This window comes from Pseudomonas sp. Pseusp3, assembly GCF_047304225.1.
In the GTDB taxonomy this organism is placed as follows: Bacteria; Pseudomonadota; Gammaproteobacteria; order Pseudomonadales; family Pseudomonadaceae; genus Aquipseudomonas; species Aquipseudomonas fluorescens_CD.
The window spans coordinates 1-55,668 of the sequence record NZ_JBGLYV010000020.1 but is presented as its reverse complement, the minus strand read 5'-3'; the positions used below and the strand labels follow the sequence as shown (position 1 = coordinate 55,668).

52 protein-coding genes and 1 pseudogene (1 of these 53 only partly in view) are annotated in these 55,668 nt (G+C 59.8%); 31 read left to right on the top strand and 22 right to left on the bottom strand.

The annotated features are described in order from the left end of the window. A protein-coding gene (locus tag ACCD00_RS09475) for a DMT family transporter (RefSeq protein ID WP_413423888.1) crosses the window boundary here: on the bottom strand, positions 1 to 547 show its 5' portion. Its footprint begins 371 nt before the window's first position; the window shows 547 of its 918 coding nt (coding positions 1-547); the start codon lies at positions 545 to 547; the stop codon falls past the left edge of the window. A 13-nt stretch (positions 548 to 560) separates the two neighbouring features. After that, positions 561 to 1,745 (bottom strand): cyanate transporter, encoded by a 1,185-nt coding sequence (locus ACCD00_RS09470; RefSeq protein WP_413423886.1) that lies wholly within the window; start codon positions 1,743 to 1,745, stop codon positions 561 to 563. 509 nt (positions 1,746 to 2,254) lie between these two features. On the opposite strand from ACCD00_RS09470, the gene ACCD00_RS09465 reads away from it, so the two are divergent. The 6 genes from ACCD00_RS09465 (at position 2,255) to ACCD00_RS09440 (ending at position 8,788) form a co-directional block, all read left to right on the top strand. Further along, positions 2,255 to 3,637, top strand: a complete 1,383-nt coding sequence (locus tag ACCD00_RS09465) for a glutamine synthetase family protein (protein WP_413423884.1) — start codon at positions 2,255 to 2,257, stop codon at positions 3,635 to 3,637. A 179-nt stretch (positions 3,638 to 3,816) separates the two neighbouring features. Beyond that, entirely contained in the window at positions 3,817 to 5,466 is a 1,650-nt protein-coding gene (locus tag ACCD00_RS09460; RefSeq protein WP_413423882.1) for a phosphoethanolamine transferase, read from the top strand. A gap of 72 nt (positions 5,467 to 5,538) precedes the next feature. Continuing rightward, complete coding sequence (locus tag ACCD00_RS09455) at positions 5,539 to 6,189, top strand: class I SAM-dependent methyltransferase (RefSeq protein WP_413423880.1); 651 nt, start codon at positions 5,539 to 5,541, stop codon at positions 6,187 to 6,189. A 123-nt stretch (positions 6,190 to 6,312) separates the two neighbouring features. After that, positions 6,313 to 7,446 (top strand): ribonuclease D, encoded by a 1,134-nt coding sequence (rnd, locus tag ACCD00_RS09450; RefSeq protein WP_413423878.1) that lies wholly within the window; start codon positions 6,313 to 6,315, stop codon positions 7,444 to 7,446. Next, positions 7,443 to 7,736, top strand: coding sequence for a YcgL domain-containing protein (locus ACCD00_RS09445; protein ID WP_008015991.1), 294 nt, complete (start codon positions 7,443 to 7,445; stop codon positions 7,734 to 7,736). The genes rnd and ACCD00_RS09445 overlap by 4 nt, the downstream gene beginning before the upstream one ends. Positions 7,737 to 7,855: 119 nt before the next feature. Further along, positions 7,856 to 8,788 (top strand): D-2-hydroxyacid dehydrogenase, encoded by a 933-nt coding sequence (locus ACCD00_RS09440; protein ID WP_413423876.1) that lies wholly within the window; start codon positions 7,856 to 7,858, stop codon positions 8,786 to 8,788. A gap of 124 nt (positions 8,789 to 8,912) precedes the next feature. Here the strand turns inward: ACCD00_RS09440 and ACCD00_RS09435 are convergent, their stop codons facing one another. Further along, entirely contained in the window at positions 8,913 to 9,506 is a 594-nt protein-coding gene (locus ACCD00_RS09435; protein ID WP_007984791.1) for a nitroreductase family protein, read from the bottom strand. A 164-nt stretch (positions 9,507 to 9,670) separates the two neighbouring features. Here ACCD00_RS09435 and ACCD00_RS09430 point away from each other — a divergent pair, with 164 nt between their 5' ends. Next, the gene (locus tag ACCD00_RS09430) at positions 9,671 to 10,120 is read left to right on the top strand and encodes a YcgN family cysteine cluster protein (RefSeq protein ID WP_008015986.1); all 450 of its coding nucleotides are present in this window, start codon (positions 9,671 to 9,673) and stop codon (positions 10,118 to 10,120) included. 35 nt (positions 10,121 to 10,155) lie between these two features. Further along, positions 10,156 to 11,385, top strand: coding sequence for a hypothetical protein (locus tag ACCD00_RS09425; RefSeq protein ID WP_413423873.1), 1,230 nt, complete (start codon positions 10,156 to 10,158; stop codon positions 11,383 to 11,385). A 116-nt stretch (positions 11,386 to 11,501) separates the two neighbouring features. Here the strand turns inward: ACCD00_RS09425 and ACCD00_RS09420 are convergent, their stop codons facing one another. The 4 genes from ACCD00_RS09420 to ACCD00_RS09405 all read right to left on the bottom strand — a co-directional run bounded on the left by ACCD00_RS09420 (position 11,502) and on the right by ACCD00_RS09405 (position 13,721). Next, entirely contained in the window at positions 11,502 to 11,864 is a 363-nt protein-coding gene (locus ACCD00_RS09420) for a DUF2892 domain-containing protein (protein WP_413423871.1), read from the bottom strand. An 80-nt stretch (positions 11,865 to 11,944) separates the two neighbouring features. Next, entirely contained in the window at positions 11,945 to 12,415 is a 471-nt protein-coding gene (locus ACCD00_RS09415) for an RNA methyltransferase (RefSeq protein WP_007911337.1), read from the bottom strand. A 198-nt stretch (positions 12,416 to 12,613) separates the two neighbouring features. After that, entirely contained in the window at positions 12,614 to 12,985 is a 372-nt protein-coding gene (locus ACCD00_RS09410) for a YajD family HNH nuclease (protein ID WP_007898702.1), read from the bottom strand. 49 nt (positions 12,986 to 13,034) lie between these two features. Beyond that, entirely contained in the window at positions 13,035 to 13,721 is a 687-nt protein-coding gene (locus ACCD00_RS09405) for a spermidine synthase (protein ID WP_413423869.1), read from the bottom strand. Between the two features lie 95 nt (positions 13,722 to 13,816). Between ACCD00_RS09405 and ACCD00_RS09400 the strand changes: the two genes are divergently transcribed. Beyond that, positions 13,817 to 14,107 carry a hypothetical protein gene (locus ACCD00_RS09400; protein ID WP_413423867.1) on the top strand — a complete coding sequence of 97 codons (291 nt, stop codon included), beginning with the start codon at positions 13,817 to 13,819 and terminating at the stop codon, positions 14,105 to 14,107. On the opposite strand, the gene ACCD00_RS09395 is transcribed toward ACCD00_RS09400, so the two are convergent. Continuing rightward, positions 14,104 to 14,577: a cyclic nucleotide-binding domain-containing protein gene (locus tag ACCD00_RS09395; protein WP_413423865.1), complete on the bottom strand. Its 474-nt coding sequence runs from the start codon at positions 14,575 to 14,577 to the stop codon at positions 14,104 to 14,106. The genes ACCD00_RS09400 and ACCD00_RS09395 overlap by 4 nt on opposite strands. A gap of 232 nt (positions 14,578 to 14,809) precedes the next feature. Continuing rightward, on the bottom strand, positions 14,810 to 16,864 hold the full coding sequence (locus ACCD00_RS09390) for a S9 family peptidase (RefSeq protein ID WP_413423863.1): 2,055 nt from the start codon (positions 16,862 to 16,864) through the stop codon (positions 14,810 to 14,812). A 214-nt stretch (positions 16,865 to 17,078) separates the two neighbouring features. Here ACCD00_RS09390 and ACCD00_RS09385 point away from each other — a divergent pair, with 214 nt between their 5' ends. From ACCD00_RS09385 to ACCD00_RS09375, 3 genes are read left to right on the top strand one after another with little or no spacing between them, the layout of a single operon-like run. Next, complete coding sequence (locus ACCD00_RS09385; protein WP_413423862.1) at positions 17,079 to 17,576, top strand: MFS transporter; 498 nt, start codon at positions 17,079 to 17,081, stop codon at positions 17,574 to 17,576. Positions 17,577 to 17,608: 32 nt separating this feature from the next. After that, positions 17,609 to 18,385, top strand: coding sequence for a class II glutamine amidotransferase (locus ACCD00_RS09380; RefSeq protein ID WP_413423860.1), 777 nt, complete (start codon positions 17,609 to 17,611; stop codon positions 18,383 to 18,385). Between the two features lie 11 nt (positions 18,386 to 18,396). Beyond that, positions 18,397 to 18,939: a DUF2937 family protein gene (locus ACCD00_RS09375; protein ID WP_413423858.1), complete on the top strand. Its 543-nt coding sequence runs from the start codon at positions 18,397 to 18,399 to the stop codon at positions 18,937 to 18,939. A gap of 44 nt (positions 18,940 to 18,983) precedes the next feature. On the opposite strand, the gene ACCD00_RS09370 is transcribed toward ACCD00_RS09375, so the two are convergent. The 3 genes and pseudogenes from ACCD00_RS09370 to ACCD00_RS09360 all read right to left on the bottom strand — a co-directional run bounded on the left by ACCD00_RS09370 (position 18,984) and on the right by ACCD00_RS09360 (position 22,538). Beyond that, positions 18,984 to 21,095, bottom strand: a complete 2,112-nt coding sequence (locus ACCD00_RS09370; protein WP_413423856.1) for a TonB-dependent receptor — start codon at positions 21,093 to 21,095, stop codon at positions 18,984 to 18,986. Positions 21,096 to 21,110: 15 nt separating this feature from the next. Then, positions 21,111 to 21,349 (bottom strand): annotated as a pseudogene (locus tag ACCD00_RS09365) (MFS transporter); the annotation flags it as partial. A 259-nt stretch (positions 21,350 to 21,608) separates the two neighbouring features. Continuing rightward, the gene (locus ACCD00_RS09360; RefSeq protein WP_413423855.1) at positions 21,609 to 22,538 is read right to left on the bottom strand and encodes a LysR family transcriptional regulator; all 930 of its coding nucleotides are present in this window, start codon (positions 22,536 to 22,538) and stop codon (positions 21,609 to 21,611) included. Positions 22,539 to 22,685: 147 nt separating this feature from the next. Here ACCD00_RS09360 and ACCD00_RS09355 point away from each other — a divergent pair, with 147 nt between their 5' ends. From ACCD00_RS09355 to ACCD00_RS09340, 4 genes are all read left to right on the top strand, one after another. Further along, the gene (locus ACCD00_RS09355; RefSeq protein ID WP_413423854.1) at positions 22,686 to 23,972 is read left to right on the top strand and encodes an MFS transporter; all 1,287 of its coding nucleotides are present in this window, start codon (positions 22,686 to 22,688) and stop codon (positions 23,970 to 23,972) included. A 73-nt stretch (positions 23,973 to 24,045) separates the two neighbouring features. Beyond that, positions 24,046 to 24,798, top strand: coding sequence for a 5-oxoprolinase subunit PxpA (locus ACCD00_RS09350; protein WP_413423852.1), 753 nt, complete (start codon positions 24,046 to 24,048; stop codon positions 24,796 to 24,798). After that, on the top strand, positions 24,795 to 25,499 hold the full coding sequence (gene pxpB / locus ACCD00_RS09345) for a 5-oxoprolinase subunit PxpB (protein WP_413423850.1): 705 nt from the start codon (positions 24,795 to 24,797) through the stop codon (positions 25,497 to 25,499). Before ACCD00_RS09350 ends, pxpB begins: the two co-directional genes overlap by 4 nt. Then, positions 25,496 to 26,422 (top strand): biotin-dependent carboxyltransferase family protein, encoded by a 927-nt coding sequence (locus tag ACCD00_RS09340; RefSeq protein ID WP_413423848.1) that lies wholly within the window; start codon positions 25,496 to 25,498, stop codon positions 26,420 to 26,422. Before pxpB ends, ACCD00_RS09340 begins: the two co-directional genes overlap by 4 nt. A 116-nt stretch (positions 26,423 to 26,538) precedes the next feature. Here ACCD00_RS09340 and ACCD00_RS09335 read toward each other — a convergent pair whose 3' ends face one another. Next, positions 26,539 to 27,717 carry a vWA domain-containing protein gene (locus ACCD00_RS09335; RefSeq protein ID WP_413423846.1) on the bottom strand — a complete coding sequence of 393 codons (1,179 nt, stop codon included), beginning with the start codon at positions 27,715 to 27,717 and terminating at the stop codon, positions 26,539 to 26,541. Positions 27,718 to 27,729: 12 nt separating this feature from the next. After that, positions 27,730 to 28,575: an AAA family ATPase gene (locus ACCD00_RS09330; protein ID WP_413423844.1), complete on the bottom strand. Its 846-nt coding sequence runs from the start codon at positions 28,573 to 28,575 to the stop codon at positions 27,730 to 27,732. A 205-nt stretch (positions 28,576 to 28,780) separates the two neighbouring features. On the opposite strand from ACCD00_RS09330, the gene ACCD00_RS09325 reads away from it, so the two are divergent. The 6 genes from ACCD00_RS09325 to ACCD00_RS09300 all read left to right on the top strand — a co-directional run bounded on the left by ACCD00_RS09325 (position 28,781) and on the right by ACCD00_RS09300 (position 33,087). Next, positions 28,781 to 29,011, top strand: a complete 231-nt coding sequence (locus ACCD00_RS09325) for a DUF4160 domain-containing protein (protein WP_413423930.1) — start codon at positions 28,781 to 28,783, stop codon at positions 29,009 to 29,011. Next, on the top strand, positions 28,999 to 29,499 hold the full coding sequence (locus ACCD00_RS09320) for a DUF2442 domain-containing protein (protein WP_413423928.1): 501 nt from the start codon (positions 28,999 to 29,001) through the stop codon (positions 29,497 to 29,499). The genes ACCD00_RS09325 and ACCD00_RS09320 overlap by 13 nt, the downstream gene beginning before the upstream one ends. Positions 29,500 to 29,626: 127 nt before the next feature. After that, positions 29,627 to 30,601, top strand: a complete 975-nt coding sequence (gene cysK, locus ACCD00_RS09315; protein WP_413423842.1) for a cysteine synthase A — start codon at positions 29,627 to 29,629, stop codon at positions 30,599 to 30,601. 193 nt (positions 30,602 to 30,794) lie between these two features. Further along, positions 30,795 to 31,733 carry an aspartyl/asparaginyl beta-hydroxylase domain-containing protein gene (locus ACCD00_RS09310; RefSeq protein WP_413423840.1) on the top strand — a complete coding sequence of 313 codons (939 nt, stop codon included), beginning with the start codon at positions 30,795 to 30,797 and terminating at the stop codon, positions 31,731 to 31,733. Positions 31,734 to 31,961: 228 nt separating this feature from the next. Next, complete coding sequence (locus ACCD00_RS09305; RefSeq protein WP_162842363.1) at positions 31,962 to 32,126, top strand: hypothetical protein; 165 nt, start codon at positions 31,962 to 31,964, stop codon at positions 32,124 to 32,126. A gap of 97 nt (positions 32,127 to 32,223) precedes the next feature. Continuing rightward, a complete protein-coding gene (locus ACCD00_RS09300) occupies positions 32,224 to 33,087 on the top strand; it encodes a DMT family transporter (protein ID WP_413423838.1) in 864 nt (287 codons plus the stop codon). A gap of 157 nt (positions 33,088 to 33,244) precedes the next feature. Here ACCD00_RS09300 and ACCD00_RS09295 read toward each other — a convergent pair whose 3' ends face one another. Further along, positions 33,245 to 34,153 (bottom strand): DMT family transporter, encoded by a 909-nt coding sequence (locus tag ACCD00_RS09295; protein ID WP_413423836.1) that lies wholly within the window; start codon positions 34,151 to 34,153, stop codon positions 33,245 to 33,247. 181 nt (positions 34,154 to 34,334) lie between these two features. On the opposite strand from ACCD00_RS09295, the gene aceK reads away from it, so the two are divergent. The 3 genes from aceK to ACCD00_RS09280 all read left to right on the top strand — a co-directional run bounded on the left by aceK (position 34,335) and on the right by ACCD00_RS09280 (position 41,612). Further along, complete coding sequence (gene aceK / locus ACCD00_RS09290; RefSeq protein ID WP_413423835.1) at positions 34,335 to 36,047, top strand: bifunctional isocitrate dehydrogenase kinase/phosphatase; 1,713 nt, start codon at positions 34,335 to 34,337, stop codon at positions 36,045 to 36,047. Positions 36,048 to 36,271: 224 nt separating this feature from the next. Continuing rightward, entirely contained in the window at positions 36,272 to 40,183 is a 3,912-nt protein-coding gene (gene hrpA, locus ACCD00_RS09285) for an ATP-dependent RNA helicase HrpA (protein ID WP_413423833.1), read from the top strand. 307 nt (positions 40,184 to 40,490) lie between these two features. After that, positions 40,491 to 41,612: a beta-ketoacyl-ACP synthase III gene (locus ACCD00_RS09280; RefSeq protein WP_413423831.1), complete on the top strand. Its 1,122-nt coding sequence runs from the start codon at positions 40,491 to 40,493 to the stop codon at positions 41,610 to 41,612. 177 nt (positions 41,613 to 41,789) lie between these two features. Here ACCD00_RS09280 and ACCD00_RS09275 read toward each other — a convergent pair whose 3' ends face one another. Further along, the gene (locus tag ACCD00_RS09275; RefSeq protein WP_413423829.1) at positions 41,790 to 43,121 is read right to left on the bottom strand and encodes a putative porin; all 1,332 of its coding nucleotides are present in this window, start codon (positions 43,119 to 43,121) and stop codon (positions 41,790 to 41,792) included. A gap of 279 nt (positions 43,122 to 43,400) precedes the next feature. Between ACCD00_RS09275 and ACCD00_RS09270 the strand changes: the two genes are divergently transcribed. Beyond that, the gene (locus ACCD00_RS09270; protein ID WP_413423827.1) at positions 43,401 to 44,525 is read left to right on the top strand and encodes a GNAT family N-acetyltransferase; all 1,125 of its coding nucleotides are present in this window, start codon (positions 43,401 to 43,403) and stop codon (positions 44,523 to 44,525) included. An 18-nt stretch (positions 44,526 to 44,543) separates the two neighbouring features. Here the strand turns inward: ACCD00_RS09270 and aqpZ are convergent, their stop codons facing one another. From aqpZ to ACCD00_RS09245, 5 genes are all read right to left on the bottom strand, one after another. Further along, positions 44,544 to 45,242 (bottom strand): aquaporin Z, encoded by a 699-nt coding sequence (gene aqpZ / locus ACCD00_RS09265; RefSeq protein ID WP_413423825.1) that lies wholly within the window; start codon positions 45,240 to 45,242, stop codon positions 44,544 to 44,546. Positions 45,243 to 45,540: 298 nt separating this feature from the next. Continuing rightward, positions 45,541 to 47,373: an ABC transporter ATP-binding protein gene (locus tag ACCD00_RS09260; RefSeq protein ID WP_413423823.1), complete on the bottom strand. Its 1,833-nt coding sequence runs from the start codon at positions 47,371 to 47,373 to the stop codon at positions 45,541 to 45,543. A 94-nt stretch (positions 47,374 to 47,467) separates the two neighbouring features. Next, on the bottom strand, positions 47,468 to 48,031 hold the full coding sequence (locus ACCD00_RS09255; RefSeq protein ID WP_413423821.1) for a peptidylprolyl isomerase: 564 nt from the start codon (positions 48,029 to 48,031) through the stop codon (positions 47,468 to 47,470). Positions 48,032 to 48,034: 3 nt separating this feature from the next. Further along, entirely contained in the window at positions 48,035 to 48,838 is an 804-nt protein-coding gene (locus ACCD00_RS09250; RefSeq protein WP_413423819.1) for an alpha/beta fold hydrolase, read from the bottom strand. 14 nt (positions 48,839 to 48,852) lie between these two features. Then, a complete protein-coding gene (locus ACCD00_RS09245; protein WP_413423817.1) occupies positions 48,853 to 49,776 on the bottom strand; it encodes a LysR family transcriptional regulator in 924 nt (307 codons plus the stop codon). 49 nt (positions 49,777 to 49,825) lie between these two features. Between ACCD00_RS09245 and ACCD00_RS09240 the strand changes: the two genes are divergently transcribed. From ACCD00_RS09240 to ACCD00_RS09225, 4 genes are all read left to right on the top strand, one after another. After that, complete coding sequence (locus tag ACCD00_RS09240) at positions 49,826 to 50,140, top strand: hypothetical protein (protein WP_008018224.1); 315 nt, start codon at positions 49,826 to 49,828, stop codon at positions 50,138 to 50,140. A 243-nt stretch (positions 50,141 to 50,383) separates the two neighbouring features. Continuing rightward, positions 50,384 to 50,983 carry an FMN-dependent NADH-azoreductase gene (locus ACCD00_RS09235; RefSeq protein WP_413423815.1) on the top strand — a complete coding sequence of 200 codons (600 nt, stop codon included), beginning with the start codon at positions 50,384 to 50,386 and terminating at the stop codon, positions 50,981 to 50,983. 344 nt (positions 50,984 to 51,327) lie between these two features. Further along, positions 51,328 to 52,194, top strand: coding sequence for a carboxylate/amino acid/amine transporter (locus ACCD00_RS09230; RefSeq protein WP_413423813.1), 867 nt, complete (start codon positions 51,328 to 51,330; stop codon positions 52,192 to 52,194). 143 nt (positions 52,195 to 52,337) lie between these two features. After that, a complete protein-coding gene (locus tag ACCD00_RS09225; protein WP_413423926.1) occupies positions 52,338 to 53,798 on the top strand; it encodes a S41 family peptidase in 1,461 nt (486 codons plus the stop codon). 61 nt (positions 53,799 to 53,859) lie between these two features. On the opposite strand, the gene ACCD00_RS09220 is transcribed toward ACCD00_RS09225, so the two are convergent. Then, positions 53,860 to 54,747, bottom strand: coding sequence for a LysR family transcriptional regulator (locus ACCD00_RS09220; protein WP_008018227.1), 888 nt, complete (start codon positions 54,745 to 54,747; stop codon positions 53,860 to 53,862). 159 nt (positions 54,748 to 54,906) lie between these two features. On the opposite strand from ACCD00_RS09220, the gene ACCD00_RS09215 reads away from it, so the two are divergent. Then, entirely contained in the window at positions 54,907 to 55,551 is a 645-nt protein-coding gene (locus ACCD00_RS09215) for a hydrolase (RefSeq protein ID WP_008018228.1), read from the top strand. The last annotated feature ends 117 nt before the right edge of the window (positions 55,552 to 55,668 follow it).

Sequence of the window (55,668 nt, the reverse complement as noted above, 5' to 3'; positions counted from 1 at the left end):
CGCGGCCCTTGAGGCTATTGGCTTTCAGGCGTTGGCTGAGGGGGGCGTAGAGTGCCATGGCCAGGCAGCCGATGCCGTACACGGTCAATGCATAGGGTGATGGCAATTCGCCGGGGCCGCCGCCTTTCATGATCAGCAACACTGCGCCGGCAGCGGCGAGCAGCATCGGTACAATCCGTTTCTTCAGGCTGTCGTCAGGTGTCAGCACGGCTTCGAAAACCAGGGTCATCAGCGGCACCAGGGTGAACATCGTCCCGGTGTTGACGGCCGAGGTGTAGCGCAATGCTTCGAACAGTGAGCCGAAGTACAGCGCCAGCAGCAGGCCGAGCACGGCGTGACCGAGCAATGCGCGGGCGGTCATGACGGCATCGCCTTTGAGCAGCAACAGCGGCAGGAACACCACGGCGCAAAACAACAGGCGCAAACCGGTCAGCAGGATCGGGTCGATGGCCTGGCTGACTTGTGCCGCTGCGGAAAACGATGCAGCGATCAGCAAGGCCCAAAGCAGCATACTGGCGTGAGCGGCGGCGATTCCGGTGGTTTTCATGGCGGGCTCCGGGTCAATGGATGTGGCGGCTGTAGTGCCTTGGGTTGAAGCGCAAAACCATCAACATCATCAGCGCCATGACCGCCGTCAGCGACCACCAGGCCCATTCAAAGCTGCCGAGCCGGTCGCGAATTATCCCGGCCAGCAGCGGCGACAGGCCGGCGATCAGGTAGCCGATGCCTTGAACGAACGCGGTCAGGCCACCGGCGCGCAAGGGATTGTCCAGGTGATCCAGCGATACGATCAGGCTCATCGGAAACAGGCCGCCAATGCCCAGCCCCAGCAGGCATGGCCACATCAGGCTCAAATGCTGCGGGGTCAGGATCAGTCCGCAGAAACCGGCGATGATCAGTGCAAGCAATACCATTAGTACGATGCGGCGGTCGCGGCTGCGATTGGCGATGAGCGGAGTCAGCAGCCCCGACAGCACTTCCATGGCAGTCAGAAATCCCAGCAGCAATCCGGCGTGCTGTTCGCTCCAGCCCTTTTCCACGTAGTACGGCGCCAGCCAGGCCAGAACGCAGGTGTAGGACGCAGTGCCCAGGCCAAAGAAAATCGCCAGTAGCCAGGCACGGGAATTGGCGAAGAACGAACCTCTATTTGAAGCCTTTGAATCCAGTGTCGGCATCTCTGCCCGTTGGCTGCTCCAGCACAGCAATGCCAGCACGGCGAGTACCGCCCAGATCGCCAGGCCCATACGCCAGCTGCCGGTTTGCTCCATCACCAGCGGCGCAAAGGAAGCACCCATGGCGGCACCGCCCATGATCGACGTGACGTAGAGCCCCATGCACAAGGCAACGTGGTCGCTGAAGCGGGATTTGATCAGCGTTGGCATCAGGGCCTGGATCAGGGCAATCCCGATACCTGCCAGCACTGCGCTGAGGAGCAACTGCGCTGCTGAATCAAGGAACAGCCGGGAAACCGTGGCGAGGCCGATGATCAGCAGCGAGAACATCACCGTGCGCTGATCTCCAAGTCGCTGGCTGATGCGCAGGCCGACAAACATCGCCAGTCCCATGGCCATGACCGGCAACAGGGTCAGCAGTGAAGCCAGGCTGAAGCTCAGGGGGATTTCGACGCGAATTGCCGAGAGCAGAGGCCCGACAGCGGCCATGGAGGGGCGCAGGTTCAGGGCAACCAGGACAATGCTGAACATCAGCCACAGGGCAGGGCGGGCGGTGGCGCGAGTGTTTTCCATGATCGGACCTTGAACAGTAGGGGGCCGATTAGGCGCGCGAGTCCTGGAGGCCGCAAATCAGAAAGTCTGGTGTGGTATTTAGAAATTAAATACAAGTCACTGCAATGCAGCCCCCCACACGGGGGGCATCACTGAACAGCCAAATGTTTAGCCAGACTACATCCAAGGTTCTTCAAATCCTGATTTAACGACTTGATCCATCGTGTGAGGCTGCGGGTCATCTGTTTTCTGCGGTTCTCCCTATGGACGGTTGGCCAGTCGCAATCCACTTCAAGGCATCCACCGACGCTCGAGCGTCGAGCCTTGGTCGTCGATTCACGCCCGCCATCGCCCCCAACCTCTCTGCACTTCCTTCTGAACTGGCCTTCTGGGCGCTGTGGCATTGCCGCCATGCGCGCCCGCCGGATTCCTGCTTTTTCCGCTGATTGTCCCTACCTGTTCCGGTTGATGCCGGGATTGACGATCGGGTGCTTTTGCGTACCCGTCTGACACGGAAAAAGAGAACTCCCATGAGCAGTGCCACCCCCTCGTTTGCCACCAGGCTTGAAGCCCTGACCTTTCTGGAACAGAACCCGGATATCGAAATGTTCGAGCTGTTCATCCTCGACAACAACGGGGTGCCGCGGGGCAAGTTGCTGCACCGTGACGAGTTGCTGGCGGTGTATGAAAGCGGGCGGCCTTTGCCGAGTACCATCCTCGGGCTGACCATCAACGGTGATGACGTGGAAAACTCAGGGCTGGTCTGGGACGTCGGTGATATCGACTGCCGGGCCTACCCGATCAGCGGCAGCCTCACGCGTATGCCGTGGCGTCTGATACCGACTGCGGCCGTGCAGGTGAGCATGCACCCGACGCAAGGAATGCCCGCCACCATTGCCGATCCCCGTCATTTGTTGGCGAAAGTCATCGAAGGTTTGCAGGCTGACGGCTATTACCCGGTCATGGCGGCGGAACTGGAGTTCTACCTGCTGGATCAGCAACGCGACGGCAATGGCCGGCCTCAACCGGCACGGGATGTCGATGGCGGACGTCCGCGCGGCACTCAGGTCTATGGTTTGCGCGAGCTTGAACAGATCGAACCGTTCCTGGCCGATCTTTATAGCGCCTGCAAGCTCCAGGGGATTCCTGCACGCACGGCCATTTCCGAATACGCACCGGGGCAAGTGGAAATCACCCTGGAGCACCGCACCGATGCGTTGCTGGCGATGGACGAAGCCGTGCGCTACAAGCGTCTGGTCAAGGGTGTGGCGCACAAGCACGGCATGACAGCCTGCTTCATGGCCAAGCCTTTCGATGACCTGGCCGGTACCGGGATGCACATGCACGTGAGCCTGGCGGACAAGGACGGCAACAACCTCTTTGCCAGCGAAGCCCCGGATGGAACGCCACTGCTCAAGCAGGCTGTCGCCGGCATGCTCGGTACCTTGCTCGATTCGCTGTTGCTGTTCTGCCCCAACGCCAATTCCTATCGTCGATTCCAGGCCAACAGCTATGCGCCTCTGGCGGCCACCTGGGGCGTGGACAATCGCACCGTGAGCCTGCGCGTACCCGGCGGGCCGGCGTATTCCCGGCACATCGAGCATCGTATTTGTGGCGCAGATGCCAATCCCTATCTGGCGGCTGCGGCGATACTGGCCGGTATTCATCGCGGTATCCGCGAACAACTCGACCCTGGTGCGCCGGTGGAAGGCAATGGCTACGCCCAGGCTGCGAAACTGTTGCCGACAGACTGGCTGACCACATTGCGCTCGCTGGAAGGTTCCGGTTGGGCCCGGGAAGCGTTCGGCGGGGAGTTCCTCGGAGTCTACCTGGCGGTGAAACGCGCCGAATATCGCCAATTCATGGGAGAGGTCGGTGAGCAGGACTGGCGCTGGTACTTGCACCAGGCTTGAGTCGAAGCTGAACCATTCTCAAACAGTCTGAAAGTTTCAGGCTGGTTTTATAAGCCAACTAATTGTTGGCTTCTTTTTCACAAAAAATTGATGGTTGGCTACCTAAAATTAGAGCTGCCTCGGTAAATGAAATTTTCACATTTACCGAAGGCACTTCTTTTCAGGACCCGCCGAACCTCATGCTCAAGATTAAAGCCGTGCGCCCCGAATGGGTGACACTGATTGCCAGCGCATTTTTGTTAGTTGGCTTCAATTTTGTACTCTGGCAACACCTGTTCGAAATCACCGCATCCGATGGTAAAGGCATCGTCATGCGCGTGGCCTTCGGGGTGATGATCTTCGCGGCCTTCAACATTGTGCTGACCCTGCTGGCCTTCCGGCCGGTGCTCAAGCCGGTCCTGACCCTGCTGTTCATGATCAGCGCGGGCGTGGCGTATTTCATGAGCCAGTATGGTGTCCTGATCGACACCGGCATGTTGCGTAACTTTGCGGAAACCAATGCTACGGAAGTGCGCGACTTACTGTCGCTCAAGTTGTTTGTTTATATCGTGCTACTTGGTGTTTTACCGACTTGGCTGTTGTGGAAGACACCGATTGATTACCGTCGTTGGCACCGTGAGCTACTGAGTAAAGTCCTGGTGGCTTTTGCCTCGGCAGCGGTCATTGGTGGTGTTGCACTGGTTAACTACCAGGGCCTGTCCTCGCTGTTTCGCAATCACCACGAATTGCGCCTGATGGTGGTGCCAAGCAACTACATTGGTGCCTCGGCCGGTTTCTTGCGTGAAAAAGTAGCCACTGCACGACAGCCCTTTGTCAAAATTGGGGAAGATGCCCAGCGCAATCTGGCCTGGCAAACCCACGGGCGCAAATCCCTGACTGTTCTTGTCGTGGGTGAAAGTGCCCGGGCAGAGAACTTCGGCATCCTTGGCTATAGCCGTGACACCACGCCGAAACTGAGTAAGGAAGACGGCCTGATCGCCTTCACCGATGTGCACTCCTGCGGTACTGAAACTGCTGTATCGGTGCCTTGCATGTTCTCCAACATGGGACGCAAGGACTACAACGCCAGCAAGGCAAAGAACGAAGAAGGCCTGCTGGACGTGCTCAAGCATGCGGGTATCGACGTGATCTGGCGTGACAACCAGTCAGGCTGCAAGGGTACGTGCGATCGCGTCACCGTTGAAGACGTCAGCAATCTGAAAGATCCGGCGCTGTGTGCCAACAGTGAATGCCGCGACGAAATCCTGCTGCAAGGACTGCAACATTTCATCGATACCCTCGACAAGGACACGGTATTGGTACTGCACCAGATGGGCAGCCACGGTCCGGAGTACTTCAAGCGTTATCCGAAAGAGTTCGAGCGCTTCACCCCGGTTTGCGAGAGCAATGCCCTGAACAATTGCAGTCGCGAAAGTATCGTCAATGGCTACGACAACACCCTGGTATATACCGACCATGTGCTGTCTACCCTGATCGATCTGTTGCGCAGTAACCAGGACAAAGTGGATACCGCGATGCTGTATCTGTCGGACCACGGCGAGTCTCTGGGCGAATACAACTTGTTCCTCCACGGCACGCCTTACATGCTGGCACCGGAGCAGCAAAAGCATGTAGCCATGTTTGCGTGGTTCTCCGACAGCTTTAAGAAGTCGTTTGCGGTAGATACCCACTGCCTGCAACAGAGTCGTGAAAAGCCCTTGAGCCAGGACAACCTGTTCCATTCGATGCTCGGGCTGCTGGAGGTCAACAGCAAGGTCTACAACCAGGATCTGGACATGTTTGCCGGATGTCGTGGTCCAGTGGCCGACGGTGTGTTGGCCAAAGATTGAGTGCTCCGGTTTTGTTTCACGCGGCGGCCGCGGACCTGCGGCCTGTAGAACTTTTATCAAGAGCCATTGCACATGTCCGCTCAACCCCCATCCGCCATCGAGCTTGAGATTGCCCGACGCTACGATCAGGAGCACGCGCGCGTCTGCCTTCAGCCGCAAGCGCCGGGCCTGGCCGGGCGTCTGGCGCTCTGGCGTGAGGAGCGTTTGGTGCGCAATGCACTCAAGGTCGCCGGCGAGCCGGGGTTGATCCTCGACGTGGCCTGCGGTGTGGGGCGTTTCTGGGCGGTGCTGGCCGAACATGCCAATCGGGTGATTCTCGCGACGGATCCGTCCCAGGACATCCTCGATCATGCCCGCACACATCACCCGCAGAGTCTGTTGAAGCGGATCAAGACCTTTCAAAGTTCCGCGTTCTCGATTGGCTTGTCGGAGAACGCGGTTGACAGCATTTTTTGCATGCAACTGTTTCAGTACCTTGCCAATCCGGAACATCGACTGGCGATGCTTGGCGAATTTTACCGGGTCAGTCGCGATACGGTGATTGTCGCGGTGCGCCTCGACAGTCGTTTCAAGGGCGCGCGTTCAGGCGTGGAGGGGCCGTTCCCGAGCAAGGCCGAGGTGGAAAGCGAGTTCAGGCAGGCGGGTTTCCGTTTGCTCAGCCATCAGGACTTTTTGCCCGGCTGTGCGCGGATGCGGATCTACGTGCTGGGTAAGACCAGCTAGCCCGACGTTGTCGGACTATTCTTCATGTCACGCAGTAATTTTCGCTAATGCTCTTGTTCAGTGGATGCGCGGAAATCGCCGGGGGCGATATATACTGCGCGCCATTCTTCAAGGGAGAGCCGTGTGGCCATCGATATTCACTGGATTCGCGACAACGATAGCCTCGGACGGTTGTGTGCCGAGTGGCAGCAGTTGCCATTCGTTGCCCTCGACACCGAATTCATGCGGGTCGACACCTTCTACCCGATCGCCGGCCTGCTGCAGGTCGGTGATGGCGAACGCGCCTACCTGATTGATCCGCTGACCATCGACAACTGGCAACCCTTGGCCGCGTTGCTGGAAAACCCGGCCGTGGTCAAAGTTGTCCACGCGTGCAGCGAAGACCTCGAAGTCCTGCTACGCCTGACCGGCAGCCTGCCGGCGCCACTGTTCGATACGCAGCTGGCTGCCGCTTACCTGAACCTCGGTTTTTCCATGGGCTATTCGCGACTGGTGCAGGAAGTGCTCGGCATCGACCTGCCCAAGGGTGAAACCCGCTCCGACTGGCTGCAACGCCCGCTTTCCGAAACCCAGATCAGCTATGCGGCCGAAGACGCCGTGCATTTGGCTGAAGTCTTCGTAAAGCTGCGTCCAAAGCTGTCTGACGACAAATACGTCTGGGTCCTGGAAGACGGTGCCGAACTGGTGGCCAACCTGCGCCGCGAGATCGACCCTAACGAGGTCTATCGCGATGCCAAGCTGGCCTGGAAGCTGTCCCGCGCCCAGCTCGCCGTTTTGCGTGAGCTCTGCGCCTGGCGCGAAAAGGAAGCTCGCGCCCGTGACCTGCCTCGCAACCGGATTATCCGCGAGCATTCGCTGTGGCCATTGGCTCGCACGCAACCGGACAACCTCGGTGCCCTGGCGAAAATCGAAGACATGCACCCGCGTACCGTGCGTCAGGACGGCCAGTTTCTGCTTGATCTGATCAAGCGCTCTGGCAGTGTGTCGCCTGATCAATGGCCGCCAGCCGTGCCAGAGCCATTACCGGTTGACGCTGCCGTGCTACTCAAGCAGCTCAAAGCCATCGGCCAGGCCGAAGCCGAGCGCCTGAGCATTGCGCCGGAACTGATGCTGCGCAAGAAAACCCTGGAAGCGCTGCTCAAGAGCGGCTTCCCCAATGGTCCCTACCAATTGCCTGATTCGCTGCGTGGCTGGCGCCGCGAATTGATGGGCCAGGCGCTGCTCGACAGCCTGGCCACCGCCGGAGAACAGCCTTGAAACGTATTTGCTCCATCTACCGCAGCTCGAAGAAAAACGAAATGTACCTGTATGTGCTCAAGAGCGATGCTCTGGAGCGCGTGCCGGATGCCCTGATGGCAGCCTTCGGCAAGGCCATCCACGCGTTCGACATGGTGCTGACCCCCGAGCGCAAGCTGTCGCGCGAGGACATCGCGGTCGTACTGGAAAACCTCGAAAAACAGGGTTATCACCTGCAAATGCCGCCTGCCGAAGACGAGTACATCGAGCACTTGCCGGAAGAGTTGTTGCGTCGCAACGATCCGGTGTGAGCGGCAGACAGGCTCTGTTCAGAGTGGTTATGAAACACTGATTGATTTTAGCGATGGCAGCATCGACGGAGCACAGCTCTGTCGGCGGCCGTCTGCACCGTTTTTGAAAGGTTTGAAGCATGCGCGTCCTGATTGCTGAACACGACCACCCTGTGTACGCCCGACTGTTGCGCGAGGCGGCACCGGATCTGGAGGTGCTGACCAGCGGTGACTCCGCCGAACTGGCCAGCCAGGCCGCCGATTGTCCGGTGTGGCTCGGCCAGCCTGATTTACTGGCGACCCTGTTACGCCAGGGCCATCAGCCGCAATGGCTGCAATCGACCTGGGCCGGCATTACGCCGCTGCTGGCCGATGGTTTGCCGCGGCACTATCGGCTGACCCGTGCAGTCGGCATCTTCGGCCAGGTCATGGCCGAGTACGTGCTCACGTATATGCTCGGTCACGAGCGTGAAGTGCTGGCGCGACTGGTCAGCCAGGTCGAGCGCAAATGGGACAGCCGCCATGGCCAGAGCCTGGCGGGGCGCAAGGTGTTGATCGTCGGCACGGGTGACATCGGTCAAAGTGTCGCGCAGTTCCTCGTGCCGTTTGGCGTCGAGTTGTATGGCGTTGCCAGCAGCGCGCGTCAGCAGGCACCGTTTATCGAAGTCGGTTCACTGGCGGACCTGCCGCGGCTGGTCGGTGAGGTCGATTACGTGGTCAATCTGCTGCCGAACACGCCGGACACCCACGATATCTACGATGCGGCGCTGTTCAGGCAATTCAAGCCGACCGGGTTGTTCATCAATGCCGGGCGCGGTGTGGCGGTGGTCGATGCGGAACTGGTGGATGCCTTGAAGGAAGGGCATCTGGCGGGTGCGGTGATCGATGTATGCCGTCAGGAACCATTGCCCCAGCGTCATCCATTCTGGACGGCCTGGGGCCTGCTGCTGACCGGCCACAGTTCGGCACCGACTTCGCCGTCGATGATGGTGAAGCTGTTTGTCGAAAACCTGCGGGCGTATCAGGCGGGAGAGGCGTTGCGCGGGGAAGTGGATTTCGATCGCGGGTATTGATTCGCCGCAATCAAAAATGTGGGAGCGGGCTTGCTCGCGAAAGCGTTGTGTCATTCAACATATCTTTGTCTGACACGGCCTTTTCGCGAGCAAGCCCGCTCCCACATTGGTTTTGCAGTGTGGCTTAGAGGGTGAAGTCGCCTTCAGCCGCCAACTCGCTCAATGGACGACGCGGGCTGGGTTCTTCACGGGCTTGCAGGTAGTCCGCCAGGCTTGCCTTGTCCCCCAGCTTGCCCACCGCGACGGCGGCGTGCAGGGCGTAGCCTTCAGGAATGTTCAGCTCCTTGCGGGTCAGTTCCTGGTCGAAACCGGCCATCCCGTGGGTGTGCCAGCCGCTCAGGCTCGCTTGCAAGGCCAGGTGGCCCCAGGCGGAACCGGTGTCGAAGGTGTGCCACAGGGCCGGGGTTTCTTCGGTGGCGCCAGGCACGGCGAAGGTGGTTTTCGAAATCACGATCACCAGGGCCGAAGCGTGTTGTGCCCAGCTGCGGTTGAACTCGTTCAGCAGGCCCAGGTAACGCTCCCAGTTCGGCGTGTCGCGACGTGCGTAGAGGAAGCGCCACGGCTGCGAGTTGTAGGCCGAGGGTGCCCAGCGGGCGGCTTCGAAGAAGCTCAGCAGGGTTTCCTCCGGAATCGTTTCGCCAGTGAAGGCACGGGGCGACCAGCGATCGGTGAACTGAGGGTGAATGGCGTAATCGGCAACGCGTGGGTTGGCACTCATCAAGAGATTCCTTGCTACGTTTGAAAGTGGGAGCGACGCAAAACCCTACTTGGCAGCGCGAAAACTGACAAGCCCGTTCTACCGACAGTCGCCAATGCTTGGCCCAAGGGGCTTCGGGCACTAGACTGGCGGCCTTTTCACCACCTGATGTCGATGCTCGAACCATGGCCGCCAAAGTAGAACCGTTCTGGATACGCAAAACCCTCGATCAACTCGATCAGGAGGAATGGGAGTCGCTGTGCGACGGCTGTGGATTGTGCTGCCTGCAAAAGCTTGAAGACGAAGACGACAACAGCGTTTATTACACGCGCATCGCCTGCAAATTGCTGGACCTGAAAACCTGCCAGTGCACGGACTATCCTAACCGTCGTGACTCTGTGCCGGACTGTATCCAGCTCACGCCGGGAAAGGCCGACGAATTCAAATGGCTCCCGCCGACCTGCGGCTATCGCCTGGTCAGTGAAGGCAAGGACCTGCCGTTGTGGCATCACCTGGTGTGCGGTGATCGCGATGCCGTACATCACGAGCGGATTTCCCAGTCCGGGCGCATGCTCGCCGAAGGCAGCGTGCCGGAAGACGATTGGGAAGATCACCTGATTTTCCGCGCCGGCTGACAGCCTGACGGTTAACGTTTCACGAAGGAGTGTGTATGGCTGTGGGATGGCGGCAGGCGTGGTTCATTGGATTACTGACCGTGAGTTCGCCCGTATGGGCAGCGAACAAGGTCAATCTGGATTATCACGTGCACCTGTTGCCGCAGAGCGATCAGGCCGAAGTGCGCCTGACGCTCGCCCAGGGTTCGGCGGTGCGCAGCCTGGATTTTGACCTCGGCGATGGCAGCCGCTACAGCGATTTCAAGGCTGACGGCCAATGGCAACTGACCCCCGGCAAAGCGGCGCGAGGAGTCTGGCGTCCGACTGCTGACAAGGCCAGCCTGACCTACCGCGTGAATATCAGCCACGGGCGCAAGAGCGGCAGCTTCGACACGCGCATGACGCCAGACTGGGCGTTGATGCGCGGCGAAGATCTGGTGCCGGCGGCCAAACTCGATCAACAGGATGGCATCGAACTGGTTTCACGCCTTGAGTTCGAGCTGCCCGGTGGCTGGAAAAGCGTTGAAACCGCGTGGCCGCGCATTGGTCAGAACAAATTCCGTATCGATAACCCCTCCCGACTGTTCGATCGGCCCACGGGCTGGATGCTCGCCGGCCAGCTTGGCAGCCGCCGTACGCGTCTGGGCGAGACGGAAGTCACCGTCGCCTCGCCACTGGGGCAGGGTATGCGGCGAATGGATGTGCTGACGCTGCTGACCTTCGTCTGGCCGCAAGTGCAGGCGCTGTATCCGCGTCACCCTGGCAAACTGCTGATCGTCGGGGCCAATGATCCAATGTGGCGCGGCAGTCAGTCGGCGCACGAGTCGATCTATCTCAACAGTCACCTGCCGCTGGTCAGCGAAAGTGGCAGCAGTGCCCTGGTCCGTGAGTTGGCCCAGATGTTCGGGCGGATCAACGGCACGCAGCGCAGCGACTGGATCAGTGAAGGCTTTGCCGAGTATTACGCTATAGAACTGGTACGCCGGGCCGGCGGCATGAGCGATGAACGCTACGAGAGTCTGCACGGCAAGCTGGTCATGATCAGCCAGAAAGTCACCACGCTGCGCGGCGAGTGGATCAACCCGGCGCAGCTGGCCAGGGCAGTGGTGTTGCTGCAGGAGCTGGATCGCGAAATTCGCCTGAAAACCCATAACAAGCGTTCGCTGGACGATGTGTTGCGCGGGGCGATGCGGCAGGGGGATATCGATACCAAGGCGTTTGTTCAGCTCAGCGAGAGCGTGATCGGTGGTTCTTCAAAAGTGCTCAGTACCGAGTTGATTCAGTAACACCGCCATTCGCGAGCAAGCCCGCTCCCACATGGATTGCGCTGAACCTGTGGGAGCGGGCTTGCTCCGGGCGGCGTTCCGACGAAGAGGCCGGTTGCCTCAGCGCAAATCCGGATTCAAACCCCGGCTTTCGGCTTGCCGGTAACGTTGGCGGTTTTGGTCGCCGCCTCGGCATTGGCCTTCAACTGGCTCAGTTCTTCACCCGCCCGCTGGATTTTCGCCCGCACGTTGTTCATGTCCTGGCGGCCTTTCTCCAGCAGGCTTTTCGCCGAACTGTGGCCGGTAACGCCGCGCGCCAGGGCGACGCCGCCGATGGCCACCTGGATCAGGCCAAAGATCCCGCCACGACGCAGGCCCTTGCCCACCATCACCACGCCGCCGGCCAGGGAGCCGATGCGTTCCCAGCCCTGCACGTTTTGCCCGGAGGGGCCCTGGAACGGGGTGGATTCGATACGCTCGACGGGTTTGAGTTCGCTCATGGTCTGTCTCCAGGCTTCAGTGATCGATAGACAAGCTGACTGCCCGGGCAGGCAGCTCGTTCAATCGGATGTGCGGCGATTCAGCGGAATTTTGGCCCGGAGCGGGTATTGAGCCCCTTGGCCATGCGGTCGTAGAGCACGACGTTGACCGTGGCGGCCAGGTTCATGCAACCGGTGGTCGGAATGTAGACCACGTCTTCACACCAGTCGCGAATCTCTTTGTCCAGCGATCCGTCTTCCGGGCCGAAGATGTATAGCGCGCGATCCGGGTGGGTGTATTCCGGCAACGGGCGAGCGCCTTCGACCAGTTCCACGGCGACGGGCACACAATTGAGGGGCAGGATTTTCTTCAGGTCGTCGATGCCGATCAGCGGGATGTCGTAGTGCACGCGCTTGGTATCGGTGACGAAGTCGGCGGCGCGCTCATAGCGCTTGCCGGTGTAGAACACCGATGCCACGCCATAACAGCCAGCGGCTCGCATCACCGAACCTACGTTTTCCGGTGATTTGGGGTTATACAAACCAATGCAGCTGTACCGTTTGTCTGCCACGAGCGGGGTGCCTTTCGGGAAAAAAGCGCGATTATACGGGGATTGGGGCGGGGGTGTTCGGTTTGAGATTGGCGGTGTCGAGGCGATTGTTTTCGCGAGCAAGCCCGCTCCCACAGTTGACCGAGGAGCCCATACGGACGCGGATCAATGTGGGAGCGGGCTTGCCCGCGAAGAGGCCAGTTCAGGCGCTGAAGAGTTTCAGTCTTCCTTTTTCATCAACCCGGCGAGCGCCGCAAATGGATTATGCGTGGCCTTGGCGATTTTCGGCGTGCTGAGGGAGCCTTCGTCGAAATACTGCTGGTCGGTATACCGCGAGTGTTCGTTATCGTGGCAGTACAGGCACAACAACTCCCAGTTCGAGCCGTCCTGCGGGTTGTTGTCGTGGTTGTGGTCGCGATGGTGCACCGTCAGTTCGCTCAGGCGCTTGCCGGAGAACTCACGGGCGCAGCGGCCACAGACGTGCGGGTACATCTTCAGGGCCTTGTCGCGGTAGCCCATTTCCTTGTCGCGCTGGTTGTCGGCGAGGATGCGATCCAGCTTGGACGTGTTGGTCGGGGTGGACGAACTCATGGGTTCACCTTTGCAGAAAGACTAATGACGGTATTAAGCGAAGTTTAGCTCAGCCCTTGAGCTTCTCGGCAATCCAGATGGTGTGGCGGGTGCCCTTGTTGCCATGGGCGAAGACCTGCACTTCGTCAGCCTTGAAGCCGGCTTTCTTCAGTTTGTCGGAAAATTGCCGGTCAGCGCTGGCCGACCAGACCGCCAGTACACCTTTTGGTCTCAGGGCCTTGGCGCAGGCACTGAGGCCACCGGTGGAGTACAGCCAGCTGTTGGCTCTCTGGGTCAGGCCTTCGGGGCCGTTGTCGACGTCGAGCATGATGGCATCGAAGCCCTGGGGTTCGGCTTGCAGGACTTTGGCCACGTCTTCCATGCGAATCACCGTCCGCGGGTCGAGCAGTGGATTGCCAGCCTTCTCGCCCAGCGGTCCACGGTTCCACTCCACGACACCGGGGACCAGTTCGGCGACCACCACTTCAGCGGTCTTGCCCAGGTGCTTGAGCGCCGAAGCGAGGGTGAACCCCATGCCCAGGCCGCCGATGAGCACCCGTGAGTTTGGTCGACCGGCGACTTTGCGACACGGGATCTCGGCCAGGGCATCTTCGGAGCCATGCATGCGCGTGTTCATCAATTGTCCGCCATCGCCACCCTGGATCTTGATGACGAAATCCTCGCCGTATTCGAACAGGCACAGGGCACCGCCGTTTTCAGGAATGGGAGTGGTGTCCAGCAGAACGAAACGTTTCATGGGGCTCACTTGAAGAAAATTGGCTGCACAGGGGAGGGCAAACAGACGCAGTTGGGAGTAGCCTGTTTATGACGACAAGGCCAACGGAGCCATTGATGAAGCGCACTATTCTAACGGCCATTGCCCTGGCTGCGCTCTCGATAACTGCAGTGCAGGCTCAACAGTTGCAATCGATTCCCGTAAGCCCCGCACCGGTACCCGGTTCACCCGGCACTGCGACACCCACGCCGTACCCGCAAATCAGCCCGGTGCCTTTGCCTAAAGTCGGCCCTGGCAGTAGCGGTCCGCCGTTGGTGCCGATTGAAATGCCGAGCCCGCCGGCCAAGGACCAGCCGATACCGGGCCTGGAGCCCAATCCGCCGAAAATCAAGTCGCCGGGTGGCTAGACCTGCTGCGAAAGCAGTTGGCCGTCGGCCATGCGCAGGCGTTTGGAAAGGGACACGGCGAGGGCGCGGATGATCTTGGCGGCGATTTTCGGTGCGTCGTTGAGCATTTTTTCCAGCGAGTCCTTGCCCAGGTTGAGCAACTGGCAATTGCTTGCGGCCACGCAACTGGCCGAGCGCCGTTCGCCGTCGAGCACGGCCATTTCGCCGAACGAGCGGCCGCTGCGCAACGTGGCGATGGTGACTCGCTGCCCGTCAGCGGTGGTTTTCTGCACAGCCACCTGACCGGTATGGATGATGCACATGAAACTGCCGGCATCGCCCTCCTGGAAGATCTCCTCGCCCTGGGCAATGCTGCTGATACTGAAGTAGCCCGAAGCCGCGGCAAGGTCCGCCGGCAGCAGTTGATTGAACAGGCCGCAATCCATCAGCCAGTCGCGAATTTCGTTGTTCAGAAAAGTTGGTTCAGACATGTCGTCACGGTCTTTATTGTTGTGTCTGTTACTGGCTCGAATTTGAAGTCACCGCAAATCCCCTGTGGGAGCGGCGGTGCGGCGATCCGACTTGCTCGCGAAGGGGCAGTAACATTCAGCAGAGATGTTGACTGACACACCGCCTTCGCGAGCAAGCCCGCTCCCACATGGGTTTTGTGTTATATCGGCCGCCGGTGTACGCAATTAAGACCGGCACACCGCGCCAGGTTCCTCAGGCAATGCCCAAAACCTTGAACAAAAATGCATATTCGAGTGCTACGTCACGCAATCCCTGATATCGACCGCTCATCCCGCCATGCCCGGCACCCAGTTCTGTCTTGAGCAGTAGTGGATGGCTGTCGGTTTTGGTCGCGCGCAGTTTCGCCACCCACTTGGCGGCTTCCCAATACTGCACACGGCTGTCGTTGTAACCGGCGATCACCAGGGTCGCCGGATAAGCTTGTGCGGTGACGTTTTCGTAAGGGGCATAGGCCTTGATCCGGTCATGGACGTCCGGCTCTTCAGGGTTGCCCCATTCGTCGTATTCCGTAACGGTCAATGGCAGGTCAGGGTCGAGCATGGTGTTGAGTACGTCGACGAACGGCACTTCGGCGATGGCGGCGCCAAACAGCTCCGGCCGTTGATTGAGCACTGCGCCGATCAGCAAGCCACCGGCGCTGCCGCCGCTGATCGCCAACTGCGCTGCAGTGGTAAAGCCTTGGGCGATCAGGTGCTCGGCGCAGGCGATAAAGTCACTGAAGGTGTTGTGCTTGTGCTCCTGCTTGCCGGCGCGATACCAGGCTTCCCCCAGTTCGCCACCGCCACGCACGTGGGCAATGGCGAACGCCATGCCGCGATCCAGCAGGCTCAGGCGCGCATGGGAAAACCATGGGTCGAGGCTTTCGCCATAGGCGCCATAGCCGTAGAGGTACAGCGGCACGGGTTTGCCCAGGTCTGTGCGCTTGATCACCAGGCTGATGGGCACTTGCGTACCGTCCGGGGCGGTGGCCCACAGACGCTGGCTGACGTAGTCGTCGGCATCGAACGGGCCGAGCACCGGGGTTTGCTTGAGAACTTTCTGCTCGCCGGAAGCCAGGTCCAGTTGGCGGATTTGCGCCGGACGGTTCAACGCTTCGTAGCGCAGGCGAATCCGCTGGCTTTCGAATTCCAGGCTGTTTTGCACATGCAGGCTATAGGCCGCATCCGGCAGTTGCACGCGATAAGGCGCCAGGCCTTGCGGATGAACCTCGATGACCGGCAAGCCGCCGACCCGCAGGCTCAGGGTCATGGCCCCGGTGTTCAGGCTGATGCCGTCGATCATCACCGTGTCGCTGTGGGGGATCAGGTTCTGCCAATCGGCTACGGTCGGCGCGGCGCCGGTATCGACGGCCGTGTACAAGGCGAAATTGATACCGTCACGGTTGCTGCGAATGAACCAGGTCGATTGGCCGTCGAGTGCACCGTGGTCGACGTCGTACTCATGATCCTCGACCCGTGGTGCCAGGCAGGTGAACGCCTGCTGGGGCTGGGAGGCATCGAGGACCCAGACTTCGCTGGTGGTCTTGCTGCCCACGGACAGCAGCAATTGCTGCTCGGAGCTTGAGCGGTAGCAATGCATGAAGAAGCGGCCGTCCGGTTCATGGAACACTTCTTCGGCCGCCGTGCCGTCCAGTCGATAGCGATACAGCTTGTGCGGGCGATGGGTGTCGTCCAGTTCGCCAAAGAACAGCGTCAGGCTGTCGTTGGCCCAGGTCATGCTGCCGTCACAGTCCTGGAATTCCAGCTCGCTGACGCGGCCGTCGGACAGTTCCTTCACGAACAGCGTGTAAATTTCGTCGCCACTGGAGTCGACGCTGTAGGCCAGGCGCTGATGATCCGGGCTGATGCTGAACGCCCCCAGGGAAAAGAAGCCGCCGTTGGCCAGTTCGTTCGGGTCCAGCAGCAGTTGTTCGCGGCTTTCGTCGAGGGTCAGGCTGTCATCGGCCGGACGCGGGCAGCGGTAGTGCCGGGCGTATTCATCGCCCGCCATGGTGCGGGTGTAGTACAGATACGGTCCCCATGGCGAGGGCAGGGACAAATCGGTCTCGAGAATCCGCCCCTTGATCTCCTCGAACAGGGTTTCGCGCAGCCCGGCCTGGTCGGCGGTCTGCGCTTCCTGATAGCGGTTTTCGGCTTTCAGGTAGTCGAGCACTGCATCGGTGTCGCGCTCTTGCAGCCAGGCATACGGGTCGGAGCCATCAGCCTTGTGGGCAATCGGAGCGTCGCAAGTGTTGGCGGATAGGGGCATGAAGGGCTCTCGAGCAGTGTACGGAATAGGGGCTTGGCAACCTGTGGGAGCAGGCTTGCTCGCGAAGGCGTCGGGTCAGTCAATATCATTGTTGAATGATAAGCCGCATTCGCGAGCAAGCCCGCTCCCACAGGGCCGCGCTTAACTGTCAGGCATTGATGCAGCCTGATGGGCGAAAAGCCGTTATCATAAGCGCCTCTTTGCCTGCCTTGCCATGGACACCATGACCGAGAACGACTATCTGATCGCTTGGGGCCTCTACGCCTTTGCCGCTTTGGGCTGCCTGTTGGTGTGGATGCGCTTGACCCGCTGGATGTGGCGTTGGCTGCGTGAGCCGCTGCGGCTGGCGATGGCCGTGTTGCTGTTCAGCCCGACCATCATCGATCCGGTCAAGGATAAAATCGCACCGGCCGTCGCCATTACTGCGCTCGACCTGCTGTTCAAGGTCGGCAATAACGCCTGGCGGGCGATTTCCGATCTGTTCATGTACGGCATGATCGCGTTCGGCCTCTATCTGGTGCTGGTGGCGATCCGTTTCCCCATCGAACGCGCCTCCAATGCCCGCAAGGAGCGCGAGGCTGCCACCAAAGCCGCCGTCCGTGCCGACGAGCCTGAGCATGATCAACCGTTCGGCGGTGCCGGCGATGATCGTTACGGTCGTCCACCCGTGCCGAGCAATCCTCAGCGGATGCGAGTCGAACCCCGTTTGTAACCTTGCCCCTGCGATTGAGCGAGAGTCCGAGCATGTGTGAGTTATTGGGCATGAGTGCCAATGTCCCGACCGATATCGTGTTCAGCTTTACCGGGCTGATGCAGCGCGGCGGACGCACCGGCCCACACCGCGATGGTTGGGGCATTGCCTTCTATGAAGGCCGTGGGCTGCGGTTGTTCCAGGACCCGGCGGCAAGCTGCGAGTCGGAAGTCGCGAACTTGGTGCAGCGTTATCCGATCAAGAGCGAAGTGGTGATCGGGCACATCCGCCAGGCCAACGTCGGCAAGGTCTGCCTGTCCAACACACATCCGTTCGTCCGTGAGTTGTGGGGACGCAACTGGTGTTTCGCCCATAACGGCCAGTTGGCGGACTTTCAGCCCGCGGCCAGTTTCTATCGCCCCGTGGGTGACACCGACAGTGAAGCGGCGTTCTGCGATTTGCTCAACCGCGTGCGTGGGGCATTCCCCGAGCCGGTCGAGGTCGAAGCACTGTTGCCGGACCTGGTCGCCGCCTGCGCCGAGTACCGCAGCAAAGGTGTGTTCAACTGTCTGCTCAGCGACGGCGACTGGCTGTTCTGCTATTGCTCGACCAAATTGGCGCAGATCACCCGTCGTGCACCGTTTGGCCCGGCACGCTTGAAAGATGTCGATGTGATCGTCGACTTTCAGGCCGAAACCACGCCTAACGATGTGGTCACCGTCATCGCCACCGAACCCCTGACCGAAAACGAAACCTGGACCCGTTACGAACCGGGTCAATGGAGCCTGTGGCGACGCGGCGAATGCGTCAGTCAGGGCACGACCGAATAAGGACTCCTTGCATGTTGCTCAGTTATCTACGGCTGGTGTTGTTTGCGGCGGGCCTGTTGATCGGTGTCCAGGTGCCGGGCTTCATCGGCGATTACGCCAAGCGGGTCGAAGCCCATCTGATCGAGGCGCAAGCCGGATTGAGCGGCTTTCAGAACACTGCCAATCAGTTCTTCAAAGGTGACATGCAGGCCCTGGTGGCCCATTACCGTGCCAGCGAAGACCCGATCTTTCGCAGCGACGCCGACAGCCTGAGCAACCTGCTGACCCGCCAACTGGCGCTGGACAAGCAATTCCAGGCGATGCAAGGACCGTGGTACATCCGCTTCCTGCAAGTGGTGCTGGCCGCTGATCCGGACATCCGCAAGGAAACCTGGAATGGCTACAGCTACCAGATCCTGTTGACGCCCGAAGCGATGGCTTGGGGCATGAGCGGCGCCTTGCTGCTGTCGTTTGGCCTGGAGTGCCTGTTCCGCCTGATTGACTGGGTGGTGCTGGGCGGCAAGCGTCTGCGTCAGAGTCGGCCGATCGAAGAGCGGGATTTGCGCGGTTTGTAACACCGTCGAACGTCAAGGAGCCGGCAAGCCGGCTCCTTGCCTGATTACCAATCTATCGAATAGGTCAGGCTCAAGGTACGGCCTTCGGCGTTGGGGAATGGCGCTTTGGCGTTGGCCTGGGCGAACAGGTTGACGTACGTTCGGTTGGTCAGGTTGTACACCCCGCCTTCCAGGCGACCGACAGGCAAGTACACGGAGCCGAGCAGGTCCACCAGCGTATAGCCTTCAATGTCACGCCCGTTGTTGTCCTTGGCGGCAGCGTCGTAACTGGCCAGGTGCATGCCTTGCAGGCGCAGGCTGTAGTCGTCTTCGGTGTAGCCGACGAACAGCGTGGTTTTGGCCGGTGAAATGCGTGTCGCCGGCAGATCGATCCATTTCCCGTTCTGCTGGGTCTCGCCCTTGGCCCAGGCATAGGTGCCACCCACCGACCAGTGATCGGTCGCGCGGTAGGTCAGGCTGTTTTCGATGCCGCGAACCCGCTCCTTCTGATTGATCAGACGCAAGACACGGCTATTGGCATCGTAGAACTGGGTCACGTCCGAGGTGTTTTCATAGACGGTGACGTCGGCCTGCCACTGGTCCCAGTCACCGCGCCAGCCCAGCTCGTAGCTGTCGACCTTGATGGCCTGGGCGTTGAGGCTCTGGATGTCGAAGGTGCTGCTCACGTCACGCAAGAAGCGCTGGATGTCCGGCAGCGAAAAGCCCTGGCTGTAATTGGCGAAGACGTCCTGATGTTCACTCAGGTGATAGACCGCGCCCAGGTTATAGAGCGTCGCGTCGTATTTGAGGGTGTCCCCGGGCAGGATGGCGCGTACGCCGGTCTGCACGATCTGACCGTAAGCGATGCTGTCGGAGACCTCGCTTTCGATCCATTCACGGCGCACGCCGCCACGCAAGGTCCAGTCTGCGATGTCCCAGGACATCTGCCCGAACAGCGCCTTGGTGGTGGTCTCGATATCCGGGCCCATCTCGTAAGTGGTGCCGGTCTTGGTGTAGGTCAGCCCTTTGAGGGTGTATTGGTCACCGCGTTGGCGGGAGCGTTCGTGATCATAGTCGGCGCCCCAGACCAGGTTGCCTGTGGCACTGCCGATGGCCGGCAACGGCGTGTCGATGGCCGCACGCAACCCATAGACATCCTGCACGCTGTTGTTGTCGGCGATCCCGGCCTTGCCCCGCGAAAGGTCCGGGAAGAACAGCGCGTCGGCCCGGCGCCAGTAGCTTTCCAGTTGCAGGCCCTGGCCGTAGAAGTCGTTATCGGTGTAGTTGAGGTTGGCCGCCTGGTTATGGGTGTAGGGCTGGTCGTCGAGTTTCAGTCCCTTGACCGCCACGGCCTGTTGCAGGTTTTTCGGGTCTTTTGTGTAGCCGGTGTCCTGCTGGTCCTTGTAGTCCTGCAGCGACAGGCTGAGTTTTTTGTCGGCATCCAGTTCGTAACCGAAACGACCTTGCAGGTCATAGGTTTCGGTGTCCATGTTGCTGCCCTGGGAGGTGTCCTGAGGGATGCGATTGCCATTGCCGTCGAACTGATCGTTGCGCTGGGTCAGGTCGGCGGACACGTACCAGTCCAGGGCATCCTTGCGCCCGGTCGCACTCTGAAAGGCCTCGTAGGCGAAACCCTTGCTGTTGAGGTTGTTGCCGCTGGTCAGGCCCAGTTTGCTGCTGTAGGCAAGGTCCTGACCCTGATTGCGCTTGGTGATGATGTTGATGATGCCGCCCGAAGCACCGGCACCATAAATGCTGCTGGCGCCGGAAACCACCTCGATGCGTTCGATACTGGCCGGTGCGATGCTGTTGAGCTGGCGGAAGTTGTCACGCGTGGCGTTCTGCGACACGCCGTCGATCAACACCAGCATGTTGCGCCCGCGCAGGGTCTGGCCGAAGTTGCTCATCCCGCCGCTGGACGGCGCCAGGCCAGGAACCAGTTGTCCCAGGATGTCGGAGACCCGACGTCCCGCGCCACTCTGTTGGCGGATCTGTTGTTCGTCGATCACCTGGACCGAACCTGGGATCGAGGCAATGGTCGCTTCGCTACGAGTCGCGGAAACGACGGTGGCTTGCATGTTCAATGTTCCGGGCTGCTGGTCGGTGTCCTCGGCCCAGGCCTGGACGCTGACGGAGCCGAGCAGCGGAATCAGCAAGGAAAGTTTGGTTCGGGTCATGAGTTGGTCTTTTTTTTAGTCGTGATAAGTGTGGGTAGATACGATTGCCGGGCGGGGTGTGGTGGTGAACGAGCGCACCCGGCGGATCCCGGCGGCGGCCAGTGCGTAAGCGACAGGGAGCAGTGCGCCTTGCCAGATGCCCAGAGCAACCGGCTGATGAGAAAACCCAACTATTCGTTAGCCCGTGCCGTGGCTGCCAGCGTCAGGGGGCAGAGCCAGGCAACGCCCTCGATGAGACGCAAGGTGTAAGCCGGATCAGGCGTTGGAAGCAGCGCTGGGCGGCGGGCTCCAGGGCATTGCTCAAAGGGTCGAGGGTGATGCGGTGGGACTGGAAGGCAGGAGTGCTGAGGGCTTCGCTCCAGTGCGAGAGCAATTGCTGCTGTTTTTGCGTGTAAGCGCGCATCAAGTCCGATTCCTTCTGGACAGTGGTTTAGCTGAATGCGCGCAGAGAATACATTTTCAAAATATTAATGCAAATGATAGTGATTGCTACTTGTGCAGTGAGGGGCCTTTTCAGAGGCTGGCCAGGGGTTTGCTCAAGACCATGTAGTGCTCGCCCACCTTCTGCGCATAGTGCTCCACTACGTGCTGACACAACGTCACGATCTCTTCGACCCACTCTGCGCCGACCCGCCATGACACCACCACTTGCAGGTTGGGCGGGCGTTGCTCAATGTCCAGCAAGGTCAATTCCCCTCGCTCCAGTTCCTCGGCCACCAGCACCGGTGGCAATGCGCCGATGCCGAAACCGTCGCGCAACAAACGGGTAATCGCCGACACCGAATTCACGCAGTTCAACCGTGGCGCCATCACGCCATTGGCCTGCATCAGGGCGAGCACTTCCTGATGCGGATGGGAGTTTTTCGAGTAGGTGATGATTCGCTCGTTCGCCAGATCGGCGACGCCTGAATACTCGCGGTTGTACAGGGAATTGCTGGCGACGATCCAGCCCATGGGGTGGCTGGCCAGTTCCAGGCTGCGCACGCTTTCATGGCGCAGCAGGTCGGTTTGCAGGATCACATCGAGAAAGCCTTTTTGCAGCTGATCGCAGAGGTTGAGCGAGGTATCGGCCACCAGCTCGATTTCCACCAGCGGGTAGTGATCGGTCATCTGCGCCACCAACGGGCTGAGCCAGGTATGGATCACCGTGTCCATCACGCCGATGCGCACCCGTCCGGCCTTGCTCGAACGGGTCTCGATCGACTGCTTGAGCGCCTGCATGGTGTCCATCATCTGCTCGGCGTAATCAAGCACTTTGAGACCTTCGGGCGTCAGGCTCACGCCGCGCGAGTCCCGCAGAAATAGTTTTACCCCGAGCTCGCCTTCAAGCACGGCGATGCGGCTGGAGATCGAGGCCTGAGTGGTGAAGAGCTTGTCGGCGGTCAGGCGGAAACTCTTGAGTCGGGCGACCCAGACAAAGGTCTCGAGAAACTTCAGGTTCATGGGATAAGGATTTCTTATGTCTAGGGCGGGTTTTTATTAGTTGGACGCAGCAGGGGCGCGCATCCAAGAATCGACGCATCCGGTTCCCAACGATAGGCGTCGTCGGGGCTCAGAACAATACCAATAAAATCAGCGCGGAGATTTGCCATGAGTGCGCCCGACACCACCGCCATTCCGAAAGCCTCGGCCCGCCCGGGACCTTTCGACTGGTATCGCAACATCAATCAGCAGGAACGCCGCACCTTCTGGAGCTGCAAGATCGGCTATGGCCTGGACGGCATGGACACGCAGATGCTCAGCTTCGTGGTGCCGACCCTGATTGCCATGTGGGGCATCACCACCGGTCAAGCCGGGCTGATTCATACCAGTACGCTGATCGCTTCGGCCATCGGTGGTTGGGTGGCAGGGATTCTGTCCGACCGCATCGGTCGTGTACGCACGCTGCAACTGACGGTGTTGTGGTTTGCGTTCTTCACCTTTCTCTGCGGCTTTGCCCAGAGCTACGAGCAACTGCTGATCGCACGGACCCTGATGGGCTTCGGTTTCGGTGGCGAGTGGACGGCCGGCGCGGTGCTGATCGGTGAAGTCATTCGTGCCAAGGACCGTGGCAAGGCCGTTGGCATGGTGCAGTCCGGCTGGGCGCTGGGTTGGGGGCTGACCGCGATTCTGTATGCGCTGCTGTTTTCGGTATTGCCACCGGAAGACGCCTGGCGTGCGCTGTTCATCCTCGGCATCGTTCCGGCAATCTTCGTGATATTCGTCCGCCGTCTGGTCAAGGACCCGGAAATCTATCGTGAGGCCAAAGCCAGACAGGAGCCGAGCAACTCGTCGAAGTTCTACGAGATCTTCGCCCCCGGCATGCTCTTCACCACGATTCGCGCTTCGTTGCTGACCACTGGCGCGCTGGGTGGCTACTACGCCATCACTTCCTGGCTACCGACTTTCCTGAAGAACGAACGCGGTTTGAGCGTACTCAATACCAGCGGTTATCTGGCGATGGTGATTGTCGGGTCCTACGTCGGTTATGTCATCAGCGCCTATTTGACCGACATTCTCGGACGCAAAAAGAACTTCATCCTGTTTGCCGTTGGCTCGTTCACCATTGTGTTGCTGTACACGCAATTGCCGGTCAGCAACGGCGTGATGCTGTGGCTGGGCTTTCCGCTGGGTTTCTTCGCCTCGGGGATTTTCAGTGGCATGGGCGCATTCCTGACCGAGTTGTTCCCTACACGCATTCGTGGTTCCGGCCAGGGTTTTTGCTACAACATCGGCCGCGCGCTGGCGGCGTTGTTTCCGCTGCTGATCGGCTTGCTCAGCCAGACCGTACCGCTGAGCGTGGGCATCGGTGCCTTTGCGGCGGTTTCCTATGGCGTGGTGATCCTCGCGGCCTTGAGCCTGCCGGAAACCCGTGGCAAGCAACTCGACGCTCAGTAACTGATAACCTGCGGGCGTGTCTTATAGATATGTCCCGCAGCAAAAAAGAATAAAGCCTACAGGAGTGTTCAGCGTGAGCCGCCTGCTATTGAACTGCGACATCGGCGAGAGTTTCGGCAGCTGGACCATGGGTCTGGACGCAGAAATCATGCCCTTCATCGATTGCGCCAACATCGCCTGCGGTTTTCACGCCGGCGACCCGAGCGTCATGCGCAAGACCGTCAGCCTGGCCCTCAGCCACGGTGTGCAAGTTGGCGCGCATCCGGCCTATCAGGATCTGGTGGGGTTTGGCCGCCGCTCCATGGCGTATGCCACCCAGGAACTTCAAGACATTCTGCATTACCAGATCGGCGCCCTCGACGGCATCTGCCGGGCCCAGGGCGGCCGGGTCAGTTATGTCAAACCCCATGGCGCGATGTACAACGACATGATGGCCAACCCGGTGCAGTTGCGCGCCGTCTTGCAAGCGGTGGCGTCCTACGACCGCAATCTGCCATTGATGTTGATGGCGACCAAAGACAACAGCGCCGCCCAACAAGTGGGCGATGAATACGGCATCACGCTGTGGTTCGAGGCCTTCGCCGATCGGGCTTACGACAGCGCGGGCAGGCTGGTCTCGCGCCAACTGCCGGGAGCGGTGCATCACGACCCGGAAAAGATTATCGAGCAGGCGCTGACCATTGCCCGTGGCGATCAGCTCACCGCCAGCGATGGCAGCGCCCTGCTTTTGCAGGCCAACACCCTTTGCGTGCACGGCGACAACGCCAGTTCGGTCGCTGCCGTGCAACGCATCCGTGAAGCCTTGAACCGGCAGAGCGCATCATGAAGCTGCGGGTGGAAGTGGTGGCGCTGGACTGCCTGATGGTGCGCCTGTTCGATGAAATTGCCGAAAGCAACATGCCGTGGATGCTGGCGGCCAGTGAAAGTCTGCGCACGGCATTCGCCGGGCATCTGATCGATCTGGTGCCGTCTTACACGACCTTGATGGTGCATTACGACCTGATTGCGCTGAGTCCTGCCCAGGCCCGGGAATTGATTGCCGAAGCCTTGATCGACCTGTCGCCCAACGCGCATGCCCGCGGCCAATGTCATGTGTTGCCGGTGTGGTACGACTTGAGCGTCGGACCGGAACTGAGCCTGTTGTCGCAGCGCAGCGGGTTGGCGGTGGAGGAGGTGATCCGTCGTCACAGCGAGCGTGAGTATCAGGTGTTCGCCCTGGGCTTTGCGCCGGGCTTCGCCTTCATGGGGCTGGTGGAAGAGGTGCTCGCCGCGCCGCGTCTGAGCACGCCACGCAAGAAAGTCGCCGCCGGCAGTGTCGGCATCGCCGAACAGCAGACGGCGGCCTACCCGGTGGTGTCGCCAGGGGGCTGGAACCTGATCGGCCGCACGCCGGCCAGATTGTTCGATCGCAACCGTGACGGCTACAGCCTGATGCGGCCGGGCGATACGGTGCGCTTCGAAGCCGTCGGCCATGCCGAGTTCATTAATCTGGGCGGTGACGATACGCCTCTGGAGGCGCAGGCATGAGCCGTCTGATGATTGAAGCGAGCACGGCGTTGTGCCTGTTGCAGGATGCCGGTCGATTCGGCGTGCGGCATCTGGGCGTGACCCAGGGCGGCGCGGCCGATTGGCGTTCGATGTCCTGGGCCAACTGGCTGTTGGGCAACGGACTGGATGCGCCGGTGATCGAAATCACCCTCGGAGGGTTTACCGTCGTTGCCGAGGAAGAATGCGTGCTGGCCTTGGCCGGAGCGGATCTTGGCGCGCAGGTGGACGGCGAGGCGCTGGCACCGTGGCGCAGTTTCAGGCTGCATAAAGGTCAGCGTCTGCAATTCACTCAACCGTTGCTCGGCGCCCGGGCCTATCTGGCGGCGCCGGGTGGGTTTGATGCACCGAAAGTACTGGGCAGCAGCGCGACGGTAGTCCGTGAGGAGCTTGGCGGCCTGGACGGAATGGGGCATGCGCTGGGCAAAGGTGCGTGTTTGAGCTATTCGGGCAATTCGGTGATGTTGCTGCGGGAGTTGCCGAGCGAATGCGTGCCGGATTTCACCGGCAGCCCAATGCTGGACCTGGTCCTCGGTGCGCAGATCGGTGAGTTCAGCGGGCAGAGCCTGTTCGATGCGTTCAACAGCGCGTGGAGCCTCGACAGCCGCGCCGACCGAATGGGCATTCGCCTGTTGGGCCCGGCGTTGCAGTACCAGGGCAAGCCGATGATTTCCGAAGGCATCCCGCTGGGTGCGGTGCAGGTGCCGCCGGACGGGCAGCCGATCGTGCTGCTCAATGATCGGCAGACCATTGGCGGTTATCCGCGTCTGGGAGCATTGACGCCGCTGGCGCTGGCGCGCTTGGCGCAATGTTTGCCGGGCGCGCGGGTGCTGTTGCGGCCGGTGGTGCAGGAAGTGGCGCATCGCGAACAGGTCGAGTATTTGCGGCGCTTTTTGAACGGCTAAAAGCTTCGTCGGAACGCCGCCCGGAGCAAGCCCGCTCCCACAGGAGTCTTGTGTACAACAAAGATCCAATGTGGGAGCGGGCTTGCTCGCGAAGGCGTCTGAACAGACAGCAGAGATTATTTGGAAAGAAACCGCATCCCTTCCTCAAGCCCGCGCAATGTCAGCGGATACATCTGGTCCTCGATCAAGTCCCGCACGATATTGGTCGAAGAGGTGTAGCCCCAGGTGTCCTTCGGATACGGGTTGATCCAGATGAGCTTCTTGTACTTCTCCTTGAACCGCTGCATCCACACGTAACCGGCTTCTTCGTTCCAGTGCTCGACGCTGCCGCCCGGCTGGGTGATTTCGTAGGGCGCCATGGCGGCGTCGCCGATGAAGATCACTTTGTAGTCGGCACCGTACTTGTGCAGCAGGTCCATGGTCGACGTGCGCTCGGAGGTGCGGCGCATGTTGTTCTTCCACACCGATTCATAAATGAAGTTGTGGAAGTAGAAGTACTCCAGATGCTTGAACTCGGTCTTGCAGGCCGAGAACAACTCCTCGCAAATCTTCACGTGGGCATCCATCGAGCCGCCGATGTCGAACAGCAGCAACAGCTTGACGGTGTTACGCCGCTCCGGCCGCATCTGGATGTTCAGCAACCCCGCATCCTTGGCGGTGTGATCGATGGTGCCATCGATGTCCAGCTCTTCCGCCGCGCCCTGACGGGCGAACTTGCGCAGGCGGCGCAGGGCGACCTTGATGTTGCGGGTGCCCAGCTCGACTGAGTCGTCGAGGTTCTTGTATTCGCGCTGGTCCCAGACCTTGGCCGCCTTGCCCTGGCGCTTGCCGGCGTCGCCGACCCGAATGCCTTCCGGGTTGAACCCCCCGGAGCCGAACGGGCTGGTACCACCGGTGCCGATCCACTTGTTGCCACCGGCGTGGCGTTCCTTCTGTTCTTCCAGGCGTTTCTTGAACTCTTCGATCAGCTTGTCCAGGCCGCCGAGGGACTGGATCGCCGCCCGTTCTTCATCGGTCAGCGAGCGCTCGAACTCCTTGCGCAACCAGTCTTCGGGAATCAGCGCTTGCAGGTGGTCGTCGAGTTTTTCCAAGCCATTGAAGTAGGCTCCGAACGCCCGGTCGAACTTGTCGAAATGCTTTTCGTCCTTCACCAGGATCGTCCGGGACAGGTAATAGAACTCGTCCATATCGGCGAAGGTCACGCGCTTTTTCAGCGCATTGATCAGGTCCAGCAGCTCGCGCACCGAGACCGGTACCTTGGCTGCGCGCATTTCATTGAACAGGTTGAGCAGCATGGCATCAGCCTCTTAGCGGGTGCCGCGCCGGCTCATGAACGCCAGACGCTCCAGCAGTTGCACGTCCTGTTCGTTTTTCACCAGCGCACCGGCCAGCGGCGGGATGGCCTTGGTCGGATCGCGCTCGCGCAGCACCGCTTCGCCGATGTTGTCGGCCATCAGCAGTTTCAGCCAGTCGACCAGCTCGGAGGTCGAAGGCTTTTTCTTCAGGCCCGGCACCTTGCGCACATCGAAGAACACGTCCAGCGCTTCACTGACCAGGTCTTTCTTGATGTCCGGGTAATGCACGTCGACGATCCGCTGCATCGTGGTGCGATCCGGGAACGCGATGTAGTGGAAGAAGCAGCGGCGCAGGAACGCATCCGGCAGCTCTTTCTCGTTGTTGGAGGTAATGATGATGATCGGGCGTTTTTTCGCCTTGATGGTCTCGTCGATCTCGTAGACGTAGAACTCCATCTTGTCGAGTTCTTGCAGCAGGTCGTTGGGGAATTCGATGTCGGCCTTGTCGATTTCGTCGATCAGCAGGATCACCCGCTCTTCGGATTCGAAGGCTTCCCAGAGCTTGCCCTTTTTCAGGTAGTTGCGAACGTCGTGGACCTTTTCCGTGCCCAGCTGTGAATCGCGCAGGCGGCTGACCGCGTCGTACTCGTACAGGCCCTGGTGAGCCTTGGTGGTGGACTTGATGTGCCAGGTGATCAGCCTGGCGCCAAAGGATTCGGCCAGTTGCTCGGCGAGCATGGTCTTGCCGGTGCCCGGTTCGCCCTTGACCAGCAGCGGCCGCTCCAGGGTGATGGCGGCGTTGACCGCCAGCTTCAGGTCATCGGTGGCGACGTAGGCCTGGGTGCCTTCGAACTTCATCTGCTAATCCTCGAACGGTAACGCCGACCTGAACGCGGCAGGGCGGGGGCGCAATAAAAGAGTCAGCCCCGACTATAACGCGGTGTCCGGTCGACTGTGAACGCAGACGGCTTATTCAGTCTCTGAATGGAGCGTCACATCTTGACTCAGTCTCGACTGCTGGCCAGTATGTTGGTATCGCCAAGTTGGCGATACCATGCCAGGCATGTCTACTAAATACCGATTTCGAGATACGTATCGCATTCAGTTGCGTGAAAAGGATCATCCGCCGCCGCACGTTCATCTGACGGGTGGCGGGCTGGACGTCATGCTGAGCCTGGAAACTGCCGAAGTGATGGTGGGCAAGGCGCCGCCACTGATTCTCAGGGAAGCTCTGGACTGGGTCAGAGCCCACCAGACTCAATTGCTGGAGGATTGGAAACGATGCTACCCATGAAACGACCACGGCTATCGGCAGTGCAAGCGCTGTCGGATTATCGTTTGGCGCTGACGTTTATCAATGGTCAGCAGCTGATGCTCGATTTGAGCTGCGACCTGCATGCCTATCCAGGCCTCCAACCTTTGCAGGGAGTCGCCTTTGATCATGCTGCGCTGGGTGACGATGGCTGGAGTGTCGAATGGCCTGAGCTTGATATCCAGATTGGCGCGGACACTCTCTACCTGGATGCCTTGGCACAAAATGCCGTCGACGAAAACACCCGGATCTTTATTGATTGGCGTGCTCGCACCGGGTTACCGCTTCATCAGGCGGCTGAAGCACTGGGGGTCAGTACCCGCAGCATCACCCGATACAGCAGTGGTCGCGAAAAGGTGCCGCGATCGTTAGCCTTGGCCTGCCTGGGCTGGGATTTCCTGCAACTGCAAGCGAATTCGCCCCGTGCGGCAGAAGGCGCTGGCCGGTACATCGTCACGCGCAAAAATTAGCCAGCATCCGGCTTCGATCCAAAGCCATTGACTGCACTGATAAGCGGACGTCCGACCTGACTGGACGCCTGCTGGCAAGAGGCTTACCTTGATGCCCTATTTCAATGCTGTCGTTAAGGACCCAGCCATGAGCCGCATTTTCGCTGACAACGCCCACTCCATCGGCAACACGCCGCTGGTGCAGATCAATCGCATTGCGCCGCGTGGTGTGACCATCCTGGCCAAGATCGAAGGGCGCAACCCCGGTTACTCGGTCAAGTGCCGGATCGGCGCGAACATGATCTGGGATGCCGAGAGCAGTGGCAAACTCAAGCCGGGCATGACCATCGTCGAACCTACCTCCGGCAATACCGGTATCGGCCTGGCCTTCGTGGCTGCCGCCCGTGGCTACAAACTGATGCTGACCATGCCGGCGTCCATGAGTATCGAGCGCCGCAAGGTGCTCAAGGCACTGGGGGCCGAACTGGTGTTGACCGAGCCGGCCAAAGGCATGAAGGGGGCCATCGAGAAAGCCGGTGAAATTGTTGCCGGCGACCCGTCGAAGTACTTCATGCCGGCTCAGTTCGACAACCCGGCCAACCCGGCCATCCACGAAAAGACCACCGGCCCGGAAATCTGGAACGATACCGACGGTGCGGTCGACGTGCTGGTGGCAGGCGTCGGAACCGGTGGAACCATCACTGGAGTTTCACGGTATATCAAGAATACCCAGGGCAAACCGATACTCTCGGTGGCAGTGGAGCCGGCGGTGTCGCCGGTGATCACCCAGGCCCTGGCCGGTGAAGAAATCAAGCCGAGCCCGCACAAGATCCAGGGCATCGGTGCCGGTTTTGTGCCGAAGAACCTCGATTTGTCGATGGTCGATCGGGTGGAGCTGGTCAGCGACGAAGAGTCCAAGGCCATGGCCTTGCGCTTGATGCAGGAAGAAGGGATTTTGTCCGGGATTTCCTGCGGCGCCGCCATGGCAGTGGCCGTAAGATTGGCGGAAACCCCGGAAATGCAGGGCAAGACCATTGTCGTGATCCTGCCGGACTCCGGTGAGCGTTACCTGTCGAGCATGCTGTTCAGTGATCTGTTCACCGAACAGGAGAATCAGCAGTAAGTGCTGAACATTGCTGATCTGCATCAGCCCGCGTTCAGGCGTTTTATGTTAAGAAATGCTTTGTTGCACATTCATTAACATTGAATGTTGAAAAGTGCAGGTTTTTCATCGGGTCGGTAGTGTTTATCATGCCAGCAGCCATGTCGGACAATGGACGTGGCGCACGTGTCGCTTATCTTCAAAGGAGTTGTTGATGACCTTATCGTTTGCCGCGAAGGCCTCGTTGTTGCTGCTGTTTCTCGGCAGCACCCTCTATGTGCATTTACGCGGCAAGGCGCGTCTGCCGGTTTTGCGCCAGTTCGTGAACCATTCGGCGCTGTTCGCTCCCTATAACGCCTTGATGTACCTGTTTTCCGGTGTGCCTTCGAAACCGTATCTGGATCGCAGCAAGTTCCCGGAACTGGATGTGCTCAGGGACAACTGGGAGGTGATTCGCGACGAAGCGATGCACTTGTTCGACGAGGGGTATATCCGTGCGGCGGCAAAGAACAACGACGCCGGTTTCGGCTCGTTCTTCAAGAAGGGCTGGAAGCGGTTTTATCTCAAGTGGTACGACAAACCGCTGCCTTCGGCCGCAGCCTTGTGCCCGAGAACCGTGGAATTGGTCAGCAGCATTCCCAACGTCAAAGGCGCCATGTTCGCGCTGCTGCCGGGCGGCAGCCATCTCAACCCGCATCGCGATCCGTTTGCCGGTTCCCTGCGTTATCACTTGGGCCTGTCCACCCCCAATTCCGATGATTGCCGCATCTTTGTCGACGGTCAGGTTTACGCCTGGCGCGATGGCGAGGACGTGATGTTCGACGAGACCTACGTGCACTGGGTCAAGAATGAAACGGAAAAGACCCGGGTCATCCTGTTCTGCGATATCGAGCGTCCACTGAGCAATCGCTTCATGACCCGCATCAATCGCAGTATAAGCGCCTGGCTGGGTCGCGCCACCGCTCCTCAGAACCTGGACGACGAGCGTGTGGGCGGGATCAACCAGGCCTATGCCTGGAGCAAGAACTCCAGCGACAAATTCAGTGGTGTGGTCAAGCAATGGAAGCGGCGCAATCCCAAGGCCTACCGTGTACTACGCCCGGTACTGGCGGTGGCGGTGCTGACGTTGTTGGGGTATTGGCTGTTTGGCTGACAGGCGCTCCTGGAAACAAAAAAAACCGCTCGTAGTGAGCGGTTTTTTTATGATTCTTCACGGAATCCAGAGCCCCCCCAAAAAAAAGCTGCACAATGCGGACTCTGAGCCGACTGTCGTTACTGGCCTGTTGGCCAAGTCGTTGCAATCCATGTCGAACGCTGGTTATAGTCGGCGCACTGTGAGTTTCGGACTCACGTTTTTATCCCTCGAGCAAAGATCAGCCCAATGCCTGCATCCCTCATCAACGCGGTAGTCGATTCAGCGGTCAACGCTGGCGTCGTGCCGTGCGGGAATCAGCAGCCCGGGCAGATCAGTCATTACCCCCCTCCTGTCAGTCGCACGCCAGTGTGCGCGGTGGTCTCGCCGCCAGGCGTTGGCATTTCGGGCTGATCAGCTGCTTTCTGCTGGTCCCCTGCCTGCCTGAAAAAAAACGACTGAATTTCAGCTTCGGCTGAGTTGGCTTTTTGCCTGACTACAGGTGGTATTCATGCTTGTCCTTTCGAAAAAGTCCGCGCTCGCGGCGGCGTCCACGAGCCTGTTCGTTCTGCTGTGGAGCAGCGGGGCGATTTTCTCCAAATGGGGCCTGGCCCACGCGTCGCCCTTCGCCTTCCTGATGTTCCGTTTCGTCATTGCGCTCTGCGGCCTGGTGTTGCTGGTGCCGTTGCTCAAGCTGAAGCTGCCCAAGGGCGGCAAACCGATGATGTATGCGATGGCCACGGGCGTGGTGTTGCTGGGGGCTTATCAGATTTTCTATCTGCTGGCCCTCGACCTCAAGGTCACGCCCGGGGTGATGGCGACCATCATGGGCGTGCAGCCGATCCTCACCGTGGTGCTGATGGAGCGTCAGCGCTCCTGGAGCCGGATGTTCGGTCTGGCCCTGGGGCTGAGCGGGTTGATCATGGTGGTTTATCAGGGCATCGGACTGGCCGGGATGTCGCTAGCCGGGATGCTTTTCGGTTTGCTCGCGCTGGCGAGCATGACGTTCGGTTCGATCATGCAGAAACGCATCACCGACAATCCCCTCGGCACGCTGCCGGTGCAATACCTCGCGGGGCTGTTGTTATGCGGGGTCTTCGTACCCTTCCAGCCGTTTCACTTCGAACACGGCAGCGGTTTCATCCTGCCGGTGCTGTGGATGGGGCTGGTGGTGTCGGTGCTGGCGACGTTGTTGCTGTACCGCTTGATCGCTCGAGGCAATCTGGTGAACGTCACCAGCCTGTTTTACCTGGTGCCGGCGGTAACGGCAGTGATGGACTATCTGATCTTTGGCAATCGCCTGGCGATGTTGAGCCTGTTCGGCATGCTGTTGATCATCGTCGGTCTGGTATTCGTCTTCCGTAAAACCGCTTAATTGCGGACAAACTTTGTGATTTTTGGCGTCTGATCGGCCGTCTTCGCGAGCAAGCCCGCTCCCACAGGTTCAAGTGCTGAACACAAAATTTGTGTACGACTCGAATCACTGTGGGAGCGGGCTTGCTCGCGAAGGCGTCATAAGCAGCACTATAAAACTATCGGTCAGTCACCAAACCCGGTTTCACGGCAGCCGGCTTCAACACCAACCACAACGCCAGCGCAATCAACACCCCGCCATAGATATGCGCCATCGACAGCGGCTCGTCGAGAAACATCGCCCCCCACAACACCCCGAACAGCGGAATCAGGAAGGTCGTGGTCATCGATTTCACCGGACCAATCGAGCTCAGCAGCCGGAAGTAAATAATGTAGGCAAACGCCGTGCAGCCCAGACCCAAGCCCAGCAACGACAGCCACACGCTCCAACCGCCCCAGCTCGCCGGTGGCTGGCTGATCACGCTGTAACCGAACAGCGGCAGCAGGAACAGCGTCGCGCCAAGCATGCTGCCCAGTGCCGACAAACGGCTGTCGAGACCACCGGCCTGATCGAGCCAGCGCCGGGCCAGGAAACCGGCAAAACCGTAGCACGTGGTGGCGAGCAGGCAGGCTACGGCGCCCATCAACAACCCGATATCGAACGCCACCGGGCCCGCGCGGGTCAGCACGCCGACCCCGAACAGCCCGAGAAAAACTCCGCCGAGCTTGGCGGCGGTGAGCTTTTCATGGAAAAACAGGCCGCCGATCAGCACGCCCATCAGCGGCGTGGTGGCGTTGAAAATCGACGAATAACCGGCGGGCAGTACTTGGGCGGCAACGGAGTACAGGGTCGCCGGGATGCCGGAGTTGATCACCCCGAGCAGCATCACGGTCTTGAGTTTGCCTTTGAAATCCCAGCTGGTGCGCATCAGGCCAAGAATCACCAACAGCCCGACCGCGGCAATCGACACGCGGAAAAACGCAGTAGGCAGGGAGCCGATCACCGGGGCGATGATGCGCATGAACAGAAAACTCGCACCCCAAATGGCCGCCAGGGACAGTAAACGGAAAATATCGACGGGGTTCACAGTGCGTTCCTTCCTTGAGGGAGGGGCGAAAGTGTTGCTGAGTGTGAGATCGATGGCAACCGAAAACCGGACGTTGAACTCTTCAGGGCGTCGATGACGCGGCGGCCGGAAAATTACGCTTCTCCTGCACCCGGTTCACTGGCTAAGCTCAAGCCTTCCGAATTCCCGCAGAGGTCTCAACATGCCGCAGCAATGGCCAGCCGCCGACATCGCCCGCTTGATCCTCGATGGCTTTGACGATTACCGCGAGCATTTTCGCCAGATCACCGACGGCGCCCGGGCCCGTTTCGAGCAGGCCCTGTGGCAAGAGACGCAATCGGCGTCGGCGGCACGAATCAATCTGTACGAAGACAAAGTCGGTGAAACGGTGGAGCGGCTGCGCACCGCGTTTGACGCCGACACGCTGGACGTCAGCTGCTGGCCGCTGGTCAAAAGCGCCTACATCAGCCTGATCGACCTGCGTTTCGACGATGAGCTGTCCGAGACCTGGTACAACTCGATCTTCTGCGGGCTGTTCAGCCATGACCTGATCAGCGACGGCTGCATGTTCATCCACACCACCCGGCCGAGCCTGCGTCGCGCCCGGGCTGCGCAAACCCGCACCTACAAGCCGCAAGGCCAATTGTCGGCAATGCTCGCCAGCATTTTTGACGACTACCGCTTCAGCGAAGAATACGCCGACCTGCCCGGGGACCTGCGCCGCCTCGAAGCGCAACTGCGCGAGAACCTGCCGGATTGGGTGTGCAAGGACCCGGAGTTGAGCGTCGAGCTGTTTTCCTCGGTGCTGTACCGCAATAAAGGCGCGTACCTGGTGGGGCGCATCTACACCGCCGACGAGCAATGGCCGCTGGCAATTCCATTGCTGCACCTCGAAGGGCGCGGCATCCAGATCGATGCGCTGATCACCGACGAGGCGGACGTGTCGATCATTTTCTCCTTCACCCGCTCGTATTTCATGGTGGATGTGCCGGTGCCGGCGGAGTTTATCGGCTTCCTGCGGCGTATCCTGCCGGGCAAGCACATTGCCGAGCTGTACACCTCGATTGGCTTCTACAAGCACGGCAAATCGGAGTTCTACCGGGCCCTGATCAATCACCTGGCCAATACCGACGACCAGTTCATCATGGCCCCCGGTGTGCGCGGCATGGTCATGAGCGTGTTCACCCTGCCGGGTTTCAACACCGTGTTCAAAATCATCAAGGACCGTTTCTCGCCGTCGAAAAACGTCGACCGCGCCACGGTGATCGAAAAGTACCGTCTGGTGAAGAGCGTCGACCGGGTCGGGCGCATGGCCGATACCCAGGAGTTCGCCGACTTTCGTTTCCCGTTGAGCAAGTTCGACCCGGCGTGTCTGGAGGAGTTGCTGGAAGTCGCGCCGTCCACGGTGTCGGTGGAAGACGACACGGTGCTGATCCGTCACTGCTGGACCGAGCGACGCATGACCCCGCTGAACCTCTACCTGGAAAACGCCAACGAGGCGCAGGTGCGCGAGGCCCTGGAAGACTACGGGCTGGCGATCAAGCAACTGGCGGCGGCCAATATCTTTCCCGGCGACATGCTGTTGAAGAACTTCGGCGTCACCCGTCATGGCCGGGTGGTGTTCTACGACTATGACGAGATTTGCTTCCTTACCGAGGCCAACTTCCGGCACATCCCGCAACCACGCACCCCGGAGGACGAAATGGCTTCCGAACCCTGGTATTCGATCGGGCCGCTGGACGTGTTCCCGGAAGAGTTTCCGCCGTTCCTGTTTGCCGATTCCGGGCAGCGCCGGTTGTTCGACCAACTGCATGGCGAGTTGTACAACGCCGATTACTGGAAGAGCCTGCAAGAAGCGATTCGGGCGGGGAAGGTGATTGATGTGTTCCCGTATCGGCGCAAGGGCCTGGATTAAGAGTAGCGCTGGTACGCATCCCCTGTAGGAGCGAGCTTGCTCCGGGCGGCGTTCCGACGATGGTCGTTAACGGTGACGCGGGAAACCTGACACCCCGTGGCGTTCTTGAGTTCATCGTCGGAACGCCGCCCGGAGCAAGCTCGCTCCTACAAGGGATCTCGCTTGTCCTTTAAATCTGCGACAATCTGCCTTCTGCGCCACTAGACGACCGAATTGCGTACCCGATGACCGACGAATCGCCCTCCATCGACAAACTGCTGAAAAACCTCGATCACGCCATGCTCGCCGACCGCCACCGGCTGCGGCGGCAGTTGCTTGAGCTGCGCAAGAAACCCGACGAGGCCAAGCTGGCCCAATGGGTGACTCGCACGCAGGCGTCCTGTGATCAGGTGCTGGCGCGCAAGGCCAGCCTGCCGGTGATTCGTTACGACGACAGCCTGCCGATCGCCGCCAAGCGCGACGAAATCAAGAAAGCGCTGGAACAGCACCAGGTGCTGATCATCGCCGGCGAAACCGGTTCGGGTAAAACCACCCAGTTGCCGAAGATCTGCCTGGAAATCGGTCGCGGCCAGCACGGCCTGATCGGGCACACCCAGCCGCGCCGAATTGCTGCGCGCAGCGTCGCCAGCCGGGTGGCTGAAGAGCTCGGCACGCCGCTGGGCGCGCTGGTCGGCTATCAGGTGCGTTTCGAGGATCAGAGCGACTCCAACACCCTGATCAAGCTGATGACCGATGGCATCCTGCTGGCGGAAACCCAGAACGACCGCTATCTGGAACGCTACGACACGATCATCGTCGACGAAGCCCACGAACGCAGCCTCAACATTGACTTCCTGCTCGGCTACCTGAAAACCCTGCTGCCGCGTCGCCCGGACCTGAAGGTCATCATCACCTCGGCGACCATCGACCTGGAGCGCTTCTCCAAGCACTTCGACGATGCGCCGATTGTCGAAGTGTCCGGCCGTACTTTCCCGGTGGACACCTGGTATCGCCCGCTGACCCTGGAGCAGGACGAAGAGGGCAACCGCGTCGAGGACGACTTGACCGTGGACCAGGCGATCCTCGCCACTCTCGACGAAATTGCCGCCCATGAGCGCAGCGAGCGCCGCAGCCCCGGTGACGTGCTGGTGTTCCTGCCGGGGGAGCGCGAGATTCGCGACGCCGCCGACATGTTGCGCAAGGCCCAGCTCAAGCACACCGAAATCCTGCCGTTGTACGCGCGCCTGTCACCGGCCGAGCAGCAGCGAATTTTCCAGTCGCACCCAGGCCGTCGCGTAGTCTTGGCGACCAACGTCGCGGAAACCTCGCTGACCGTGCCGGGCATCCGTTATGTGATCGACAGCGGCACCGCGCGCATCAGCCGTTACAGCTACCGGGCCAAGGTTCAGCGTCTGCCGATCGAGGCCATTTCCCAGGCCAGTGCCAACCAGCGCAAGGGCCGTTGCGGACGGGTCGAGCCGGGCATTTGCGTGCGCCTGTACAGCGAAGAGGATTTCCTCGGTCGCCCGGAGTTCACCGATCCGGAAATCCTGCGGACCAACCTCGCAGCGGTCATTTTGCAGATGTTGCATCTGCGTCTCGGCGAGGTCAGCGCGTTCCCGTTCATCGAACCGCCGGATGGCAAGGCCATCAGCGACGGTTACAACCTGCTGCAGGAACTCTCGGCGGTGGACCGCAACAGCCAATTGACGCCACTCGGTCGTCAACTGGCGCGGCTGCCGGTGGACCCGCGCATGGGGCGCATGTTGCTCGAAGCGGCGAAGCTCGGCAGCTTGCAGGAAGTGCTGATCGTCGCCAGCGCCATGTCGATCCAGGACCCGCGCGAGCGTCCGCCGGAGCGTCAGCAAGCGGCGGATCAGGCCCACGCCCAATGGAAAGACGCCGACTCGGACTTCGCCGGGCTGGTCAATCTGTGGCGCGGTTTCGAGGAGCAGCGCCAGGCACTGAGCGCCAGCCCGTTGCGCAACTGGTGTCGCAAGAACTTCCTGAATTACCTGCGCCTGCGTGAATGGCGCGACTCCCATCGTCAGCTGAGCCTGATCTGCCGCGACATGCAGTTGAGCCTCAATAAAGAGCCGGCGGACTATCCGAAATTGCACAAAGCGGTGCTGGTGGGGTTGCTGAGCCAGATCGGCCAGAAAACCGAAGAGGGTGATTACCTCGGTGCACGCCAGCGGCGGTTCTGGATTCATCCGTCGTCGGGTATCGGTAAAAAGCGTCCGCAGTGGCTGATGACTGCCGAACTGGTGGAGACCACCAAGCTCTACGCGCGCATGGTGGCGAAGATCGATGCCGACTGGATCGAGCCGCTGGCCGGGCACCTGATCAAGAAAAACCACTTCGAACCCCACTGGGAGAAGAAGCGCGGCCAGGTCGTGGCGTTCGAGCAGATCACCCTGTTCGGGTTGATCGTGGTCGGCCGTCGGCCGGTGCATTACGGCCCGGTGGACCCGGTGGTGTCTCGCGAATTGTTTATCCGCGAAGCACTGGTGCGCGGCGAGATCCAGTCGAAGGCCAAGTGCCTGACCGCCAACAAACAGTTGCTGGAACAACTCGACGAACTGGAAGCCAAGGCCCGTCGTCGCGACATCCTCGCCGACGAAGAAACCCTGTTCGCCTTCTACGACGCGCGACTGCCGGCGGAGATCCATCAGACGGCGACCTTCGACAGCTGGTATCGGATCAACAGCCAGAAAGACCCACAGTTGCTGATCATGCGCGAAGAGGACGTGCTGGCCCGCGAAGCCAGTGAAGTCACTGCCCAGCACTATCCGGATACGCTGCACATCGGCGACCTGGAACTGGCGCTCGGCTACCACTTCGAACCCAACCATCCACGGGACGGCGTGACCCTGCGCGTGCCGGCACCGCTGTTGCCGATGCTGCCACCGGAACGCCTGGAATGGCTGGTGCCGGGTGTCATCGAAGCCAAGTGCATTGCGCTGGTGCGCAACTTGCCCAAGGCCTTGCGCAAGAACTTCGTACCGGTGCCGGACTTCGTCAAGGCGGCCTTGCAGCGCATGAGCTTTGCCGAGGGTTCGCTGCCCCAGGCCCTGGGGCGCGAGCTTTTGCGCATGACCGGTGCGCGGGTCAGCGATGAAGCCTGGACCGAGGCGGCGCAGCAGGTCGAAAGCCATCTGCGGATGAACCTGGAAATCGTCGACGGCCAGGGCAAGTTCCTCGGTGAAGGTCGCGATCTGGCCGAGCTGACTGCGCGTTTCGCCGAAGCCAGCCAGGCTGCGCTGGCCGTCCCGCAATCCGCGAAAAGCCAGCAGCCCGTCGAGCCGAAAGTATTTGCCGCCGTCGCCGAGAAAACCCAGCAGAAGATCGCCGGGCTGTCGATGACGGTGTATCCGGCACTGGTGGAAGAGGCGGGCACGGTCAAGGAAGGACGTTTCTCGACGCCGGCCGAAGCCGAGTTCCAGCATCGCCGTGCGCTGCAGCGCCTGCTGATGCAGCAACTGGCCGAATCGGCGAAGTTCCTGCGTGGCAAGTTGCCGGGCCTGACCGAATTGGGTCTGTTGTATCGCGATATGGGGCGTGTCGATGCGTTGGTGGAAGACATTCTGCTGGCCAGCCTCGACAGCTGCATTCTTGAGGGCGAAGACCCGCTGCCTCGTGACGGTGCGGGTCTGGCGTCCCTGGCTGAACGCAAGCGTGGCGCCTGGACCGAGCACGCCGAGCGCGTGGCGAAGCTGACCCTGGAAATCCTCAAGCTCTGGCACGGCTTGCAAAAGCGCTTCAAGGGCAAGATCGATCTGGCGCAAGCCGTGGCCCTGAACGACATCAAGCAGCAGCTCAGCCATCTGGTGTATCCGGGGTTTGTCCGGGAAACGCCGATGCAGTGGCTCAAGGAGTTGCCGCGTTACCTCAAGGCCATCGAGCAGCGCTTCGAAAAAATCGGCGCTCAGGTGCAACGCGACAGGGTCTGGAGCGGCGAATTGAGCGGCCTGTGGACGCAATACCAGACCCGCGCCAGCAAACACGCCCAGGAAGGCAAGCGTGATCCGCAGCTGGAGTTGTATCGCTGGTGGCTGGAGGAATACCGGGTTTCGCTGTTTGCCCAGCAACTGGGAACCAAGGTGCCGATCTCCGACAAACGGTTGAACAAGCAGTGGAGTCAGGTAGAACCCTGACACACCCCCTGTAGGAGCGAGCTCGCTCGCGATGGTCGTCAACGATAACGCTGGCGGCCTGACACCCCGTGGCGTTCTCGGGTACATCGCGAGCAAGCTCGCTCCTACAGGTGTTCCGCGCCAAATCATTAGGTTTATGGCAAACTTCGCGACCATAAACGCCGGTTTCGCGAGCCAGAGCCTTCGGCCAAGTCGCGTCACGGAATAAAGCGATGCCAGGTTTGCGTCCCCCGGATGGGAATAGACCCTTTGCGTGTTGGTACGACGGTGCCAATACTTTCTGCCTGAACAGATTAGAGACACGACCATGCATAAAGTCGTCATCAGCGGCACCGGCCTGTACACCCCGGCCAACAGCATTTCCAACGAAGAGCTGGTCCAGTCTTTCAATACCTACGTCGCGCAATTCAACGCCGACAACGCCGATGCCATCGCGCGCGGTGAAGTGGAAGCGTTGACCGAATCCAGCGCCGCATTCATCGAAAAAGCCTCCGGCATCAAGAGCCGCTTTGTCATGGACAAGGACGGCATCCTCGACCCGCAACGCATGGCCCCACGCCTGCCGGAGCGTTCCAATGACGAGTGGTCGGTGCTTTGCCAGATGGCCATTGGTGCGGCCGAACAAGCCTTGCAGCGCGCCGGCAAGACCGCGGCGGACATCGACGGCGTGATCGTCGCCTGCTCCAATCTGCAACGTGCCTACCCGGCCATTGCCATCGAAGTCCAGGAAGCGCTGGGCATCCAGGGGTTCGGTTTCGACATGAACGTGGCGTGCTCTTCGGCGACCTTCGGTATCCAGACCGCCGCCAACAGCGTGCAACTGGGCCAGGCCCGGGCGATCCTGATGGTCAACCCGGAAGTCTGCACCGGCCACCTGAACTTCCGTGACCGCGACAGCCACTTCATCTTCGGCGATGCCGCCACCGCGGTGATCATCGAACGTGCGGACCTGGCGACGTCCAAATACCAGTTCGACATCGTCAGCACCAAGCTACTGACCAAGTTCTCCAATAACATCCGCAACAACTTCGGCTTCCTCAACCGCGCGGCGGAAGAGGGTGTCGGCGCCAGGGACAAACTGTTCGTGCAGGAAGGCCGCAAGGTGTTCAAGGAAGTCTGCCCGATGGTGGCCGAACTGATCGGTGAGCATCTGCAGGAAAACCAGCTCAACGTCAGCGACGTGAAGCGCTTCTGGCTGCACCAGGCCAACCTCAGCATGAACCACCTGATCGTCAAGAAACTGCTGGGCCGCGAGGCCACCGAGCAGGAAGCCCCGGTGATTCTCGACACCTACGCCAACACCAGTTCCGCCGGTTCCGTGATTGCGTTCCACAAGAACCAGGACGATCTGCCCGCCGGCTCGCTGGCCGTGCTCAGTTCGTTCGGCGCCGGTTATTCGATTGGTAGCGTGTTGCTGCGCAAGCGCTGAAATTGTTCGCGGTAAAAAAAATCGCAGCCAATGGCTGCGATTTTTTTTGCGCAAGTACAACGAGAAAACAGAAACAGCCTGGCGTTGTTATATCGGAGGATGATGGGGACCGAGATAACAACGACAGGCTGTAAAGGCGTCCCGGGCTTCCTTGCCCGAGTCGTGTAGCGGGGTGAATCAGAACTTCGCTTCGGCATCCAGTTGCAGGGTGTTGATGTCCGAATCGGTTTTCTTGATGTTGGCGTTGGTCTGGTCCGAGGTCGCCATGAAGTAGGTCGCGCCCAGGGCGAAGTTCTTGTCCAGGTCGTAGCTCACTTTCAGCTTGCTGCCGCGCGAACTGGTGAAGCCGTTGGCGAAGTCGGAGTCGGTGAAGGCACCCACCACAGCGTTACGCTGCACGTCGCGGTAGTTGTAGTCCAGGTTGAAGCCGTAGACCTTGGACTTCACACCGGCCAGCCAGCCAGTGTCCTGGTCGTTGCTGGCATCTTTGTTGTTGACGTACTGACCATACAGCGACAGCGGTACTGGCAGGTTGGTGAAGTCCAGCTGACCAAAACCTTCGTACAGTTTGAAGGTTTCGTTCGGGCTGTTGCCGTTGACGGCCAGTGCGCATGGAGCGGTGACGGTGCCGGAGGTAGGGCAGGCACTGTTCTTGTCGTTGTCGTAGGAGTAGATACTGCCGCCCAACGTCATTTTCATGCTGTCGGTGATGGCGAAGCGTGCGCCCAACTGGCCAGCGTACAGACGCAGGTCGTGCTTGAACTGCACGCCTTCACCGTCGACGTTGTCCTTGAGGGTGTAGTGGCCGGCGCTACCGAACAGCTCGGTGCTGCCGCTCAGCGGGTATTTGTAGGTAACGGCCAGACCTTCAGGGTTGATGTCGCTATCCCAGATGATGTCGCCCATGCTCACCCATTGTTGTGGCATCTTGCCGCCAACCAGGTGCAGGTTCTTGATCGCGTCAGGGTGGTAGTCGATGTAACCCTGGTCCAGCCAGATCTGCTTCTTGTCGAAGTAGTTGTTCAGGTCCTGGTTGGTCGAGCGAGCGTCGTCGTTGCTGCCGGTGGCGATGCGGATACCGGTGTCGACTTGCGGGTTGATTTCGCTGTAGGCACCCAGGCGGGCACGAATGCGCTGACGGTCCTGGTCCTTGTTGTTTGGCACGCCATCGTTGTGCACGGTTTCTTCACGGAAACGTACGTCACCCTTGAACTGGGTCTTGGCGGCCCACGCCAGCTTCTGGTCGAAGGTGCTCAGTGCGTCGGTTTTCTTCGCGGTGGCCGCGATTTGCTCGTTAGTCTCTTGCTGAGCCTGACGGGCGATCTGCTGGTCTTTCTGATCCCTGGCCAGCTCGGCTTGCAGTTCGCTGTACTGCGCGTTGGTAATCGAGCCGTTAGCCTTGAGCATGTCGAGCAGTTTGGCGTCGACTGCGGCACTGGCCGGAACACTCATGGCCAGCAACAGGCCGCCGCACAAGGCCGCCGCAGTTTTCGTGGAAGCAAGACGCATATCAATCTCCGAAGATGAGAGGGGATGACAGAGCCATCCGGGACACACCGACCGTAAGGGGCGGAAAACAGTGGCCGGGTATAACCCGGCGCTCTAAAAACAGGCGCCAGTATCGCGATGGTTTATGACAGAGCGGTGGCAATGTGATGTCATGTCGGTGACGGTACAAAGTCGCCGTGAACTATTGAGTTAGAGCACTGTCGTCGTTTTGCCCGTGTGCATTGCGCAGCGATAGGCGATACTCGCGGGGCTTTCACGCCATGAAGAGTGAGGACGGTGATGCCGTTGCAACGCCTGCAAAGACTGTCAGAAATCGCCCCGCAGACCTGGGACGCCCTGGTTCCGGAAAGTCAGCCTTTTCTGCGTCACGCTTTCTTGAGCGCACTGGAAGACAGCGGCAGCGTCGGCCCCCATTCCGGTTGGCAGCCCGAGCATTTGCTGCACGTTGAAGGTGAGCGCCTGATTTCCGCGCTGCCCAGTTATCGCAAGTGGCACTCCTACGGCGAGTACGTGTTCGATCACGCCTGGGCCGATGCCTGTGCCCGCGCCGGCATCGATTACTATCCCAAACTGTTGACCGCGGTGCCGTTCAGCCCTGTCAGCGGGCCGCGGCTGTTGGCGGCCACGGTAGAAGACGGCTTCGAATTATTGAACAGCCTGCCGGGCTACCTTGAGATAGAACAACTCTCCAGCGCCCACATCAACTTCACCGATCCGTTCACCGACGCGGCGCTGAGCGAGCAGCCCGGCTGGTTGCAGCGCGTTGGCTGTCAATACCACTGGCAGAATCGCGGTTACCGGGATTTCCAGGACTTCCTCGACGTGCTGAGTTCGCGCAAGCGCAAACAGATGCGTAAGGAGCGTGAGCAGGTGGCCGGGCAGGGCTTTGAGTTCGAATGGCTGGAGGGGCGGGAGCTGAGTCAGGCGCAATGGGATTTCGTCTATGCCTGCTACGCCAATACGTACGCGGTGCGCCGGCAAGCGCCGTATCTGACGCGGGCGTTTTTCAGCCTGTTGGCCGAACGCATGCCGGAGTCGATTCGCGTGGTGCTGGCCAAACAGGGTTCACGGCCGGTGGCGATGGCGTTCAGCCTGGTGGGGGGCGACAGCTTTTATGGGCGTTACTGGGGATGCCTGGCGGAGTTCGATCGCCTGCATTTCGAGACCTGTTTCTACCAGGGTATGGACTATGCCATCGCCAACGGTTTCCAGCGTTTCGATGCCGGGGCACAGGGCGAGCACAAACTGATTCGTGGATTCGAGCCAGTCATTACGCATTCCTGGCACTACCTGCGGCATCCGGGGTTGAAAGCGGCGGTGAAAGACTTTCTGGAGCAGGAGCGCCTGGGGGTGATGGCTTATGCAGAGGATGCGAAGTCAGCCTTGCCTTATCGACAAGGCTGATCTTCACCTTATGGCGTGTCAGTTGTCTTCCTTGCCCAGCCAGCGATACAGCACGCCGCCGACGACTGCACCGAGTAGCGGTGCGACCCAGAACATCCACAGTTGTTGAATCGCCCAGCCGCCGACGATCAGCGCCGGGCCGGTGCTGCGCGCCGGGTTGACCGAGGTGTTGGTGACCGGGATCGAGATCAGGTGGATGAGCGTCAGGCCCAGGCCGATGGCAATCGGTGCCAGTCCGGCCGGTGCACGTTTATCGGTGGCGCCGAGGATGATCAGGATGAACATCGCGGTCATCACCAGTTCACAGACGAACCCTGCCGCCATCGAGTAGCCGCCAGGCGAGTGTTCGCCGTAGCCGTTGGACGCCAGGCCTCCTGCCAGTTCGAATCCGGGTCTGCCGCTGGCAATGAAGTACAGCAGGGCGGCTGCGATCACGCCGCCAATGACCTGGGCAATGATGTAGGCCGGCAACTCATTGGCCGGAAACCGCCCACCCACCACCAAGCCGAGGGACACCGCAGGGTTGAGATGACAGCCGGAAATATGGCCGATGGCGAAAGCCATGGTCAGCACTGTCAGGCCAAACGCAAAGGACACCCCGAGCAGGCCGATTCCCACCTGCGGAAAAGCCGCCGCCAATACCGCACTGCCGCAACCACCCAACACCAGCCAGAACGTACCTACCAACTCAGTAGCCGAACGTTTTAACAGAGACATGAGAGAGTGCCTTTTCGAGATTATGCTGCCTTGTGCATCCAGCCGATGGACTGCAGAACCACCTCCAGAAGGTTGAAGTGAGTACAGCACGGTTTTTTCAGAATTCCAGCAGGCATAAAAAACCGCCAGGCCCCGTTGTTGGCGGGCTCTGGCGGTTATCTAAAATTTTTCGGCTGTAGGAGCGAGCTTGCTCGCGATGGTCGTCAACGATAATGCTGGGAGCCTGACAGCCCGCGGCGTTCTCCAGTTCATCGCGAGCAAGCTCGCTCCTACACAGGTTCGGTGGCCATCTTCAGGATCAATCGATCCCGACAAATCCACCGGTCTGGTGTTGCCACAACCGTGCATACAAACCGCCATGGGCCAGCAGTTCGGCGTGGGTTCCGGTTTCGGCGATGTTGCCGTTTTCCAGCACCACCAGCCGGTCCATCCGGGCGATAGTCGAGAGCCGGTGAGCGATGGCGATCACGGTCTTGCCCTGCATCAGGGTTTCGAGGCTTTCCTGGATCGCCGCTTCGACTTCCGAATCCAGTGCTGAAGTGGCCTCGTCCATGATCAGGATCGGCGCGTCCTTGAGCAACACACGGGCAATGGCGATGCGCTGGCGCTGGCCGCCGGAGAGTTTCACTCCGCGTTCACCGACGTGGGCATCGAAACCGGTGCGGCCTTCGGCGTCCGAGAGTGAAGGAATGAAACCGTCAGCCCGGGCCTTGTGCACCGCTTCCCAGAGTTGCGCGTCGGAGGCGTCGGGCTTGCCGTACAGCAGGTTGTCACGGATCGAGCGGTGCAGCAGCGACGTGTCCTGGGTGATCATGCCGATGCGTTCGCGCAGGCTTTCCTGGCTGACGTGGGCGATGTTCTGGCCGTCGATCAGGATGCGTCCGCCTTCGACGTCGTACAGGCGCAGCAGCAGGTTCACCAAGGTCGATTTACCAGCACCGGACGGGCCGATCAGGCCGATTTTTTCACCAGCCTTGATGGTCAGGTTGAGGTCGCCGATGATCCCGCTCTGCTTGCCGTAGTGGAAGTCCACCTGTTCGAAGCGCACTTCGCCACGGGCCACCGCCAAAGGCTTGGCCTGGTCGCGGTCGGTGACGGTGACCGGTTGTGAGATGGTCTGCAGACCGTCCTGCACCATCCCGATGTTTTCGAAGATGCCGGTCACCACCCACATGATCCAGCCGGACATGTTGACGATACGGATCACCAGGCCGGTGGCCAGGGCAATCGCCCCCACGCTGATCAGCGACTGCGTCCACAACCACAGGGCCAGGCCGGTGGTGCAGACGATCAGCAAGCCGTTCAAGCTGGTGATGACCACGTCCATGCTGGTGACCACGCGGCCAGCCAGTTGCGCCTTTTCGGTTTGCTCCTTGATCGCTTCGCGGGCGTATTGCTGTTCGAAGTTGGTGTGGGCGAACAGCTTCAGGGTGGTGATGTTGGTGTAGCCGTCGACAATCCGCCCCATGAGTTTGGAGCGCGCATCAGACGCCACCACCGAGCGATCCTTGACCCGTGGCACGAAGTGATAGAGGGCGCCGATGAAGGCGAAGATCCACGTCAGCAGCGGAATCATCAGGCGCCAGTCGGCTTCGGCGAACAGCACCAGCGAACTGATGGCGTAGATCAGCACATGCCACAATGCATCCACGGCTTGCACGGCGGAATCGCGCAGTGAGTTGCCGGTTTGCATAATGCGTTGGGCGATGCGCCCGGCGAAGTCGTTCTGGAAGAAATTCAGGCTCTGCTTGAGCACGTAGCTGTGGTTCTGCCAGCGGATCATGCTGGTCATGCTGGGACTCAGGGTCTGGTGCACCAGCAGGTCATGCAAGCCCACGAAAATAGGGCGCAGCACCAGCGCGACCACCACCATCCAGGTCAGCTCGAGGGCGTGCTCGCGGAACAGATTGGCGTTCGGCGTGCCTTGGGCCAGGTCGATGATGCGGCTTAGGTAGCTGAACAGCGCCACCTCGATCAATGCGCCAATCAGGCCGACGATCAACAGGGCGGCGAAGCTCGGCCAGACCTGCTTGAGGTAATAGGTGTAGAAAGGGAAGACCCGGTCCGGCGGAGACGCCGTCGGTGCTTCACGGAAAACATCGATCAGTTTTTCGAAGCGGCGATAAAGCATCGGTTGTTCGCCCGCGAACGGGCTCTCCTTTTAACGGTTTGAGCGTTGCCGGCAAACACCGGCAACGGCTCGGACATCCTTGTCCAGCTTAGTCTCAGTCGATGCGCTTGGCCGACTTGATGAGCACCGGGTCGATAGGCACATTCTGCATGCCTTGCTTGGTGGTGGTTTGGGAGTTGACGATGATGTCCACTACATCCATGCCCTTGACCACCTTGGCGAATACGGCATAACCGGCATCACGGCCCGGATCGAGGAAGTCGTTGTCCTTGACGTTGATGAAGAACTGGCTGGTGGCCGAATCCGGATCGGAAGTGCGCGCCATCGACAGCGTGCCACGCACGTTATGCAGGCCGTTGCTGGCTTCGTTCTTGATCGGATCCTTGGTCGGTTTTTGCTGCATTTGCTGGGTGAAACCACCGCCCTGGGCCATGAATCCCGGGATCACCCGGTGGAAAATGGTGTTGTTGTAGAAGCCGCTGTCGACGTACGCAAGAAAGTTCCTGGTACTGATCGGGGCCTTGACCGGGTCCAGTTCGATTTCGATCTGGCCGTTGGTGGTGTCCAGCAGCACATGCGGGGCCTTTTCCGGCGTTGCGGCCATCAGGTTGGCGGCAAACAGGACGGAGCCTGCGGCGAGGGCGATTTTTTTCAGCATGGGTCAGTGATCCTGAGTGGTGGTGTCGACTGCGGTCAGAAACTCCAGCAGCGTCTGGTTGAAGTGTTCCGGCTGGTCCAGCGGCGTGGCGTGGCGTGAATCGGCGATCACCACCAGCCGCGCGTCGGGCAGCAGTTTTACGTAGTTTTCCTTCAGTGCCACCGGTGTGTAGTCACGGTCGGCACTGACGATGAGGGTTGGACAGGTGACCTTCGAAAGTCGTTCCTGAACCCCCCAGCCCACAATGGCATTGAAGCTGGCGAGATAAGCATGTTTGTCGTTTTTTGCCCAGCGCTCGGCCATCTTTTGTCGCAAGTCGGCCTGCTCCGGCTTCGGGAACAACTTGTCGCCCAACGCCTTGCCGATGGTGCCAAGGCTGAGGGCGCGCATCAGGCTCCAGCGCTTGAACCACTGCCAATAGTCATCGCGGCTGCGCAGTTTGACCTCGGGCGCGCTGTTGACGATGCACAGGCTCTTGAGCAGTTGCGGCTGATCCACAGCCAGCTGGAAGCCGATCATGCCACCCATCGACAGGCCGACATAGTGTGTCGGCCCGAGATTGAGGTGTTCGACCAGTGCAATCAGGTCAGCGCTGAACCCGGCAATGCTGTAGCGCTCCCGGGGTTTGTCCGAACGGCCGTGACCGCGCACATCCGGGACGATCACCCGGTAACGGGTGGCCAGTGCCGGGATCTGTTTTTCCCAGTCCAGCGTGCTGGAGCCCAGACCGTGGACCAGCAGCAGCGGCGTGCCGTGACCATATTCCTCATAGTGCAGGTTGCAACCTTCGTGTTCGAAATAGGCCATGCATACACTCCGTGTCAGGCTTGTTCGGGGGCGGCGAACGGTGCGTCCAGTGGTGCGGTGTCAAACGTACGCAGCAGTTCGATAAGAATCTGCGTGGCCGGCCCGAGTGGTTTGTCCTTGTTCGAATACAGGTAAAAGCTCGGGTTACGACTGCCGCCCTGATCCAACGGTAGCAGTTTGAGCGTCCCCTCCTTGAGCTCTCGTTCGATCATGTGCCGGGGCAGCCACGCAAACCCCAGACCGCTGCTGACGAACGTTGTGGCGGTGGCCAGGCTGCCGACGGTCCAGCGCTGTTCGGCACCGAGCCAGCCGACGTCCCGTGGTTGCTGGCGGCCCGAGTCGCGGATCACCACTTGCATCTGGCTTTCCAGGTCCTGAAAGCTCAGTTCGCGGTTGAGACGGTGCAAGGGATGCTCCGGGTGGGCAACGGCGACAAACTCGACATCGCTCAATTCTGCGCCCAGGTAACCGGGAATACTGAACCCGGTGATGGCCAGGTCGGCCACGCCTTCGAGCAGCACTTCCTCCACACCCGACAGCACTTCCTCACGCAAGCGCACCCGGCAGCCACGGCTTTGCGGCATGAACGCGGTCAAGGCGCGGACGAGGCGGGCACTCGGGTAAGCGGCATCGACCACCAGGCGCACTTCGGCTTCCCAGCCCTGCTCCATGTGATGGGCCAGGTCTTCGAGTTGACTGGCCTGTTTCACCAGTTGCCGGGAGCGGCGCAACAGCACGCCGCCGGCTTCGGTCAGCACGGCTTTGCGTCCGTCGATGCGCAGCAAGGGTACACCGAGCTGATCCTGCATGCGTGCCACGGTATAGCTGACCGACGATTGCGAGCGATGCAGTGCCTCGGCGGCCTGGGCGAAACCGCCGTGATCGACCACGGCTTGCAGCGTTCGCCATTGATCAAGGGTCACGCGGGGCGCTTTCATGTTGAGCTCCTCTTGTCCTAAGCTGGCAGCCCTTACTGGAGGCTGCTGAATGAAAAAATTCTGTTGTGTGCTGCTGGCGCTGCTGCCGCTGACGGCGATGGCTTACCCGATCGATGTAAAAAAAGACCTCAACGGCATGAAGATCGATTACCAGACCTACGACACGGATAACGACATCGGCTCCATCCAGGTGGCCAACTACGGCGACGTCGATGCGAGCTGCAAGGCCGTTTTCATCAATGGCCCGGAAGCACCGCGTAGCCGCAAGATCGATGTACCCGCCGGCAAGCACAAAAATGCCACCGCCAAATTCACCCGCAGCATCATCAAGCTGCGCATCGAGCTGACCTGCACCCCGAAATGACAGCAATCTCCTGTGGGAGCGGGCTTGCTCGCGAAGGCGGTGTGTCATTCAACGTTGATGTCGACTGACACGGCCTATTTGTCGGAACGCCGCCCGGAGCAAGCCCGCTCCCACAGAGTATGTTGAGCTTATAAACGAATTTATTGATGGGTTATAGCAGTTATTTGCGCTTTTTCATCGATATGACTCTGTTTAACCTTCACTCCATCGACCTACAGCATTCTCAGATGGAGGCTACATCCCATGTCCCGCGTTCTGATCATCGAAAGCAGTGCCCGTCAGCAAGACTCGGTTTCCCGCCAACTGACCCAGACGTTCATCAGCCAGTGGAAAGCCGCTCACCCGAATGACCAGATCACTGTCCGGGACCTGGCCGTCAAGCCGGTGCCGCATCTGGACATCAACCTGCTGGGTGGCTGGATGAAACCCGCCGAGCAGCGCAGCGAGATCGAACAGGCGTCCCTGGAGCGCTCCAACCAGTTGACCGACGAATTGCTCGCCGCCGATGTGCTGGTCATGGCCGCACCCATGTACAACTTTGCGATCCCCAGCACCCTGAAAGCCTGGCTCGACCATGTACTGCGTGCCGGTGTGACCTTCAAGTACACCGAAACCGGTCCGCAAGGCCTGCTCAGCGGCAAGCGCGCCTTTGTGTTGACGGCTCGCGGCGGCATCTATGCCGGCAGCACCGCCGATCACCAGGAACCGTACCTGCGTCAGGTCATGGGCTTCATCGGCATCCACGACGTGACGTTCATCCACGCCGAAGGCATGAACCTGGGCGGTGACTTCCAGGAGAAAGGCCTGAACCAGGCGAACGCCAGGCTTTCGCAAGTGGCCTGACCGGTTAATCGCCAGATAATCGCTGGATGGTCTAGTGACCTGGCGCAACCCTTCAAGTCTGTACGCGCATCGAACCTCCCTTCGCACTTGTTGCTCCTGAGTGCTCTGGCCCGATTGAACGCTTTAGCGAGATCGGGCTTTTTTTTGCCTGCGATTTGACGAACACCTACAAAACCTTGTGGGAGCGGGCTTGCTCGCGAAGGGGGACTGTCAGTCCACATAAATGTTGGATGACATATCGCTTTCGCGAGCAAGCCCGCTCCCACAGAGGTTTTGCGTCATGGCTACTGTCGCGATAAGTGGCAAAACCCGCTATCGTCGCCGCCATTCGAAATGAGGCGAGCATGGGCTATCTACTTATTGTCACGCTGATCCAGGCGTTTTCCTTCAGTTTGATCGGCGAATACCTGGCCGGTCATGTCGACAGTTACTTCGCCGTGCTGGTACGCGTGCTGCTGGCGGGGCTGGTGTTCCTGCCCCTGACCCGCTGGCGCTCGGTGGAACCGGCATTCATGCGTGGCATGCTGTTGATCGGCGCGTTGCAGTTCGGCGTGACGTACGTCTGCCTTTACTTGAGCTTTCGCGTACTGACGGTGCCGGAGGTGCTGCTGTTCACCATCCTTACGCCGCTGCACGTGACCCTGATTGAAGATGCATTGAATCGTCGCTTCAATCCCTGGGCGCTGGTCGCGGCACTGGTGGCGGTGGCGGGGGCGGCCGTGATTCGCTTTGACCGGATCAACCCGGATTTCTTCATGGGTTTCCTGTTGCTGCAACTGGCCAACTTCACCTACGCCGCCGGGCAGGTGCTCTACAAACACCTGGTCGCGCGCCATCCAAGCGACTTGCCGCATTACCGCCGTTTCGGCTTCTTCTACCTCGGCGCACTGGCGGTGGCGTTGCCGGCGTTTCTATTGTTCGGCAAACAGAACTTCCTGCCCGAAGCGCCGTTGCAATGGGGGGTGCTGCTGTTCCTCGGCCTGGTTTCGACCGCTTTGGGGCTCTACTGGTGGAACAAAGGCGCATGCCTGGTCAACGGCGGTACCCTGGCGGTGATGAACAACCTGCATGTGCCGGTGGGCTTGCTGATCAACCTGCTGATCTGGAACCAGCATGAAGAACTGGGGCGGTTGTTGCTTGGTGGTTCGGTGATTTTGCTGGCGGTGTGGATCAGTCGGTTGGGTATCCGGCGCGCAGCCAGATTCGTGTAGGCGTTGCCGCAGGCTGCGATTTTTTGACGAAGAGCTGCTCGCATTCGGTTAGCAGCGAGCGTTGGACTAGTGGTGGGTAATGCTCGGATGACATCTATCTGAGCATCATTTGTCTGGTTTTTGAAATGACGTGTAATGCTAATGTGTTTCTCTTGAAACGTTTATGTTTAATGCTTCTTTTGCTTATTGTTCTGCCGTCTTTCGTGTTGGCTGATGAGGCACATGCAAAAGACTGGAGAGAGATTACTGTTAATGATCTTTCTGTCATTCGACAACTGGTAGTTACTTCTCATCCAGGCGCTATAGACAGTGAAAATGAGTCTTTTTCAGACTGGGTTGAACGGGGTTATCTGGATGCCAGTCAGCTGTCCAGACGCGTCAACTCAAGGAAAGACTCCCTGGCCGTGCTAAATTTTTACATTGCAGGCTTCAAGGACGGACACGTAGGGCTGAATCAACCTGATAAAGGAAGTTCGTCCTGGGCAGGTTTCATTCTGGATATGCGAGGTCGGAGTTTTGTTGTAAGGCACGTCGCTGAAAATTGGCCTGTACCGCTGCCGCCGATAGGCTCCGAGGTTATATCGTGTGATAACAAATCGGTCCGCGAGAGAATTGAGAATGAAATATCTCCATATATTGATCGCAGACTTGATCTACAGTCCACCTGGTTGCATTTGGCTCAGCAGTTAACTATCGATGATGCCAGTTATCCCGTACTGTCGAGAGACTTGTCAAAAAACTGTCTGGTTGCTCTTCCAAATGGAGAAAGACAAAACTTTGCGTTGCTGTGGCAAGAGGATTCCGGGCAGCTGAAGGCTTTCCTGCGCCGACCCCGGCCTCCTCAATCGCTCCAGAGTTTGGGAGAAGGGCGATATTGGATACATGTATCAAATTTCATGCCGTCAGCAGCCGAGAATGCTTCCCTGGATAAAATGCTTGAGGCCATCAAGCGTATTAACGATGCCAAGCTGGTTGTGCTTGATACAAGAGGCAATCGCGGTGGTAACAGTTTGGTCGGTGCTGAAATACTTTCTGCACTGTTAGGCTCGCAAAGGGTAAAAAATCTGGGCGAGCCATCTCGTGCGTATGCGATGTGGCGTGTCTCTCCTTTTGCACTCTCAACGCTCAATAATGCTCTAACCACCATGGGGAGTGACTATGGAAAAGACAGCGAAGCTTATAAGTTTGTTCTTGGTCTGACCGGATCGATGGAGTTCGCGCTTCACGAGAAGAAAGACTGGTTACGACAGCCGAGCGCATCCTCGGTCCTCCAAGAAGGAGCGAGAGAATCCAATGCCCAAGGTTTTAAAGGCAAGCTTGCACTGGTTACTGACTCTTTTTGCGCGAGTGCCTGTCTAGACTTTGCGGACGTTGTTCTTGCAGTTCCGGGGGTTGTCCATCTAGGGTTACCAACCAGCGGCGATACACTGTATATCGACATAGGCTCTCAAACTCTGCCGAGTGGTGCTCAGTTCTGGCTGCCGTTAAAGGTATGGAGAGGCCGAGCGCGAGGAAACAATCAAAGTCATGATCCGCCATTTGTTTTTAATGGCGATATAAACGATACACCTGCAGTTCAAAAATGGGTTCTTGATCATTTTTGATCGGATCGGCGCCATTTCTGAAGCACGCCGCAACACGCCAACCTTGTGGGATGCCCAAAAGTCATTTGGGCGCCAATTGATCCACCAGAAACCCGATAAACGCCCGGGTCTTCTGCGGCACTCGCCGTGCCGACGAATACACCGCGTTGATGGTGATCGCCGGGGCCTGCCATTCGCACAGCACCGGCACCAGTCGCCCGGCTGCCAGCGCATCCTCGACGATGAAGTCGGGCAGCAGGGCGATGCCCATGCCGGCTTCGGCGGCCTGGGCGAGCAAGTCGCCGTTGTTGGCGTGCAACGGGCCGGTGACGTTTACCCGCTGGGTTTCCTTGCCATTGCACAGTTGCAGGCTGACTCCACTCTGTAGATACCCGTAGTTCAGGCATTGATGGGCGCGCAGATCCTGCGGAGTCTGCGGAACGCCCGCGCGCTCGAGATAAGCCGGGGATGCCACCATGATGCGCGGTGCGGGCGCCAGTTGCCGGGCGATCATCGTCGAGTCCGGCATGCTGGCGATGCGGATGGTTACGTCAAACCCGCCCCGCACCGGGTCGACTTGCTGGTCGCTGAGCACCAGTTGCAACTCGATGTTCGGGTGCAATTCATGAAACAACGGAATCAACGGCCCCAATCGCCGTAGACCGAACGACATCGGCGCATTGACCCGCAATACACCGCGTAACTCGCCGATGCCGTCACGGGCGCGTTGCTCGGCTTCGTCCAGCGCCGCCAATACCTCCCGTGCTGCTTCGAAATACTCGGCTCCGGCCTCGGTCAGGTGCAGGCTGCGGGTGGTGCGTTGCAGCAATTGCACGCCGATGGCTTCTTCCAGTGCCTGAATCTGTTTACTGACTTTCGAGCGCGGCACGTCCATGGCCCTGGCGGCTGCGGCGAAGCCGTTCTCGCCGACCGTGACGACGAAGGCACGCATGCATTCGATGCGATCCATATTGTCCCTATTTTGGAATCAATGATTCTCGATTTTAGGTAATTGTCCCTTTTATAGCCAGCCCCTAAAGTGACATCCAAGCCGACAGCAAAGCCTCTTGCGGCAACGTCGACTAACCCTGAACTCATTCGAAAGTATCGACATCAAAAGGAACGCGCCATGTCTATCCGTGAACTGCTCAACCCAACCAACTCCGCCCTGATCCTGATCGACCACCAGCCGCAAATGGCATTCGGCGTTCAGTCCATCGACCGTCAGACCCTGAAGAACAACACCGTGGGCCTGGCCAAGGCGGCGAAGATCTTCAATGTACCGACCATCTACACCTCGGTCGAAACCGAAAGTTTCAGCGGTTACATCTGGCCGGAATTGTTGGCTGTGCACCCGGATCAAAAGCCGATCGAACGCACTTCGATGAACTCCTGGGAAGACAAGGCACTGGTTGACGCGGTGAAAGCCACCGGGCGCAAAAAACTGATCATCGCGGCACTGTGGACTGAGGTCTGCCTGACGTTCCCGGCATTGGAAGCCCTGGCTGAAGGCTACGAGGTCTACATTGTCACCGACGCTTCCGGTGGCACCAGCAAAGAGGCCCACGACATGTCGGTGCAACGGATGATTCAGGCCGGCGCGGTACCGGTGACCTGGCAGCAGGTGCTGCTCGAATACCAGCGTGACTGGGCGCACAAGGACACTTACGAGGCGGTCATGGAACTGGTGCTGGAACACAGCGGCGCGTACGGCATGGGTGTGGACTATGCCTACACCATGGTGCACAAGGCACCGCAGCGGCAGGTCAAGTAACCCGCAAATTCTGAAAACGATGTAACCCTTGTGGGAGGGGGGGGGGGGGGGGGGGGGGGGGGGGGGGGGGAATGGTAAAAGGCTGAGACTACCAGAGGGAGAGAAGCAACCCCCACC

What these genes read in the sequence shown, in the direction of transcription:
- ACCD00_RS09320 (WP_413423928.1), top strand. Translation starts at nt 28,999, where the DNA reads ATGCTACCCATGAAACGACCACGGCTATCGGCAGTGCAAGCGCTGTCG.
- ACCD00_RS09335 (WP_413423846.1), bottom strand. Translation starts at nt 27,717, where the DNA reads ATGCTGCTCAACCTGTTCAATGAAATGCGCGCAGCCAAGGTACCGGTC.
- ACCD00_RS09215 (WP_008018228.1), top strand. Translation starts at nt 54,907, where the DNA reads ATGTCTATCCGTGAACTGCTCAACCCAACCAACTCCGCCCTGATCCTG.
- ACCD00_RS09360 (WP_413423855.1), bottom strand. Translation starts at nt 22,538, where the DNA reads ATGAACCTGAAGTTTCTCGAGACCTTTGTCTGGGTCGCCCGACTCAAG.
- ACCD00_RS09235 (WP_413423815.1), top strand. Translation starts at nt 50,384, where the DNA reads ATGTCCCGCGTTCTGATCATCGAAAGCAGTGCCCGTCAGCAAGACTCG.
- hrpA (WP_413423833.1), top strand. Translation starts at nt 36,272, where the DNA reads ATGACCGACGAATCGCCCTCCATCGACAAACTGCTGAAAAACCTCGAT.
- ACCD00_RS09430 (WP_008015986.1), top strand. Translation starts at nt 9,671, where the DNA reads ATGGCCGCCAAAGTAGAACCGTTCTGGATACGCAAAACCCTCGATCAA.
- ACCD00_RS09395 (WP_413423865.1), bottom strand. Translation starts at nt 14,577, where the DNA reads ATGTCTGAACCAACTTTTCTGAACAACGAAATTCGCGACTGGCTGATG.
- ACCD00_RS09305 (WP_162842363.1), top strand. Translation starts at nt 31,962, where the DNA reads ATGCCTGCATCCCTCATCAACGCGGTAGTCGATTCAGCGGTCAACGCT.
- ACCD00_RS09330 (WP_413423844.1), bottom strand. Translation starts at nt 28,575, where the DNA reads ATGAAGTTCGAAGGCACCCAGGCCTACGTCGCCACCGATGACCTGAAG.
- ACCD00_RS09270 (WP_413423827.1), top strand. Translation starts at nt 43,401, where the DNA reads ATGCCGTTGCAACGCCTGCAAAGACTGTCAGAAATCGCCCCGCAGACC.
- ACCD00_RS09375 (WP_413423858.1), top strand. Translation starts at nt 18,397, where the DNA reads ATGTTGCTCAGTTATCTACGGCTGGTGTTGTTTGCGGCGGGCCTGTTG.
- aqpZ (WP_413423825.1), bottom strand. Translation starts at nt 45,242, where the DNA reads ATGTCTCTGTTAAAACGTTCGGCTACTGAGTTGGTAGGTACGTTCTGG.
- ACCD00_RS09220 (WP_008018227.1), bottom strand. Translation starts at nt 54,747, where the DNA reads ATGGATCGCATCGAATGCATGCGTGCCTTCGTCGTCACGGTCGGCGAG.
- aceK (WP_413423835.1), top strand. Translation starts at nt 34,335, where the DNA reads ATGCCGCAGCAATGGCCAGCCGCCGACATCGCCCGCTTGATCCTCGAT.
- ACCD00_RS09470 (WP_413423886.1), bottom strand. Translation starts at nt 1,745, where the DNA reads ATGGAAAACACTCGCGCCACCGCCCGCCCTGCCCTGTGGCTGATGTTC.
- ACCD00_RS09405 (WP_413423869.1), bottom strand. Translation starts at nt 13,721, where the DNA reads ATGAAACGTTTCGTTCTGCTGGACACCACTCCCATTCCTGAAAACGGC.
- ACCD00_RS09390 (WP_413423863.1), bottom strand. Translation starts at nt 16,864, where the DNA reads ATGCCCCTATCCGCCAACACTTGCGACGCTCCGATTGCCCACAAGGCT.
- ACCD00_RS09435 (WP_007984791.1), bottom strand. Translation starts at nt 9,506, where the DNA reads ATGAGTGCCAACCCACGCGTTGCCGATTACGCCATTCACCCTCAGTTC.
- ACCD00_RS09420 (WP_413423871.1), bottom strand. Translation starts at nt 11,864, where the DNA reads ATGAGCGAACTCAAACCCGTCGAGCGTATCGAATCCACCCCGTTCCAG.
- ACCD00_RS09340 (WP_413423848.1), top strand. Translation starts at nt 25,496, where the DNA reads ATGAGCCGTCTGATGATTGAAGCGAGCACGGCGTTGTGCCTGTTGCAG.
- ACCD00_RS09410 (WP_007898702.1), bottom strand. Translation starts at nt 12,985, where the DNA reads ATGAGTTCGTCCACCCCGACCAACACGTCCAAGCTGGATCGCATCCTC.
- ACCD00_RS09255 (WP_413423821.1), bottom strand. Translation starts at nt 48,031, where the DNA reads ATGCTGAAAAAAATCGCCCTCGCCGCAGGCTCCGTCCTGTTTGCCGCC.
- ACCD00_RS09385 (WP_413423862.1), top strand. Translation starts at nt 17,079, where the DNA reads ATGGACACCATGACCGAGAACGACTATCTGATCGCTTGGGGCCTCTAC.
- cysK (WP_413423842.1), top strand. Translation starts at nt 29,627, where the DNA reads ATGAGCCGCATTTTCGCTGACAACGCCCACTCCATCGGCAACACGCCG.
- ACCD00_RS09465 (WP_413423884.1), top strand. Translation starts at nt 2,255, where the DNA reads ATGAGCAGTGCCACCCCCTCGTTTGCCACCAGGCTTGAAGCCCTGACC.
- ACCD00_RS09245 (WP_413423817.1), bottom strand. Translation starts at nt 49,776, where the DNA reads ATGAAAGCGCCCCGCGTGACCCTTGATCAATGGCGAACGCTGCAAGCC.
- ACCD00_RS09260 (WP_413423823.1), bottom strand. Translation starts at nt 47,373, where the DNA reads ATGCTTTATCGCCGCTTCGAAAAACTGATCGATGTTTTCCGTGAAGCA.
- ACCD00_RS09455 (WP_413423880.1), top strand. Translation starts at nt 5,539, where the DNA reads ATGTCCGCTCAACCCCCATCCGCCATCGAGCTTGAGATTGCCCGACGC.
- ACCD00_RS09380 (WP_413423860.1), top strand. Translation starts at nt 17,609, where the DNA reads ATGTGTGAGTTATTGGGCATGAGTGCCAATGTCCCGACCGATATCGTG.
- ACCD00_RS09440 (WP_413423876.1), top strand. Translation starts at nt 7,856, where the DNA reads ATGCGCGTCCTGATTGCTGAACACGACCACCCTGTGTACGCCCGACTG.
- ACCD00_RS09300 (WP_413423838.1), top strand. Translation starts at nt 32,224, where the DNA reads ATGCTTGTCCTTTCGAAAAAGTCCGCGCTCGCGGCGGCGTCCACGAGC.
- ACCD00_RS09460 (WP_413423882.1), top strand. Translation starts at nt 3,817, where the DNA reads ATGCTCAAGATTAAAGCCGTGCGCCCCGAATGGGTGACACTGATTGCC.
- ACCD00_RS09355 (WP_413423854.1), top strand. Translation starts at nt 22,686, where the DNA reads ATGAGTGCGCCCGACACCACCGCCATTCCGAAAGCCTCGGCCCGCCCG.
- pxpB (WP_413423850.1), top strand. Translation starts at nt 24,795, where the DNA reads ATGAAGCTGCGGGTGGAAGTGGTGGCGCTGGACTGCCTGATGGTGCGC.
- ACCD00_RS09250 (WP_413423819.1), bottom strand. Translation starts at nt 48,838, where the DNA reads ATGGCCTATTTCGAACACGAAGGTTGCAACCTGCACTATGAGGAATAT.
- ACCD00_RS09370 (WP_413423856.1), bottom strand. Translation starts at nt 21,095, where the DNA reads ATGACCCGAACCAAACTTTCCTTGCTGATTCCGCTGCTCGGCTCCGTC.
- ACCD00_RS09280 (WP_413423831.1), top strand. Translation starts at nt 40,491, where the DNA reads ATGCATAAAGTCGTCATCAGCGGCACCGGCCTGTACACCCCGGCCAAC.
- ACCD00_RS09325 (WP_413423930.1), top strand. Translation starts at nt 28,781, where the DNA reads ATGTCTACTAAATACCGATTTCGAGATACGTATCGCATTCAGTTGCGT.
- ACCD00_RS09240 (WP_008018224.1), top strand. Translation starts at nt 49,826, where the DNA reads ATGAAAAAATTCTGTTGTGTGCTGCTGGCGCTGCTGCCGCTGACGGCG.
- ACCD00_RS09310 (WP_413423840.1), top strand. Translation starts at nt 30,795, where the DNA reads ATGACCTTATCGTTTGCCGCGAAGGCCTCGTTGTTGCTGCTGTTTCTC.
- ACCD00_RS09400 (WP_413423867.1), top strand. Translation starts at nt 13,817, where the DNA reads ATGAAGCGCACTATTCTAACGGCCATTGCCCTGGCTGCGCTCTCGATA.
- ACCD00_RS09425 (WP_413423873.1), top strand. Translation starts at nt 10,156, where the DNA reads ATGGCTGTGGGATGGCGGCAGGCGTGGTTCATTGGATTACTGACCGTG.
- ACCD00_RS09275 (WP_413423829.1), bottom strand. Translation starts at nt 43,121, where the DNA reads ATGCGTCTTGCTTCCACGAAAACTGCGGCGGCCTTGTGCGGCGGCCTG.
- ACCD00_RS09230 (WP_413423813.1), top strand. Translation starts at nt 51,328, where the DNA reads ATGGGCTATCTACTTATTGTCACGCTGATCCAGGCGTTTTCCTTCAGT.